Origin of the sequence: Nostoc sp. (assembly GCF_036918245.1) — a bacterium.
Taxonomy (GTDB): Bacteria; Cyanobacteriota; Cyanobacteriia; order Cyanobacteriales; family Nostocaceae; genus Nostoc.
Genome location: NZ_JBALEF010000106.1, coordinates 1 through 57,671 on the forward strand (window position 1 = coordinate 1; position 57,671 = coordinate 57,671).

At 40.8% G+C, this 57,671-nt stretch carries 41 protein-coding genes and 1 pseudogene (1 of these 42 running past the window's edge); 24 read left to right on the forward strand and 18 right to left on the reverse strand.

The window, feature by feature from the left end:
• The 7 genes and pseudogenes from V7L12_RS30710 to V7L12_RS30740 form a co-directional block, all read left to right on the forward strand.
• A pseudogene (locus V7L12_RS30710) lies at positions 1-192 on the forward strand (photosystem II D2 protein (photosystem q(a) protein)); the annotation flags it as partial.
• 780 nt (positions 193-972) lie between these two features.
• Positions 973-1,254 carry a 4a-hydroxytetrahydrobiopterin dehydratase gene (locus V7L12_RS30715; protein WP_335090186.1) on the forward strand — a complete coding sequence of 94 codons (282 nt, stop codon included), beginning with the start codon at positions 973-975 and terminating at the stop codon, positions 1,252-1,254.
• 497 nt (positions 1,255-1,751) lie between these two features.
• The gene (locus V7L12_RS30720) at positions 1,752-3,485 is read left to right on the forward strand and encodes an iron uptake porin (protein ID WP_335090188.1); all 1,734 of its coding nucleotides are present in this window, start codon (positions 1,752-1,754) and stop codon (positions 3,483-3,485) included.
• Between the two features lie 448 nt (positions 3,486-3,933).
• The gene (locus V7L12_RS30725; protein WP_335090190.1) at positions 3,934-4,374 is read left to right on the forward strand and encodes an RrF2 family transcriptional regulator; all 441 of its coding nucleotides are present in this window, start codon (positions 3,934-3,936) and stop codon (positions 4,372-4,374) included.
• Positions 4,375-4,581: 207 nt separating this feature from the next.
• A complete protein-coding gene (gene cysK, locus V7L12_RS30730; RefSeq protein WP_335090192.1) occupies positions 4,582-5,544 on the forward strand; it encodes a cysteine synthase A in 963 nt (320 codons plus the stop codon).
• 15 nt (positions 5,545-5,559) lie between these two features.
• Positions 5,560-6,261 (forward strand): J domain-containing protein, encoded by a 702-nt coding sequence (locus V7L12_RS30735; RefSeq protein ID WP_334820150.1) that lies wholly within the window; start codon positions 5,560-5,562, stop codon positions 6,259-6,261.
• Positions 6,262-6,410: 149 nt separating this feature from the next.
• Entirely contained in the window at positions 6,411-7,283 is an 873-nt protein-coding gene (locus V7L12_RS30740; protein WP_335090194.1) for a 6-carboxytetrahydropterin synthase, read from the forward strand.
• Between the two features lie 60 nt (positions 7,284-7,343).
• Here V7L12_RS30740 and V7L12_RS30745 read toward each other — a convergent pair whose 3' ends face one another.
• From V7L12_RS30745 to V7L12_RS30755, 3 genes are read right to left on the reverse strand one after another with little or no spacing between them, the layout of a single operon-like run.
• Complete coding sequence (locus V7L12_RS30745) at positions 7,344-7,901, reverse strand: Uma2 family endonuclease (protein ID WP_335090195.1); 558 nt, start codon at positions 7,899-7,901, stop codon at positions 7,344-7,346.
• A 32-nt stretch (positions 7,902-7,933) separates the two neighbouring features.
• On the reverse strand, positions 7,934-8,902 hold the full coding sequence (locus V7L12_RS30750; protein ID WP_335090197.1) for a PrsW family intramembrane metalloprotease: 969 nt from the start codon (positions 8,900-8,902) through the stop codon (positions 7,934-7,936).
• Positions 8,895-9,815: a class I SAM-dependent methyltransferase gene (locus V7L12_RS30755; RefSeq protein ID WP_335090199.1), complete on the reverse strand. Its 921-nt coding sequence runs from the start codon at positions 9,813-9,815 to the stop codon at positions 8,895-8,897. Before V7L12_RS30755 ends, V7L12_RS30750 begins: the two co-directional genes overlap by 8 nt.
• A gap of 329 nt (positions 9,816-10,144) precedes the next feature.
• On the opposite strand from V7L12_RS30755, the gene mscL reads away from it, so the two are divergent.
• Positions 10,145-10,576: a large conductance mechanosensitive channel protein MscL gene (mscL, locus tag V7L12_RS30760; RefSeq protein WP_335090200.1), complete on the forward strand. Its 432-nt coding sequence runs from the start codon at positions 10,145-10,147 to the stop codon at positions 10,574-10,576.
• Positions 10,577-10,703: 127 nt separating this feature from the next.
• Here mscL and V7L12_RS30765 read toward each other — a convergent pair whose 3' ends face one another.
• On the reverse strand, positions 10,704-12,380 hold the full coding sequence (locus V7L12_RS30765) for a DUF3352 domain-containing protein (RefSeq protein WP_335090202.1): 1,677 nt from the start codon (positions 12,378-12,380) through the stop codon (positions 10,704-10,706).
• A 409-nt stretch (positions 12,381-12,789) separates the two neighbouring features.
• Here V7L12_RS30765 and V7L12_RS30770 point away from each other — a divergent pair, with 409 nt between their 5' ends.
• The 4 genes from V7L12_RS30770 (at position 12,790) to V7L12_RS30785 (ending at position 18,766) form a co-directional block, all read left to right on the forward strand.
• The gene (locus V7L12_RS30770) at positions 12,790-13,011 is read left to right on the forward strand and encodes a hypothetical protein (RefSeq protein ID WP_335090203.1); all 222 of its coding nucleotides are present in this window, start codon (positions 12,790-12,792) and stop codon (positions 13,009-13,011) included.
• Between the two features lie 483 nt (positions 13,012-13,494).
• Positions 13,495-16,137 (forward strand): M1 family metallopeptidase, encoded by a 2,643-nt coding sequence (locus V7L12_RS30775; RefSeq protein WP_335090205.1) that lies wholly within the window; start codon positions 13,495-13,497, stop codon positions 16,135-16,137.
• 500 nt (positions 16,138-16,637) lie between these two features.
• Positions 16,638-18,362, forward strand: a complete 1,725-nt coding sequence (locus V7L12_RS30780; protein ID WP_335090207.1) for an ABC1 kinase family protein — start codon at positions 16,638-16,640, stop codon at positions 18,360-18,362.
• A gap of 29 nt (positions 18,363-18,391) precedes the next feature.
• Positions 18,392-18,766, forward strand: a complete 375-nt coding sequence (locus V7L12_RS30785) for a hypothetical protein (protein ID WP_104906063.1) — start codon at positions 18,392-18,394, stop codon at positions 18,764-18,766.
• 58 nt (positions 18,767-18,824) lie between these two features.
• Here V7L12_RS30785 and V7L12_RS30790 read toward each other — a convergent pair whose 3' ends face one another.
• The 8 genes from V7L12_RS30790 to V7L12_RS30825 all read right to left on the reverse strand — a co-directional run bounded on the left by V7L12_RS30790 (position 18,825) and on the right by V7L12_RS30825 (position 28,918).
• The gene (locus tag V7L12_RS30790; protein WP_335090208.1) at positions 18,825-19,853 is read right to left on the reverse strand and encodes an Npun_R2821/Npun_R2822 family protein; all 1,029 of its coding nucleotides are present in this window, start codon (positions 19,851-19,853) and stop codon (positions 18,825-18,827) included.
• 16 nt (positions 19,854-19,869) lie between these two features.
• The gene (locus V7L12_RS30795) at positions 19,870-20,760 is read right to left on the reverse strand and encodes an Npun_R2821/Npun_R2822 family protein (protein WP_335090210.1); all 891 of its coding nucleotides are present in this window, start codon (positions 20,758-20,760) and stop codon (positions 19,870-19,872) included.
• A 3-nt stretch (positions 20,761-20,763) separates the two neighbouring features.
• Complete coding sequence (locus tag V7L12_RS30800; protein WP_335090211.1) at positions 20,764-21,744, reverse strand: Npun_R2821/Npun_R2822 family protein; 981 nt, start codon at positions 21,742-21,744, stop codon at positions 20,764-20,766.
• A 3-nt stretch (positions 21,745-21,747) separates the two neighbouring features.
• Complete coding sequence (locus V7L12_RS30805) at positions 21,748-22,707, reverse strand: glycosyltransferase family 10 domain-containing protein (protein WP_335090213.1); 960 nt, start codon at positions 22,705-22,707, stop codon at positions 21,748-21,750.
• Between the two features lie 28 nt (positions 22,708-22,735).
• Positions 22,736-23,968, reverse strand: coding sequence for a glycosyltransferase family 4 protein (locus V7L12_RS30810; protein WP_335090215.1), 1,233 nt, complete (start codon positions 23,966-23,968; stop codon positions 22,736-22,738).
• Positions 23,969-24,034: 66 nt separating this feature from the next.
• Complete coding sequence (locus tag V7L12_RS30815) at positions 24,035-26,275, reverse strand: ATP-binding cassette domain-containing protein (RefSeq protein ID WP_335090217.1); 2,241 nt, start codon at positions 26,273-26,275, stop codon at positions 24,035-24,037.
• An 85-nt stretch (positions 26,276-26,360) separates the two neighbouring features.
• A complete protein-coding gene (locus V7L12_RS30820; protein WP_335090219.1) occupies positions 26,361-27,533 on the reverse strand; it encodes a glycosyltransferase family 4 protein in 1,173 nt (390 codons plus the stop codon).
• Positions 27,530-28,918 carry a glycosyltransferase gene (locus V7L12_RS30825; RefSeq protein ID WP_335090221.1) on the reverse strand — a complete coding sequence of 463 codons (1,389 nt, stop codon included), beginning with the start codon at positions 28,916-28,918 and terminating at the stop codon, positions 27,530-27,532. Before V7L12_RS30825 ends, V7L12_RS30820 begins: the two co-directional genes overlap by 4 nt.
• 426 nt (positions 28,919-29,344) lie before the next feature.
• Between V7L12_RS30825 and gloB the strand changes: the two genes are divergently transcribed.
• The 3 genes from gloB to dnaB all read left to right on the forward strand — a co-directional run bounded on the left by gloB (position 29,345) and on the right by dnaB (position 32,417).
• Positions 29,345-30,118, forward strand: coding sequence for a hydroxyacylglutathione hydrolase (gene gloB, locus V7L12_RS30830; protein WP_335090222.1), 774 nt, complete (start codon positions 29,345-29,347; stop codon positions 30,116-30,118).
• Between the two features lie 353 nt (positions 30,119-30,471).
• Positions 30,472-30,930: a 50S ribosomal protein L9 gene (rplI, locus tag V7L12_RS30835; protein WP_335090384.1), complete on the forward strand. Its 459-nt coding sequence runs from the start codon at positions 30,472-30,474 to the stop codon at positions 30,928-30,930.
• Positions 30,931-31,055: 125 nt separating this feature from the next.
• Positions 31,056-32,417, forward strand: coding sequence for a replicative DNA helicase (gene dnaB / locus V7L12_RS30840; RefSeq protein WP_335090223.1), 1,362 nt, complete (start codon positions 31,056-31,058; stop codon positions 32,415-32,417).
• 110 nt (positions 32,418-32,527) lie between these two features.
• On the opposite strand, the gene V7L12_RS30845 is transcribed toward dnaB, so the two are convergent.
• The 3 genes from V7L12_RS30845 to V7L12_RS30855 all read right to left on the reverse strand — a co-directional run bounded on the left by V7L12_RS30845 (position 32,528) and on the right by V7L12_RS30855 (position 34,201).
• Positions 32,528-33,049 (reverse strand): FKBP-type peptidyl-prolyl cis-trans isomerase, encoded by a 522-nt coding sequence (locus V7L12_RS30845; protein ID WP_334820106.1) that lies wholly within the window; start codon positions 33,047-33,049, stop codon positions 32,528-32,530.
• A gap of 78 nt (positions 33,050-33,127) precedes the next feature.
• The gene (locus V7L12_RS30850; protein WP_104906051.1) at positions 33,128-33,451 is read right to left on the reverse strand and encodes a phasin family protein; all 324 of its coding nucleotides are present in this window, start codon (positions 33,449-33,451) and stop codon (positions 33,128-33,130) included.
• A 339-nt stretch (positions 33,452-33,790) separates the two neighbouring features.
• Positions 33,791-34,201, reverse strand: a complete 411-nt coding sequence (locus V7L12_RS30855) for a 2TM domain-containing protein (protein ID WP_335090225.1) — start codon at positions 34,199-34,201, stop codon at positions 33,791-33,793.
• 618 nt (positions 34,202-34,819) lie between these two features.
• Between V7L12_RS30855 and V7L12_RS30860 the strand changes: the two genes are divergently transcribed.
• On the forward strand, positions 34,820-35,704 hold the full coding sequence (locus V7L12_RS30860) for a ParA family protein (protein ID WP_094342635.1): 885 nt from the start codon (positions 34,820-34,822) through the stop codon (positions 35,702-35,704).
• Between the two features lie 422 nt (positions 35,705-36,126).
• Positions 36,127-39,510 (forward strand): amino acid permease, encoded by a 3,384-nt coding sequence (locus tag V7L12_RS30865; protein WP_335090227.1) that lies wholly within the window; start codon positions 36,127-36,129, stop codon positions 39,508-39,510.
• A gap of 74 nt (positions 39,511-39,584) precedes the next feature.
• Here V7L12_RS30865 and V7L12_RS30870 read toward each other — a convergent pair whose 3' ends face one another.
• Together V7L12_RS30870 and ileS are read right to left on the reverse strand one after the other, a co-directional pair.
• Positions 39,585-40,736, reverse strand: a complete 1,152-nt coding sequence (locus V7L12_RS30870) for a histidine decarboxylase (protein WP_335090229.1) — start codon at positions 40,734-40,736, stop codon at positions 39,585-39,587.
• Between the two features lie 617 nt (positions 40,737-41,353).
• A complete protein-coding gene (gene ileS, locus V7L12_RS30875) occupies positions 41,354-44,305 on the reverse strand; it encodes an isoleucine--tRNA ligase (RefSeq protein WP_335090231.1) in 2,952 nt (983 codons plus the stop codon).
• Between the two features lie 675 nt (positions 44,306-44,980).
• Between ileS and V7L12_RS30880 the strand changes: the two genes are divergently transcribed.
• The 5 genes from V7L12_RS30880 to V7L12_RS30900 all read left to right on the forward strand — a co-directional run bounded on the left by V7L12_RS30880 (position 44,981) and on the right by V7L12_RS30900 (position 49,803).
• Positions 44,981-45,346, forward strand: coding sequence for a Lin0512 family protein (locus tag V7L12_RS30880; protein WP_335090233.1), 366 nt, complete (start codon positions 44,981-44,983; stop codon positions 45,344-45,346).
• Positions 45,347-45,379: 33 nt separating this feature from the next.
• A complete protein-coding gene (locus tag V7L12_RS30885) occupies positions 45,380-46,174 on the forward strand; it encodes a DUF3598 family protein (RefSeq protein ID WP_335090235.1) in 795 nt (264 codons plus the stop codon).
• Positions 46,175-46,294: 120 nt separating this feature from the next.
• The gene (locus V7L12_RS30890; RefSeq protein WP_335090237.1) at positions 46,295-47,653 is read left to right on the forward strand and encodes an aromatic ring-hydroxylating dioxygenase subunit alpha; all 1,359 of its coding nucleotides are present in this window, start codon (positions 46,295-46,297) and stop codon (positions 47,651-47,653) included.
• Positions 47,654-48,006: 353 nt separating this feature from the next.
• A complete protein-coding gene (locus V7L12_RS30895; RefSeq protein ID WP_335090239.1) occupies positions 48,007-48,345 on the forward strand; it encodes a hypothetical protein in 339 nt (112 codons plus the stop codon).
• A 531-nt stretch (positions 48,346-48,876) separates the two neighbouring features.
• Positions 48,877-49,803: a polysaccharide deacetylase family protein gene (locus V7L12_RS30900; RefSeq protein WP_335090241.1), complete on the forward strand. Its 927-nt coding sequence runs from the start codon at positions 48,877-48,879 to the stop codon at positions 49,801-49,803.
• Between the two features lie 182 nt (positions 49,804-49,985).
• Here the strand turns inward: V7L12_RS30900 and V7L12_RS30905 are convergent, their stop codons facing one another.
• Positions 49,986-55,607, reverse strand: coding sequence for a translocation/assembly module TamB domain-containing protein (locus tag V7L12_RS30905; RefSeq protein ID WP_442947935.1), 5,622 nt, complete (start codon positions 55,605-55,607; stop codon positions 49,986-49,988).
• Between the two features lie 861 nt (positions 55,608-56,468).
• On the opposite strand from V7L12_RS30905, the gene V7L12_RS30910 reads away from it, so the two are divergent.
• Positions 56,469-57,077 carry a pentapeptide repeat-containing protein gene (locus tag V7L12_RS30910; RefSeq protein WP_335090245.1) on the forward strand — a complete coding sequence of 203 codons (609 nt, stop codon included), beginning with the start codon at positions 56,469-56,471 and terminating at the stop codon, positions 57,075-57,077.
• Between the two features lie 258 nt (positions 57,078-57,335).
• Positions 57,336-57,671, forward strand: the 5' portion of a protein-coding gene (locus V7L12_RS30915; RefSeq protein ID WP_335090247.1) for a hypothetical protein. The gene runs 243 nt beyond the window's last position; only the first 336 of its 579 coding nucleotides appear in the window; it begins with the start codon at positions 57,336-57,338; its stop codon lies beyond the right edge, outside the window.

Sequence of the window (57,671 nt, forward strand, 5' to 3'; positions counted from 1 at the left end):
GCACTCAACCTGCGGGCTTATGATTTCGTCTCCCAAGAATTACGGGCGGCGGAAGACCCTGAGTTTGAAACCTTCTATACCAAAAACATTTTGCTCAACGAGGGTATCCGCGCTTGGATGGCTCCTCAAGATCAACCCCACGAACAATTTGTATTCCCTGAAGAAGTTCTACCTCGCGGTAACGCTCTCTAAGAATTCAAATTTGACCATGACCTGAATTAGGGTTGTGATTGGCAGAAATTGACACACCCAGATTAAAATAATCTCCTTGTAATCAGCCAATAAAGTGTCAATTTTCAACATTCTCCAGAAATCTCCCATCAAAAGGTGGGAGATTTTTTCTATATATGGTTAATATCTCTAAATTTATATGTTATATTAGGTATAGGTTCTGAACCCAGAGTAAATCCTCTGCCCTTTTGAAACTAAGACCGCTTAGGCAATAAGGAGGTGATGCCCATGATAGAAAGTAGTAAATGCATGGGTCATCAGGTTGCAGTTAGCCGGCTGCGTGCCGGGGCTGTTCTCTAAAAGTTAGCCTTAGTCATCTTTGAGATACTAAGTTAGCTCAATTAGCTAGGCAAGCTCGGAGTCCCTTCCGGCAGTCTGGTTGCAACCTGAAGACCCGCTAGACCGCCCTGACTTAGATCATCCGATCTAAATCAGGGCGGATAGTTTTTTATGGGTGATTTTGCTTTATCAATGGTTACTTTTGAAAAGTTAAATAGCGATGCCTGCCACTGACAAAGCCAACCCATTTAAGTTTTCTTAAAAAGAATAAATATCTTGCATTAAATCTTAGAGTCTGACTAGATGTGAGCAATAGTATCTCTCTGTCAAGTCTGATTTAAATCTAGACACACGCATTATTGTCCTAATTTATCCTCCCATACTTTCTGTGTGGAGAATAAAAGAGGTTTGCCTTTGTCAAAGGCAAATTGTAACAAAATATACAAATAAGATTTTCTTGATATGGCAGAGCTACTCACCGAAGCGGAAATTCAAGAACAAGTAAAGAGTCTGACAGATTGGACTATTGAAAACTCCAAGTTGGAGATTACCTGCACATTCAAAGATTTTGTTGAAGCAATTGAATTTGTCAATAAGCTGGTGGAGCCGGCAGAGTCAGCGGGACATCATCCACACATAGAGATTTCCTACAATAAAGTAGAGATTACACTCACAACACATGATGCAGGCGGATTGACGCAGCTAGACTTTGATCTAGCACGAGTGATTTCCCAGATCGACTAAGTGATTTCTTCTAAATCTTGCAGCAGATGACAGGAAGTCACCACGATACACGCTTTGTATAGCCGAGTCAGTGTGTTCTAACTGGCGTGAGATTTATACTAAGGGTAAGTGCAAGAAGCGATTTCTGATGGCAAACTGCTAAGTGTCTAAAGCTCTAAAGCTTTCAGCAATTTAGCCTGCGTAGAGAGTGAATGACCCAAACCCTACCGCCTGCTTAGATATTTAGATAAGTATGTGTGACAGTTATTAAGGCGATCGCTTCAATCTTGCCATCTAGATCGGATGTTTTATAATGTTATGATATAAAGATATGTTTTTGCATAAGTTAATCACATCAGTTTTTAACCCCAAGTTAATCGTTTATTAGCTTTGCAAAAACTAGAATTGTATTAGTGGCAACTATGTCTCATCCACAGGTTTGAATGAGATGTCGCATTTTCGAGAATTAGGTGCAACGAAATCAATTATCTAAACAAGGTGTGAGGAGTAAGGTAAAGATGTCTAATCTGTTGTGGAAATCCTTAGTGGTTAGTCCAGCAGTTTTGGGAGCAACGTTGTTAGTTTCGACAACAGCAATGGCAGCTCAAAACACAACCGCTGAAGTATCGCCAGCCAAACAACCCAGTGTAACTGAAGTTGCCCAACAGCCAGAAGTATTGGCTCAAACAACCATAGATCAAGTTAACCGCTATAGTAACGAAGGTAATCAAAATAACTCTCAGTCTCAAGTAACATCAGTTTCTCAATTTTCCGATGTACAACCTACTGACTGGGCATTCCAAGCATTGCAGTCCTTGGTTGAGCGCTATGGTTGTATTGCAGGTTATCCGAATTCCACATATCGCGGTAATCGTGCTTTGACCCGTTATGAATTTGCCGCTGGTTTGAATGCTTGTTTGGATCGGGTTAACGAATTGATTGCCACAGCAACAGCTGACTTGGTGACTAAACAAGATTTAGCGACCTTACAACGGTTACAAGAAGAATTTTCCGCAGAATTGGCAACCCTACGCGGTCGCGTAGATTCCTTAGAAGCGCGGACTGCTGAAGTGGAAGCGAATCAGTTCTCCACTACCACAAAACTAGTCGGTGAAGCTGTTTTTGCCGTTAGCGATGCGTTTGGCGGAACTACTGGTGACAACAACAATACTGTCTTTCAAGATCGGGTACGTTTAGACTTGCAAACCAGCTTCACGGGTAGAGATGTTTTGCACACTCGTCTGGCAGCAGGTAATGCAGGAGCCTTTGCGCTAACGGATGATGCTGGTGTTGGTATCAATACTGCTGAAGGCACACAAACATATCAAGTTGGTATAGGCAATGGTAATAACAGTGTCAGAGTAGACCGCTTGACTTATGAAGCTCCCATAGGCCCAGCCCAAGTTTACCTCGCAGCTAGTGGCGGACGGCATAGCCAGTATGCAGCTGTCAACAATCCTTACTTTTTTGACAACACTGACGACGGTGGTAACGGCGCTTTATCTACCTTTGCTTCTGAAAGTCCCATCTATCGGATTGGTGGCGGTGCCGGTATAGCGCTCACTCTACCCATTGGTAAAGGTGGCGGCATCTTGGGAAATAGCTCAATCACTGCGGGTTATTTGGCATCAGAAGCTAATAATCCTGGTCTTGGTACAGGTCTGACCAACGGTGACTATGCAGCTCTTGGACAGTTGAACTTTAGTGTTGGCGATCGCTTGGCTTTAGCTGCTACCTACGTCCACGGATATAGCGCCAGTGGTGCTTTATTCGACTCTGGTAGAGACGGAGCAACTGGAGCTTTTGATGTAGGTACTGGACAAGCTAACTTTTTAGGTAGTGCAGCAGCAGGTGTAACCCCATCTAGCAGCAACTCCTACGGTGTGTCGGCTGCGTTCAGACCCAGCGACAAACTGTCCGTTAGTGGCTTCGTCTCTTACCATGACGTCACAGGTGTTGGTGCAGGTGATGATTATGAAGCTTGGAGCTACGGTTTAGGGGTAGCCTTACCTGATTTCGGTAAAAAGGGTAACGTTTTAGGTGTTTTTGCTGGTGCAGAACCCTATTCCTTTAACCGCCCAGGTTTTGGCGGCAACAATGATATACCCTATCACTTTGAAGGCTTCTACAAGTATCGTGTGTCGGATAATATCTCTGTAACCCCTGGTGTAATCTGGTTGACTTCTCCTGGTCAAAACAGCGATAACGATGATGCTATTATCGGTACCCTCAGAACTACTTTCACCTTCTAGAGTGTTGATTATCTACTGACAATTTTGAACTCTATTTCTCCCCGCCATCAGGCGGGGTTTTTTGTTTTCAGTAGTAATAATGGATAAACCCCAGTAGTTAACCGGAGTATACTAGAAAAGTTAGGAGTTATGGCAGGTTTGATATGAATAGACCAGAGTAATGCCCACTCTACAAGTGACTTACGCCGTGAGCAGCTTTTTCTGGGCAAGCTTTTTTAGTAGAAGTTGGCGGTATAAAGCTAGATATTGCGTAGTATCTTAACTCTACCAATTTGAGATTTTGAATTTTGGATTTGAGATTGAAGAAAAAAGCGTTCGACTGAGCGCTCACGCCGTACCCCTCCGGGGAAGCAAGCTACGCGTAGCGTTCCGTAGGAAAGTCTCAAATCCAAATTGAATGGCTCCTAACTCCTAACTCCTAATTTCTACCCCTAACTTATTGCTGCTTGTGGAACTATCCTGTAAATCGGAATACGCAATTCTCGCCTTATTAGAGATCGCCGCTCATTACGAAAGCGGCGAACCGCTGCAAATTCGACAAATTGCAGCACAACAAAACATACCCGATCGCTATCTGGAACAGCTACTAGCAACCTTGAGGCGTGGCGGTATAGTTAAAAGTCAGCGTGGGTCAAAAGGTGGCTATCTGTTAACGCGAGAACCCCGAAAAATTATCCTTTTTGAGATTTTGGAATGTTTAGAAGGCTTAGAGGCACGGGCTGGTGAAGAAAATGTTAATTCCAAAAAAAGCATAGACAGTTCAGTCATAGAAGAAATTTGGCAAGAAGCAAGTCGCGCAGCAAATTCAGTGTTGCAAAAATATACGCTCCAGGATCTTTGTGAAAAACGAGATTCGCGGCGGCAATTAGATATCATGTACTACATTTAGTCAAGAGTGATTTGTCATTTTTTGATGACTAATGACCAATGGCTAATAACTAAATAATTAAGTAGGAAGACACAAATAAACTTAACTATATCAGTCAAGGGCAAAATAGCTAAAAACCTCTTCCCTCTTGCCCCCTGCCTCTTGCCTCCTGCCTTGTCCTAATTACAATTATTTATGTCACTCTACTTAATAACTAAGGACTAATTTATGCGAATAGCTCGTAACATTACAGAACTGGTTGGTCGTACCCCTTTAGTACAGTTGAACCGTATTCCTCAAACAGAAGGATGTGTTGCGGAAATTGTGGTGAAACTGGAAAGTATGAACCCATCGGCATCAGTCAAAGACCGGATTGGGGTAAGTATGATTAACGCTGCTGAAGAGGAGGGGCTAATTACTCCTGGGAAGACAATATTGGTAGAACCCACTTCTGGAAACACCGGAATTGCCCTAGCAATGGCAGCAGCAGCTAAGGGTTATCGATTAATTTTGACAATGCCAGAGACGATGAGTGGAGAGCGTCGGGCAATGTTGCGAGCCTATGGAGCAGAACTGGAACTAACACCAGGAATGGAAGGCATGAGTGGGGCAATTCAACGAGCGCAGCAAATAGTTAATACTACACCAAATACCTATATGTTGCAGCAGTTCCGCAATCCAGCTAATGCAAAAGTGCATCGGGAAACTACAGCGCTGGAAATCTGGGAAGATACTGATGGACAAGTCGATATAATTGTGGCAGGAGTGGGTACAGGTGGTACGATCACTGGTGTAGCAGAAGTGATTAAAGCACGCAAGCCTAACGCTAAGGCAATCGCAGTTGAACCAGCCAATAGCCCAGTTTTATCTGGGGGACGACCAGGCCCCCACAAAATCCAGGGAATTGGTGCTGGGTTTATTCCCCAAGTACTCAAGATAAAATTGATTAATGAAGTGATTACCGTCACCGATGAAGAAGCGATCGCTTATAGTCGGCGTTTGGCAAAAGAAGAAGGGCTACTATCTGGTATTTCCAGTGGAGCAGCTTTATGTGCAGCAATTCGCGTCGCCCAACGTCAAGAAAATAAGGGACGTTTAATTGTAATGATTCAGCCCAGTTTTGGTGAGAGGTATTTGAGTACACCGTTGTTCCAAGACCTGGAGGCAAGATTGGCCGCTAGCGTCAGTTAACGATACATTGAATTAATGGTCAATTCTAAGCACGTTTCTAACCATTACGAAACTCTCAAAGTTAGTCCAAGTGCCAGCCAAGCGGAGATTAAGCAAGCTTATCGCCGCTTGGTTAAGTTGTTTCATCCTGACAGTAATCAGCAAACAGCCGATCGCGAACAGATTATCCGCATCAATGCAGCTTATGAGGTCTTAGGCGACAACCAAAATCGTCGTAATTATGACCAAGAACTGCAAGATGACTCCCAAAAATTAAATAGCGATCGCCAACAGCGTACAGCATCAGCGCAAAATCATTACCAGACAAGACGAAAAACTGGACGGGATGTTGACGAGCAAGTTGAAGAATGGCTACGCCAAGTTTACCAACCAGTAAATCGCTTGCTTTGTACGATTCTTTATTCGTTAGAAGAACAAATGGAGCAATTAGCTGCCGATCCCTTTGATGATGAGTTGTTAGATGAATTTCAGGAATATTTAAAAACCTGTCGAGATGACCTCAAGCAGGCACAAATTACTTTTCGCTCCCTGCCAAATCCCCCTAGTCTCGCAAGAACAGCGGCTCACCTTTACTACAGCCTCGATCAAGTAGCAGATGGACTCGATGAATTAGGTTATTTTCCTTTGAACTACGATGAGCGTTATTTACACACAGGTCATGAACTATTCCGCATAGCTACGAGATTGCACTGTGAGGCACAAGCGTCTGTTACATAGTTATTGGGCATTGGGCATGGGTGAATATCGCTGGATGTCAAAGGACAAATGACAAATGACAAATGACTAATGACACATAACTTAGGAATTAGTTTATGCTGTAAACAGAAAAAGATTAAGAAATTTTAAATTCTGCTCATAGTGTGCTCATGCAATGCATTGTTAATCGCCGCGCCCAGTTTTCAGCAAGTCATCGTTATTGGTTGCCAGAACTGAGTGAAGCCGAAAATATTGAGAAATTTGGTGTTGGTTCTAGATTTCCGGGACACGGGCATAACTATGTTTTATTCATCTCCCTAGCCGGAGAATTGGATGAATATGGTATGGTGCTGAACTTGTCTAATGTGAAACATGTAATTAAACGGGAAGTTACCAGTCAATTGGACTTCTCTTATCTCAATGATGTGTGGGCAGAATTTCAACAAACTCTGCCTACCACTGAGAATATTGCACGGATTATCTGGCAGCGGCTAGCACCTCATTTGCCTCTAGTCCGCGTGCAGTTATTTGAACATCCTGAACTTTGGGCAGATTATATGGGAAACGCAATGGAAGCCTACCTCACCATCAGTACTCACTTTAGCGCCGCCCATCGGCTAGCTCATCCTAACCTCAGTAACGAAGAAAACACTGAGATTTATGGTAAATGCGCTCGTCCCAACGGTCACGGACACAACTACCATCTAGAAGTCACTGTCAAAGGTAAAATTGACCCACGTACTGGCATGATTATTGATTTAGGTGCCCTGAATCAAGTGGTAGAAGATTATGTGGTAGAGCCATTCGATCACACCTTTTTAAACAAAGATATTCCCTATTTTGCCGAAATTGTACCCACTGCTGAAAATATTGCACTTTACATTAGTAATTTACTGCGATCGCCTATTCAGGAGTTGGGAGCTAAACTTTATAAAGTAAAATTGATTGAAAGTCCGAATAACTCCTGCGAAATCTACTGCACGGAGTCTGAATCTGATTCAGCCACTGCATCCGTGAATCAACCAGTACTAGCACGAGTTTAGCTAATTGAAAATTAGGCATAGGACATAGGGAATCTATATCATGCCCATGCCCATGCCCAGCTAAAAAAGTTTACTTACTAAGCAATTAAAACCTGGTAGCAAAGGACTTGTCAGTTCATCTTGATTGAATAAAGTAGCTGCTAACTTTAATGCAGCCTGTTCGCGTCGATAAACCTCAACTTTCTTCTGTAGAGAATCGCAAATCCAATATTCCTGAACCCCTTGCACTGAGTACAGCTTTAGCTTTGTTTCCCTGTCACGTTTCTCGTTTTTTTCACCGGGAGATAAAACTTCTATTACTAACTCTGGTGCGCCCGTGATATGTCCAGCCTCATCTAGCAAATGTTTTAACCGTTCATGACTTGCCCACACCACATCAGGGATCACATTGTCCGAATCTGAGAAAATAATTCCAGGTGCGATCGCAGCTTTACCTAGACCAGTTTTCTCTGACCAATTGTTAAGAAGTGTAACAATATTGCCACAACTTGATTGATGATCCCAACTAGGTGATTTAGTCACAAAGAGTTCTCCATCAATAATCTCATAGCGATTTCTGCGATCGCCAGCAAATAGCTCTAGGTCAGCAGTCGTCCAACGCACTGGAGTTGTTTGCATAGAAACCTCCTAGCCTTTTCCTAAATCATATTTTAAAAATACCGACGACGGGCGGAATGTCGCAAATAGCGATAAATGCCCCACGCTAAAACTCCAAAAAAGAGATTTAGTAAAAAGCGACTAAATATAAACCACAAAATATAAGTGTCAAAAAGCTTTGACGGACTCAAAGGACTAATAGTCCTGACTAAGAGAAACAGCCCAAAAATAGCATTTCCACCCAGCACAAGGGTAAACAGCACTAAACTCCTCTGCCAGTAACGGCGCTGGGGTGTACGATCTGAAATCAGGGTAATTACAGGTTTACCTTGCACTTTTCGCAGTAATTGTTCTAGTCGCCAAAACATCCACAACAGAAACGGAAATAAACCATAACTTAGGAAACGTAGGGGTAATGAATAATTCCAACCACTAGATAGGACATTCACTAGGGCATGACAGATTACAGAATTTAGCCAAGCCCGAAAAATAAACTTTTTATCTCGATTTAACCGATTTTTAGAGGAAATATAGGTTCCTAATGCATATCCCCAAGGTGCAGAGAAGATAGCATGGACTGGCGTGCCGATGGTACGTTCAAAAACTGATGCTGTACCGTGGAAAAGGTAAATCCAGTTCTCTTCGGCAGTGAATCCAAGGGAAACGGCGATCGTGAAGAGGAAAACGCTAGAGTGAAGTAATCGATACTTGTGTTGCAGATAGTAAGTTGGGACAACAACCGCAGCCAATTTGCAGCCTTCTTCAATTGGGCTTATTTCCACAAGCTGCCGCAAGGCTACACCAGGAAGCCAACGTTTAATCTGTTGCCAGTCTACAAAAGAGTTCGCTACAGTTTCAAAAACCCATTCGAGTCTAAGAGCTAAAAGACCAGATATTGCCCCGATGATAAAGAACATCAGTAACTTTAACAAAGGTGGGGCAAATGGCACTCGACAGTAGTAGTAGGCTAGTAGCAGCAAGGGTGGTATTGCTGCCCACAATACTAGAGATAAATCAACCACTCACCTGAGCAATTACTGTACGGTGACGGTGGGTATTGTTGGTGATAGTGGGAGTTTGGAAACCCGCCTCAACAATAGCTTGCTCAATGTCTAAAGCAAAATATTCATCTAAATAAGGTTCAGTACTTTTGAGCAAAGTCAAAATGTAGGCTGGCATTTTCTTGTAAACTTCAGATTTGGGATTCATATCCATGATTGCCAAGTAGCCACCCGGACGCAGCAGGCGCCGCACTTCAGCTAAAATCTGTCGGGTTGCTGATTGGGGTAATTCGTGGCACATCAGGAAAATGGAAACTAAATCAAACGAGGCATCAGGTAGCCCGGTAGATTCAGCTTGGGCATGAAGCCAATTAATTTTAGCTTGGCGTTGCCCAGCGCGGTAGTTAGCAACAGCTAAATAGTAGGGAGATAAGTCCAAGCCTGTAATTTTGGCATAGGGATAAATTTCTTGTATGGTAAATGTACTCAAACCCACACCACAGGCCAAATCTAGGATGTCTTGGGGTTGATTGGGGATTTGCACTTTGAGGATATCGTGGTAACTTTGGCGCAGTTTAGCATCTCCTTGTGCTCCAGCATCTGGCCAAATTCCGGCATGGACAGTACGAGCAGCAACTTCTAGCTCCCAAGCCGCTTTCCAACAAAGGTCTCCACCTTCGTAGGCATGGAATGGTCGCAAATAGTATTCTGGGTAGGAAAGCTGAGGATTTTGTACTTGAGCGAGATCGTCCTTCCAATCACGCCCTTGTAGTGTTTCGACTTCTTGTGTCCAAGGCACACCAATTCTCTCGGCACGTTTAATCATCATTTGTCTAGCTTGATGCTTGGCTAGGTTGGCTAAAGGCTGGATTGCCAGTATGCCATTCACCAAGCGAGAAGCTAAACCAGGATTAGTGTTTACAGCAGCAGTCATAAATCAGTTTGCATTTAACAGCCTTTTCTACTTATGACATACTTGCTGGACGGCAGTCTAGAAATGAATTGAATTGTATAACGGCAGTCTGCCTCCTTTCCCTTGCTCTAAGCAACAAATATTATAGAAGGTTGATATTTGGAGAACAGCAAAGTTCTGAGAAGATGTGAATTATGCTGGTTTCCAATTTATATTTCTTTATCCAAGAATTTTATTCAAGACTGGTAAAATTTTGATACTTAGCAATATCTATCTCAACAGGGATGGCAAAAAGCTGAGTGCCATTTCTAAAGAAAATTACAGTAAGTTAAGCTTATTGAGAGTCAAGTATGGCCAGAGCAAGAAGAAGAGCAAGTGGCTTTTTAAAAGATTTTCAAGAATTTGCCCTTAAAGGTAATGTAGTTGACTTGGCGATCGCTGTGATCATTGGTGGTGCTTTTGGCAAGATTGTTACTTCCTTTGTTGAAGATGTGATCATGCCATTGATTAATCCCTTGGTTAGTTTTGCTGGCAAAGACTGGAGAACAATCACCATTAGTCCAGGAATCAAGATTGGTGAGTTTCTTGGCGCAATAGTTGACTTTGTAATCATTGCCTTAGTTTTATTTGTGGCAATTCGAGCCTTACAAAAATTCAAGAGAAAAGAAGAAGTCGCCGATGAACCCTTGCCAGATCCTAACCTTGTAGCCCAAGAAAGATTGACTGGCGCGTTGGATAGACTCAACCAAACCTTGGAAACTCGGAATAATCAAGTTTTGTAAGTGGGGAGTGGGGGGATGAGGGAGCAGGGGAGGCAGGGGATGAGGGAGCAGGGGAGCAGGGGAGCAGAGGAGAATAATCAATACCCAATACCCAATGTCCAATGCCCAATGCCCCATGCCCAATGCCCTACTTTACAGTAGGCTTGAGAGCTAGCAACATCTCTAATTCACTAGTAGATTTATCAGGGCTAATAGCGGTAAAACCAAGACCACGAATGGAATTCAGGATGGTAATGGTATCAGCGTTAGATGATACAAAACTATTGATCAGGGGCACAGTTTTAGTTTTATCCATATCTAGGTAGAAATAGCCTCCGTTAGGCTTTTGCAAAGAACCAGTAACGGCTTTGAAGGCGTCGCTAGTTTCGAGAGATGGATTTTTGCGATCGCTAACTGCGTCAGCAATTGGGCCACCAAGAGCTACAAATACAGTATCTTGATCTAGCCAACCATGTGCCAATAAAGCTCCTTGTCGGGGAATTTGCCATTCAGTTACGTCTTTACCACCGATATTTCTGTTGGCGACATTGATTTGTTGGGTTTTGGCAAGGGTATCCAATTTTGTTAAGGTGGCTTCGGCAGTTTTGCGATCGCTAGTATCAAATACCAAAGCACCTCCAAAACCAACATTTGCTAACACTCCTTGATTTGATGGAATCGCACCAAAGGCGAATTCCCCATTCATCCAGCCAAAAATATCCTTATCTAAGTCTAAATTGACAAATTTCAGTTGTCCTCGCGCTTGTTCCAGAGCTTGCTTCATTTCTGGATAATCTTTTGACTGCTCTACTAGCACTTCCCAACCACGGCTGATACCATTTCCGCTAATCAGAGCAAAGGTATCAGCAGGAAATTGCCCAACTATATTCCCAGGACTTGATTGATACTGAAATTTATTTAATTGCGGATCTAAATTAGCGATCGCTTTTACCCGCACTCCCGCATCATCAACACCAACACCCGCTACCACAGATTTTATCTGCTTCAGTTGCGTCAGGGTTTGTGGGGGTAACTGCTTTGCCTGCGGATTTCCAGCGGTTAATTGCTGTATCATTCCGGCATAGTCTGGTACATAAATTTGGGCAAGGCTGTTTTTAACATCCACTCCTTTAAGAATGCTGCTAGCACCTTCTTTATTGGCAAAAGAAGACTGTCCCTTAAACGTGTCAATTGCTTTTTCTACAGCTTGCTTTTCGGGGGCTAATACCAACTGACTATCATTTAAAACTACACTATACGTCGGCTTGCCATTTTGTGTAGTTTCGATAATTTTTTGACCTTGATAGTCAGATTCCTGTAATTTAACTCCTTTTTGTGACTTCAATTTGTTCGCAAAATTCAGGGCGCTGAGTTTGTCCTTAATTCCCACCACTATCAGGATATTTGATTCCTGCTGTAAATTTGTTGGTACATTAGTTGTCCCAGAGGGTACCTTTAACTGTGCCGGTTTTACAGGATTTGGTGGCAATACAGCAATCATCACACTACCAGCCCAAGGCTTTATATCTTTTTCATAAGAAACGTTACTGTCACTGAAAATTTGCTTATTGAAATCTTCCAGACCTTTTGCCACTAACTTTTGTGCTTCTGGAGTGCCAAACTGCTGTAATTTTGCCCAGGCTTGAGAGTCAGTAGTAATATAAGTTGCCATCAGTGCTGTTGAAGGTACTACTTTAGCACTGCCTAGAGCGTCTGAACTACCTCCTGGTGAGCCTTTAAAGTACGTATAAGCCGCTATACTTCCGGCGACAACGACGGCAGCACCAACAGCAGGAATGAGAAATTTTGATTTACTTTCAGGCATTTTGTTATCCTCTTTTGCTCAGATTGTCACCGAGATTTATACAAGTGTCACTGTAGAGTTTTCGGATTTATAATATTTTCCGCTAATCCATCGCTAGACTAACCCATGACAAAAGGATTCAGTAGCACGCTCGTTGACAAGCTGCACATCTACCTCCTACTTGCAGAAAATTGTTGCTTTTGACATCTATCATTAATCGGATACTAATCATAAAAATTCTCAGTTAAACTCATGTCTCAATCCGCAAACATCCAACTTAAAAGTGATTTTTCACTACAAATGGGTTTTTGCAAATTAAATACATAGCAATCCTATCTGATTTGTAAAAATTGCAAGGCTAAGATCCCCGACAACTCTTATGAAGTTGAGAATCTCATTGTTTACGAATGATTTCAGATTGCTATAGCACTTGGATCTCGCAGTCGATCTATACAGCAAACAAGCTAGCGATATCTACGACGGGGTACGCCTACGCCGATTTGTTAAAGGAGTTAAGAGGATTTGGGAAGTGCAACATCAATCTACAAGCCTAACCTGCGATCGACTTTTACGGGCGTTCGCCAGTATGGGAGTTTTTACGGAGACAGAAATCGGTTATTGTACTCTCACACAACTGGTATGCTGCATTTAGTTTCAACTCCAGTTGGTATTTACTGATAAAATTAGTAATCTTACAAATTAGCGGTCTAAAATTACTCTCAAAAATACTTCAACCAGATGAGGGGCGAATTTGCAAATGATATGCTGTTCATCTCAAACAAAAGAAGTGTTCAGCAGCAGCAAGCTATCCTAAGTTATAAAAATAATTAGGAGTATTTGTACTTAATGAGAATCTATCAAGGTGCAACAAGGTGCAAGAGACTCTTGACTCAATGCCAAAAAAGTGCAGAACATCAGCAAAAGTAAATGCAGGAGGGATATGGAAAAAATCCCAGGATCGGTAGCCGATCTGCGGAAGTTCGGGTGAGATTAATTTCAATCCCCCAATCCCAAAGTGGAGTTCTCACCTCCATAATGCCCTGTTGATTTGGGAAATACATTTACTACACCGCTATTTTACTTAACTACATCCAACCAGCCAGACTTTTCAGGATTACAAGGTCAGTAAGCATCAATGTCGCAGTCTTATTTTGATACAGATAATAACGGACACAAACCTTTTGAGTTACCGGGAGCAAGACCACACTATAACCCCGATCGCCCCGGACAGGTAGAGCATATTTTTCTCGATCTCAGCTTGGATATTCCCAAGCAAAGCTATCAGGGCAGTTGTAGCATTCGCCTCTTGCCAATCCGTAATGGTATTGATCGTTTGACTTTGGATGCTGTCAATCTAAATATTGAGTCTGTGCAGGTGGACGAAGTGCCACAAAATTTTGACTATGACGGGGAACAGCTTTCCATCCAACTTTCTCAGGCAAGCCAGATTGGTAAACGCTTGCTGATTGCGATCGCCTACTCGGTGGCAAAACCGCAACGCGGTATTTATTTTATTCAACCAGATAAGCACTACCCAAACAAGCCTACTCAAGTTTGGACTCAAGGCGAAGACGAAGACTCTCGCTTTTGGTTCCCCTGCTTTGACTATCCAGGACAATTGTCTACTTCGGAAATTCGCGTCCGCGTTCCCAACCCTCTCGTGGCAATTTCCAATGGCGAATTAATTGACACCACAGAAGATGGTGATTACAAAATCTACCATTGGTCACAGCAACAAGTTCATCCTACCTACTTGATGACTTTAGCAGTAGGTGATTTTGCTGAAATTCGGGATGAGTGGAAGGGTAAAGCTGTCACCTACTATGTAGAAAAGGGACGGGAGGAAGATGCTAAACGCAGCATGGACAAAACTCCCCGAATGATCGAATTTTTGAGCCAAAAGTATGGTTATCCATACCCTTTTCCGAAATACGCCCAAGTTTGCGTCGATGACTTCATCTTTGGCGGCATGGAAAACACCTCTACAACACTGTTAACAGATAGATGTTTACTGGATGAACGGGCCGCCTTAGATAACCGCAACACCGAAGCTTTAGTCGTTCATGAACTCGCGCACCAGTGGTTTGGTGATTTGGTGGTGATTAAGCATTGGTCTCATGCTTGGATTAAAGAAGGGATGGCTTCTTACTCTGAGGTGATGTGGACAGAACAGGAATATAGTCTAGAAGAAGCAGCTTACTATCGCTTATTGGAAGCTCGTCGTTACTTAAGTGAAGATAGCAGTCGTTATCGCCGTCCAATGGTAACACACGTTTACCGAGAAGCTATTGAACTTTACGATCGCCACATCTACGAAAAAGGATCTTGTGTCTATCACATGATTCGGGCCCAATTGGGAGATGAGTTGTTTTGGCAGGGAATTCAAACATTTGTCCAAGATAATGCTCATAAAACTGTAGAAACAGTAGACTTACTCAGGGCAATTGAAAAAGCAACCGGACGTAATCTTTTGTTCCTCTTTGACCAATACGTTTATCGTGGTGGTCATCCCGATTTTAAAGTGGTTTACTCTTGGGATGGGGATGCTAATTTAGCAAAAATTACAGTAACTCAAACCCAAGCTGCTGAAGGTAAAAATGGCAGTAAAGATTTGTTTGATTTAAAAATACCTATTGGTTTTGGCTATACCCAACAGGAAGAAGTCAAGAGTGAGAAGTTAGGAGTTAAAAATAATTCCAAACTCATAACTCCTAATTCACAATTCAAAACTTTCACTGTGCGGGTGAATGAACGCGAACAAAGCTTCTACTTTCCCCTAGAAAATAAGCCCCAATTTATTAGCTTTGATGTTGGAAATAATTACCTAAAAACAGTAGCTTTGGAATATCCAATCGCGGAGTTAAAAGCACAGTTAGAATTCGATCCCGACCCGATTTCGCGTAGTTATGCAGCAACAGCTTTGGCGAAAAAAGGTGGGTTAGAAGCTATCATTGCATTGTCTGCATCGCTAAAAGATGACCCATTGTGGGGTGTGCGTGTGGAAGTTGCGAAACAACTAGCCCAAATCAATTTAGATCAAGCCTTTGATGGCTTAATTGCTGGGTTAAAAGATAAAAATGCTTATGTGCGACGAGCTGTAGTAGAAGCACTTACTCAATTCAAAACTGCTGAAAGCTATAAAGTTGTCAGAGGGTTAGTGCAAAAGGGCGATCCCAGTTATTACGTGGAAGCAGCAGCTTCTCGTGTTATCGGGGCGATCGCATCGGCAAACTTGGAAGAAAAACCCAAGGAAGACAAGGTATTAAAGCTGCTGAAATCCGTTTTGGAAGAAAAGGCAGGTTGGAATGAAGTCGTGCGGAGTGGGGCAGTTGCTGGTTTAGCTGAATTCAAAACCTCAGAAGCAGCTTTAAATCTGCTAATCGAATACACCAAACTCGGTGTACCACAACCCTTACGTTTAGCCACAATTCGCGCTTTAGGAAAGATTTCTGTCGGTCAAAGTCCGGCTAATTTGGAACGGATTTTAGAAAAATTAACAGAACTAGCCAAAGAAACCTTCTTTTTAACCCAAGTGGCGGTAGCCGCAGCATTAGGACAAATGGAAACACCCAAAGCAGTGGGGATTTTGCGATCGCTAGCTGAACAAACAGCTGATGGGCGTGTACGTCGCTCTGCTGAAGAAGAAATTTCCAAGGTGCAAAAGAACATTGGTTCAGAAAAAACCCTGCGTCAACTGCGTGAAGATTTTGACCAACTCAAACAACAAAACCAGGAATTGAGAAGCCGTTTGGAAAACTTGGAGGCCAAATCTAAATAGCACTACATGACAATTAAAAGCAGGTAATTGGTAATTGTGACAAAGCTATTAACAATTCCCAAGGTTTTAATTGATACTGTAATTTTATTGTGGACAGATAAAATATTTTATTTTCCACTTAAATCACAGGTATAAATAAACATAGTACCAAGATCCCCGAATTCTCTTAGAATTCGGGGATCTTTATGTTGTAAGCGGTTACTGAGTTTCAATTTGCATATAGAGGTACATATTTTTATTTATATAAATTAAAGTTAAGAAAAGATAAAATCATCTAAAAGTTGGATAAGTAGTTGTAGTTTTATAAAGTATAATTAAGAAAAAGATAAACAAATCTAGGCAGTAACAGATGCTAAAATCGCCTCGAACAATATCCCCAAAGGGTAGAGTTCTAGTTGTTTTAGATAAAAGACTACCGCTATCCTGAACTTGCAACTAACTTGTGGGTCAGGAGAAAAACAATCATTGTAAATTTTTCAGTTGAAGAGGCAAAAAAAGGCGTGGGTCAGTATCAACCTGCTCAACTAAAACTCTATAATCCAGATGCGATCGCTCGCTACTATAGTTACCGTCCTTGGCTAGCCTGGGGACGACTGCTGAGAATCATCTTCTCCTTTGCAGGATTTATACTCAGTCTGAAGTGGGACGAGTGGCAAGATCGAGTTGAGCAGAACAAGGGTAAACGAGCTATCCAGTTGCGAGAGATGCTCACTCGCCTCGGCCCGACTTTTATTAAAGTTGGTCAAGCCCTCTCCACCAGACCAGACCTGATACGCAAAGATTTCTTAGAAGAACTGATAAAGTTACAAGACCAGTTACCACCTTTCGATAATGCGATCGCTTACCAGATTATCGAAAGCGAACTAGGTCGTCCAATTCACGAAAGTTTTAGCGAACTGTCACCTAATCCAGTCGCTGCTGCTAGCTTGGGTCAAGTGTACCGGGGTCGTCTGGTCAGCGGTGAAGAAGTCGCCGTAAAGGTGCAACGCCCCAACTTACACCCGGTAATTACACGCGACCTATATCTGATGCGTTGGGCAGCAGGTTGGCTAGCTCCTTGGTTGCCTTTAAATCTCGGTCACGACCTAACTTTAATAGTGGACGAGTTTGGCATAAAATTATTTGAAGAAATTGACTATATTAATGAAGGCCGCAACGCCGAAAAATTTGCTAGCAACTTTCACAACGACCTACAAGTAAAAGTTCCAGGTATTTACTGGCGTTATACCAATACCCACGTTTTAACCCTAGAATGGATTGACGGTTTTAAGCTGACAGATACTCAACGCATCCGTGCAGCGGGTTTAGACCCAGAAGCGATCATCCAAATTGGCGTTACATCAGGATTGCAACAGCTTTTAGAATATGGCTTCTTCCATGCTGACCCTCATCCTGGTAATTTGTTTGCTGTGCCCGATGGTCGTATGGCTTATATTGACTTCGGCATGATGGATCAGTTGGAAGAAAGTACCAAAGAAACGCTGGTAGATGCGCTAGTGCATTTGGTGAATAAAGACTATACCGACTTAGCCGAAGACTTTGTAAAATTAGGGTTTCTGACTCCAGACACGAATATTTGTCCGATAGTGCCAGCATTAGAAGCGGTGCTAGGAAACGCTATTGGCAAAAATGTCAAGGATTTTAACTTCAAAACTATTACCGATGAATTTTCGGAACTGATGTACGAATATCCTTTCCGAGTCCCGGCAAAGTTTGCTTTGATTATTCGTTCCTTGGTGACTCAGGAAGGTATTGCCCTTAGCCTTAACCCCGATTTCAAAATTGTTGAAGTGGGTTATCCCTATATAGCACGGCGGTTACTGACAGGGGAATCGCCTGCATTACGGCGACGATTATTGAATGTGTTGTTCAAAGATGGTAAATTTCAGTGGCAACGGTTAGAGAATTTGATTGCGATCGCTCGTACCGATAACAACTTTGATGTATTGCCTACAGCCCAGATGGGGTTCCAATACTTAATGTCGGAAGAAGGCAAGTTTCTCCGGCGACAGTTGGTGCTTGCTCTCACCGAAGATGACCGCCTGCACACCGAAGATGTGCAACGCTTGTGGAACCTGGTTAAAGATGACTTAAAACCGGATCGTTTATTAAATGTAGCGATCGGTATTTTAACAGAGTTATCCAGAGAAGGTGCAGCCGCTATCCTCCCAAAAGCGACATTACTTGGGTCTTTTGCTGAGAACCAGTCAACAAATAAAAAGTAAAAAATATTTAATAGAAATTAGGAGTTTTCATGTACTATTTTCCTCTGCAACCGCCTTATTTTCTTTTACTTGTTGGCTTTTTGACTGCATTAACATCTGGTTTGGCATTATCTGGCACTTTGAAAGTAATTGTGCAGAACTGGCCAAGCGAACGAGCAGAAAATACTCAGCCACGTTCCTCATTAAAACAATTACTTGTACCATTTATCGGCATAACAGGCGGTACTTGTCTATTTATGTCTTCAGGTTTAGAGATATTTGGCTTTCCCTCATCCTTGGCTTTAGGAGTCGGTTTACCAATTAGTCTGTTTACTTGTTTGCTAGTTTGGTTGCAGTTGGGAAGTATGATGACTTTTATAGAACGCGAAGGTATGCAATCTTTAGATTTAGATTCTTTTTCTTAGGAAAGAGTAAGAAATTAATAATTTAAAATTCAAGAGAGTCTGAAACTCTCTTGAATGTCTATTGAGCAATTCTATGCTTAAAATTTCGATACTTCAGCTTAATATTGTTTATTTTTTGTTGAATAAAGCTACTAGTGGACTTTTGCAGAAGTGTTAGCTTGCTTGGGCGCTTAAAGCTTTGAGGACGTTTTTCAGGTGATTTTAAATAGCGGTAATATAAGAAAACATCGCGGTAAGCAATATCAACATCTTCACCCCCACAAAGCCTCGTAAAAGCTGAAGAAGAGACACTCATATAGTGTAAGTATGTCAATTTCTGCCCTTGGTCGTAAAGAATATTATCTACAACATCAAATTTAGAAGCCCAATGGCAACCAGTCGCTTTACCGTGATAGGCGTAATTGTAGTAAGAAATTCCACTACGTAAAACTAAATAGTTGAGAACTGTTTGATCGGAATCTGCCCATGCGAGTGCATCAGCTTCACCTGCTTCTAAGTTTGCTAGTAGATTTGCTAAATTAGCATCGTTAAAAACACCCTTTTTAGAAGCAAACCAACCAGAACAAAAAATTTGATTCCTAATATCTTCTATAGAAAAAATCTCTGCTAGCTTATCTTCTGTCCAGTTGAAAATATAATTCAAATCGGATCTATATTGAAAGTCATTCGTAATCCAATCATATTCATCCAACTTTTGATAAACATCATCGAGTGATTTCATCAATAAGGTATCTCCATCAAAGAAGATAAACTTGTCAAATGGGCCATCTAGACAGCAAAGTTTTCGATGTCTTTCTATGCGATAATTCTCTGGCAAACCATATTCTCGCCATAGCTTTAACGCCCTTGGGTGAGCTTTCCAGATACGAGAGCCAAATTCTTCCCAGTAGGCTATGGAATCAGAATTTTCAAATAAAGTAACATTATCTCTAGATGCAATTTCTGCTTTTACTTTCTCTAGCTGGTCATTATATGGAATTACACAAACAGGAATTTCTCTACCAGCATTAGCTTCTATGCTGTTGAGCAAAGCAACTAGTTGGTCATAGACAACATCATTCGCTAAGGTGTAAATACCATCTATCATTGGGATACTCCTAATATTAAGTACGGGCAGAAACAAAGGGAAATAAACGGCGAGTCAGTTTTGGAATGAAGGCAAATTTACCCTCATGAAGATAGCGATAGTGTTCCCACAATTGCCAATAGGGACTACCAGTTTTCATCCGCGTACCAGCCCAGTGGAGATATTTTAGTCGTTGTCCTCGGTCATAGAGGGCATAGTCTTGCTGTTGAAAATTTTGCGAACCTGCCCAACTACCAGGCCCACCCCCAGGAATTTTGACGAGATTTCCACGTTTAGAAATTAGTTTGAGAACAAGATAATTTAAAATTGGTTGGTCTGTAACTCCTTCAGAAAAATCGAAATATTCACGATGTGCTGCACACTCGCGTAAAGCTTCATCCATTTGTTGTTCGGTAATAACTCCTTTTCTCGAAGCCCAAAAACCGCTATTGAAAACATCTTGAAGTTGGGCATCGGAAAAAATTTGCTGCTCTTTCACAAATGGGGAAAAAATATTTCGCAGCTTGTCATTAGCATGATGGTAATCACAGCAGAAGAAATCAACTTCTGATAGTTTGTCTAAATTGTCAGCAATTTTTTCAAAAACGACAATATCCGTATCAATATAAATAAATTCATCTAAAGGCCCAAACCACGCCACCAGTTTTCGCATTTTATTGGGTAAGGCGAGGAAATCTCGGTCAAAAATTTCTCCAATGCGTTTGGTAAAGGTATCAATAAGTTCTAAATCTGGGAAAATTTGGACGTTGTGTAAGGTAGCAAGCTGTTCTGCTACCTGGTGATAATTCTCATTAAAAGGTATGAGATAAATGGTAACTTCTGGGTCATAGAAACGCATGCTATTGAGGAGAGCAATAGCATTATCGATAACGCGGTCATTGGCAACTATATAAATGCCCCGGCTCATAAATTATCCTTGGTTAATTAACTTAAATTTTCGCAAAGCTCTTGTAAGTAAATTTGCTACTGGAGCGTCATTATAATTCTTAGGAGGATTGTTAAATACTGGACGCTTTTCTGGTTCGTGTAAGTAACGATAATAGAGAAATAAATCTCGATAGGGAAATTGAATATTTTCTCCCGCACAGACTGCTTGATTGATATTGGGAGGAATTCCAATGTAATGGAGATAAGTTAGTCGATTACCGCGATCGTAAAGAATATTTTCTCGTTCCTCGAAGTGTTTAGAGCTAGCAGAACATCCTGTTTTTTCATTATCTGGCAGTTGGCAAGCAAAGTTATAAATGGAAAGATTAGACCTCATTACCATGTAGTTGATTAATGGTTGTTCGCCAGCACCACCATACAAAATTTCTGACTCCCCATTTTGTAAATGTGATATTAGCCAATTTCTTTTTTCTGAGTCAAATAGTCCTTGTTTTGCGCCATAAAAGCCTGAACAAAATATTTCAGAATCAATGCGTTTTTGCTCAAAAACTTTTAGTAATTTGGGAGAATTAATATTATATATTTTACTAACGTCTTTAAATTGAAAATCGTAGACCACAAAATCATAACTATCTAGCTTTTCAAACACTCCTGCGAGTGATTTCATCACCAAGGTGTCTGCATCTAAATAGATAAACTTCTCGAATGGCCCATCAAAAGCGCAAAAACGACGGTGAGCGCCATAAAGACGGGATTTACTCCGATTCAATCGTTCTGGGGCTGCTGTGAGCATAAATTGATCCCAGCGGTCGATTGATTCTTGATCATCGTAAAGAAATACATTAGGGCGTTTAGCTATTTCGTCAGCAATCCTTTGTGTCCGATCGTCGAAAGGATAGATACAAACAGGAGTTTCTGGACCTAAGATAACATCAATACTGTTGAGCAAAGCCACTAGTTGATCGAAAACATAATCATTGCCAAGCGTACAAATACCATTCATAATTTATGAGTGTTGATCGACAAAGTTTGATAACCAGTTAAGCAGGTTTAATTTGTGTAAAATGATTTGACGTGCTTCTGCGATCGCATCTTTGGCAGCATACCAAGCATCAGGTGTAGCTGTCACTTCTTGGATGTAGGCAATGCCTTTTTCATCTAAACTAGGCAAGCGCAAAAAACTACCCGGTGGCAATAATTTATCAGCAGCCGGACCACCATAGTAAATTGGTAAACACCAAGCAAGTAAACTATCCCAAAGTTTCTCACTCACATACCAATTATTATCAGCATAGTTTTCAATTGCCAGATTGTAATAGTATGGTGCCATGCCATACCATTTGTTACTTAGTTCTCCCGAACTGTTCGCCCATTCTGGTAAGTTACGCCCATACAAATCAAATTTCATGCCACTAGATTGCAAAGATTGTAAAAAATCTAAACGCTGGCGATGATTGACTGTGCGGCTAATTCCTGAAGTAATCCAACTACATGGAGCAACTTTTGGAGGCGGTGGCATTTCATTTAAATCTTGAAATGAATTTGAGTGATACCAAATAGCAGGCATATAGTCAGGAATGGGAGCAAAATCATCCGGGCCAGAAACGTAGCCGCAATACTTCTGGGCTTCTTGATAATTGTAATTAGTTATTTTTACAACCTCATCTAAAGGCGGTTCTCTGAGCAAATAAATAATCCGCTCTTTGTTGACACCACGCAGTAGAGACTCAACATTTACTACTGGTTTTTGTTGCTGTTTGCGAAAACTATCTAACCAAGATTTTTGCGCCGATGCTTGAGGAAAATCAAATTGATAGAGCAACATAAAGTCTGGCTTTTCCACCATTTTCAACATTTGAATGTTCTTCCAAACGCCAAAGTAGTGCGGAGTTTGTTGCCATAACCAATCTTTGTTTTTAGCAAGACCTGAATAGCTGCTAATCATCCCAACAGTTTTAATAGTCATAAATCGTATTTATTCGGTTATTTTTTAGTTAATTTTTGTACTGTTCCCCTAAAATTAATGGATGCCGATCTTCTTCTACGTAGCTTAATATTTTGGTAATTCTATTCTCCCAAGAAAATTGCTGGGCAAAATCTATACTAGCTGCATAACCCTCTATTTTTCTGGGATAAGTTTCTAAAGTATGTTGAATAGATTGGGCAAGTTTATGCGGGTTATCTGGTGTACACCAACTGGCAATCAAAGGTGATGTTTTGAATTCCATTAAAGGTGGAATCTCAGTTGCAACGATAGGAGTGCCAGCAGCCATGTACTGAAAAAACTTAACTGGATTCGTGAAATCTGCTGATTTTCCAGCGCAGTGAGGATGAACCAAAATATCAGCTGCTTGAAACAAGCTAACTAATCGTTCCCGTGGAAGTATCCATCCTAAGAATTTAACGTTTTCGACATTTTTATCTCTGGCTATTTGTTGATATGCTTGTACTTGTGCTTCTGTTCCTCCTGTGATTACAAACTGAATTTCTGGTAATTCTTTAGCACAATCAATTAACAGATCGACTCCTTTGAAAGGATACAAAGCGCCTGAATAGACAACTAAATGCTTACGTCCATTTATAAGCAATTCTTGCCGCCACTTTTCGGCTTCTTCGGGCTGTCTGATTGAAAATGATTGATTGAATCCGTTATGTAGCCAAACGACTTTTTCCGGTGGCATTCCATTTTCTATTAGGCTTTGCCGGATGGGTTCTGACTGAGTTATGGCTATTTGAAAATAGGGACTGTGGACAATTTCTTGCTCAAATTTTCGGTCTTGAAAGTAGTGACGTTCATAGATTGTAGGAACTTTATTTTTGACTGCGGCTTTAACAAAGTTCCAATCTCGCGTGTGGACAACTTTAGTATGAGGTAGGATATGAACTGGTAAATAATATTTAGTTACTACTGTACTGGAGTTAGTAAATTTCCCACCTATTTTATCGATAGGCCAAGGCATTGGTAATGCCGCAACTTTGAGCTTTTCTTGCACATCGTAAAATTCAATAAATTCTTTACCGGGTTTTTTAGGTTGATAAGGATAAATTAACGATAGTAGATTTACAGAAGAATTTTTTTTGTCTTGATAAATTAAAACTGAGGAGTAGCCTAAGTTAGCTGCTGCATTGGCACAAAGAACATCATGAATTTCGTGTGCTGTGTCCGGCTTTAATGATAGCTCTCCGGTATAAAAAATATATTGATTTTTCTTGGAATAATTTATCATTTTTTTGGATGATAGTTTTTTTTAAGATTGTCGTATAAGTATTTTTGTTCCTGACATTAACTAAAATTAAACTTGATTTTCAAAAAGTTTTAATATATCTAATAGATAAATAGCAGATTTATAAGATTCTGTAATTAATAGATTTTGTTTTTGGGGTTCGGATTCTAATTTATCGGCTAGTAAGCGCAGAGAGCTAATTAGAGGATAGAGACGCGTGCGAAACTCATCCGAAATATGGCTAAAGTTTTGATACTGATTATTTTCATCTTGATTTTGGTGTATATCTGACGATAACTGCCAGTTAATTTTCAGGTTAACTACATCGCTGAAGAGATCGATGGCGTTGAGAACTCTTAAGGCTGAGTTGTATGATTGGTCAATTAATTCCTGGCGCTCTTGGGAATTGTCTACTAGATCGTCAACTAATAGTCCGAGGAAACCAATCATTGAGTTCAGCCTTGTACGCAGTTCGTGAGAAATGCGGTTAAAGCTAGGATTAGTTTTGGTGGAAATTTCAGTCTGAGCGGCGAATTGCATTGAGTAGAGGCGTGAGTAGTAACCCCCTTTTTGTAAAAGTGTTTCATGGGTTCCCACTTCTACCACCTGTCCTTGATCTAATACGGCAATTTGATCGGCTTTTTGGACTGTGGAAAGACGGTGAGCAATTACCAGGGTTGTGCGATCGCGACTTAAGTCGTCGAGTGCAGCTTGTACTAAACGTTCGGAAACGGTATCTAAAGCGCTGGTGGCTTCATCTAAAATCAATATTTCTGGATTTTGCAGGAGGGCGCGAGCGATCGCTAATCTTTGCCTTTGTCCACCAGACAACATGACGCCGCGATCGCCAATTTGGCTGTCGAATCTTTGAGATAATTTATCAATAAATTCATAAGCATTTGCTCGTTTAGCTGCTGAGATAATTTCATCTTCAGTAGCTTCAGGTCTTCCATAAGCAATGTTATTTCGCACCGAGTCATTAAAGAGAAATGTATCTTGACTGACAATTCCCATGTTGGTTCTGAGAGATTTGATATCAAAATCACGCAGGTCTGTGCCATCGATAGAGATACTACCAGATGTCGGATCGTAAAATCTGGGTAAGAGGTCTGCCAAGGTGGACTTACCAGCACCAGAACCACCTACCAAAGCGAGAGTTGTACCACGAGGTAAAAATAAATTTACATCTTTGAGTACTAACTTTTCATGACTGGGGTAGGCAAAGGAAAGTAAATTAAAACGTATTCCTTCTTTTAATTCTGTGTAGATAACATTACCGTTTTTCATAAACGGCTTGCGGTCGCGACTTAAAAACTCACTCACTATTTCTACGCTAGTAGCACTATTGGCAAAGCTACTACGAAGACTATTTAACTGAGATACCAAAGGCAGCAGTCGCAGTAATACTAATAAATATGTCAGTAGTACCGTTGAAATGAAAGAAATCTGGTTAGCAAAGAAAGTTTTACTTAAGAATACAATCATAAGTAAGGCTATAACTCCCATCACCTCACTTATCGGCCCGATCGCTTGGGAATTTACCTGAGATTCAAAATCTGCTTTTTCGCGATCGCGGATTAATTTAGTAATTTTTTGATATTCTCTGTCTTCATTGGCAGTTGACTTTACCAAACGAATTCCATTCAAGGTTTCTAAAACACTGATGGAATAAGATGTAGACATTTCTGATAGTTGTTGACCAAATTTTTTTGCTCTACTAATTGTGTATTGATTGATTAATGTTATAAAACCCAACAGAATTGTTGCTGCGATTGTTAGCTGCCAAGAAATTGCTAATAATAACCCAACGAAAACTAAAATTGTAATTATTAAAATAATTAAATTTATCATACTACCGATAGCACTAGAAGTGCGGGCAGTTTCCGAACCAAGGCGATTAATAATATCGCCTACTTTCGTTTTGGAATAATAGTCTATATCAATATCTAGCAATAACTCTAAGCTAGCTTCACGAATATCCGCATTTAATTTCCGAGTGAAAACGCTCGATGTTAAAATACTAAAATAACTAGATAAGTTTTTTAATAAAATTATAAATATAATTGTTCCAGCCATTCCCAAATTGCGATAATTTTCGGGAAGATTATCAAATGGAAACATCACAGCTTTCAGAATCGGAGGAAAACCAGTTAAATCTACTGGTTGTCCGACAATTCTCAAAATTACTGGCACAATCAAAGTCACACCGACACCATTAAATAAAGCACCAGAAAATCCTAACAGCATCGTTAGGATAATTAAACCTGGATAGGGTTTGGCGAATCTTCGGATTAGTTGACCTTTAGACATTGGTTTTTATCATTTTGATTTACTTAGTATTAACATAATTCATAAATTAGTGCTTTAATTAATTGTTTGAATTACTGATTATTGATTATAAATGAGCAATTACTGACTCCATAGTAGATGCCATTTTCTCTACACTATATTTTTCTAAACATCTATTTCTCGCTTTTTTACCTACTTCGTTAGCTGTTTCTAAATCTTGAAATATTAATTTAATTTGTTCTGCAATTTGTTCTGGAGAAGCTGGATCGACTAAATAACCAACTTCATTTAAAATTTCGGGAATATCTCCTACTCGTGTTGCTAAAACTGGCTTTGCCATTGCCATACCATCCATGAGTTTAATCGGAAATTGCGCCCTTGCCACAGATGTATCTCGTTGAGGAACTACTACAATATGGGCCGCAGCCACGACTTCCGGCATTTGTTCTATTGACATTTGAGGCAGCATAATAATCCACTGTCCCCAGCGCTCAATCAATTGTTCATCATAGTTATCGTAAGGATTACCACCAACAATAACTAGCCTGAAGTCGGATTCTTGTAACTGGTCAAGTGCTATTAAAACATCCTCTAGCCCCTTGTGCGGTCTAGGCGCACCAGGGAACATGAGAACGCGGTATTCAGCTAAACCATATTTTTGGCGACTGATTTGCGGATCGTACTTTTGGGGATCAAACAAGCAAGTATCTTTGCCATTGGGTATATAAATACCACCAAAACGATTCAGCAAAAATTGAGTATCTGCTGTAATAGCGTCAGCATGATTGATCAATGACTCCATCCACTTTAAGTAAAGTGGATGGTCTGGATTCCTTAAAGCACCTTCTTTTTTTAGAAGTTCTCTAGCTAGCTGTTTTAAACTAGGGCGATACTGCCACTCATCGCCGCCATACCAACTTAATTCCCAATCATCAATATCTAAAATCACTGGTCTATGGCTGCGGATTTTGTTAATTAAAGCTACACCATAGCTTGTGGGTTTTGGTTTAACAGCGCAGATAATATCTCCATCTATCTTATTTAAAATTTGCCTGACAGAACCGAACAATTGGGGATAATTGCAGCCTGGTAGACAGAAGATTGCTAGATCGGATGGTGGCTCTGGATAAATATTTTTTCCAAATAAAAATCCTAATACTTCTACTTCATAATTTAATTTTTTAAAAATTTGACTTAGCAAATATGCTCTGTCAATTCCACCTTTAGAAAAGTTAGGCGTGAGGATTGAAACCTTTAATTTTTTATTTTGTTTATTCATAATAAATTAGGTGTCAGTCCATCAAGATACAAAGTTTTTTGAGGAATTTTTAAGATTTCATGGTAAAGTGCCAGCATTTCTGAAGCAACAGTATCCATTGTACGTACTAGCTGGATACCTTGACGTAATTTAGCTAGTAAATCGGCGTCTTTGGCTAAAGTGGCGATCGCTTCAGCCCATGCTTCTACATCTTTTGCTGGAACTAACCAACCATCGATGCCGTGACGGACTAACTCAGCAATTCCTCCTAAATTTGAACCTAGTACGGGAATACCCATAGCTTGTGCTTCTAAAGCAACTATGGGCCCAGTTTCTAACCACTGCGACGGTATTGCTAGTATATCGAAACCTGCTAATGCGTCTGGTACTGCTTCGCGTGAAAGAGGTTCAGCAATCCGAATCCGGCTATCACGAGCAGCGATCGCCATAACTTTTTCACGATTGGCAGCACCGTATTTTCCCGGATGAGTAGCATGAATAATTAACTCTACAGGTACATCATTCGGTAGACTATGTACTGCTTCCACTAAAACTTGTACCCCTTTAGTTTCTTGCCAGCGGCCCAAAAAACCGATTTTTAATGTAGAGTTTTGTAGTTTGTTTGGTGTTATTTCACGTTTGAAACTATTAGCAACACCTTGCCGAGAAACAGTAAGTTTTTCGGGAGGAACGTTGTTTGCAACAAAAGCATTGTATTGCCAATTACTCGTTACAACAATGCGATCGGCTAGTTTTGCTAGTTGCATTAAATTGCGTCTATGTTGAGACACTAGAGTAGGAATGCCTAGAGTTTTACCAAGTAGGCGTAGCTTAAAACTTTTAGAGGTAAGTAATTTTGTTTCTGCTGCTACCCCAACATCCAAGGGAACTCGGCTTAAAGCCTTGAGCATCGAAGGTGCTACTTGCTTTGGTACTCCCAAACATTGACTACAATTAACAGAGTCAATCAGCCCATCGCAAGGTTCTTTGTCCCAGCGCATCATCGTACCACGCAGACATATAGGCTCAGGTATGTGGACGGTGACTACAGTAGCCATCCCTAACTGGCGGGCGAGAGCAAGATGATGTAAACCGCAGTCAAATCGCCATGAATGTTGATGGTATACGTCGGCTCGATTGTTTTCTAGCCAATTAGCAAAAGTTTTAAAGCCTCCGTGGGGTAGCTGTTTGTGTACCTGTATCTTACTGGGGTTAGGAAAAACAGGATAACGATAAACTGAGATGCCATTGTGTTCGTAGGTATCTTCCTCTGTACCTTGTTGGGGAGCAGCAACAATACTTTCAAGTCCATGTACTTGTAAACCATGCAGTAGTGAATCTAAGTATACTTCTACACCACCTGATGAATCTGGAAAATACCAGCTAGTTGTATGGATTAGCTTCATCTATGAACCTGCAAAGAAAAAATTGGAAAGCTCATCTTTTTTTTACCATGATTGATTGTTCTATTTTTCGTGATTAACATCTATCTTTTATAAATAACCCAAAGTGAATCTATAAAATTCTCTACTAAGAGTTAATAAGTATGTACGAATAAAAATTTTTCGATTACTGATTTTGGGTTTTTGAGTAAAAAAGACAATTTAGGACAAAAAGAACAGAATAAATCTAACTTAGCTTTTACACTTCCTCCCAGAGAAATTTTACTGATATGCCCAGATCATATTTTATAGTTACTTAGCATAGTTTTAAGTATTATTACGGTTGTATACTATCATAGTATTTATGGACTTTCTCAACCTTTTCTCACTGAGATATTTAAGATTGCTGATAGATTCCAAAGTATTTACTGGAAAGGGAGATATTAAGTAATGCAAGTAATCAGGCTTGAGGCACTCTCAGATAATTACATATTTTTGCTGGTAGATCGCCAGCAACAAATTGCTGCTGTTGTCGATCCAGCAGAGGCTGAACCAGTACTAAAGCAACTTGCACAGTTAAAAGCTGAGTTGGTAGCGATTTTCAACACACACCACCACAATGACCATGTAGGTGGCAATCAGCAATTAATAGAAAACTTCCCGCAACTAACAGTCTACGGTGGCGTCGAAGATCGTGGGCGAATTCCGGGACAGCAGGTGTTTTTGCAACAAGGCGATCGCGTCCAGTTTGCAGGCCGCATAGCTGAAGTTATTTTTGTTCCCGGACATACCCGCGCTCACATCGCTTACTACTTTCCCCCCGAAAAATCTGGTGAGACAGGCGATTTATTTTGCGGCGATACCTTATTTTCCGGCGGTTGCGGTCGTTTGTTTGAAGGAACACCAACCCAAATGGTAGACTCTTTAACCAAACTGCGCTCTCTACCAGATGATACGCATATCTGGTGTGCCCACGAATACACTTTAGGAAATCTGCAATTTGCCCTAACTGTAGATGGCGACAATGCCGACTTACAAAAACGCTTCAATGAAGTGAAAAATGATCGTAGTCGAGGAGAAGCTACTATCCCCTCGCTGCTAGGAATGGAAAAGCGAACCAATCCCTTTTTACGTTGGGATCAGCCATCATTACAATCAACCGTTAAGGGTAGCGATGGAGTGCAAACTTTTGCGCGGATGCGGGAAATGAAAAATAACTTTTAGATATTGGGCATTGGGCATTGGGCATTGGGCATTGATTATTCTCCTTTGCTCCTCTGCTCCCTCATCCCCCATTTCTCCAATTTTCTAACGCTAATAGTTGCGATCGCACCCTTCCTTTCGCTAGGATCTGTAAGCTTTAGGGTATGGGCAAAGCTACTTGGGACAATATACTCATTTCAGGAGTTCTAAATTCTGAAAAAACACTCGTTATTTAGGACTCTTTACTCAGCAAGGGCTAAACGCCCCTATGGCGCAGCCTCTCGTAGAGAAGAAAGCTAACAGCACTGTTTTAGTGAACTATGCTGCCCAAACCCACCCAAATTAATCAGATTTTACAGGAAAAACGAAAAACGATGGCGAAACGCGTGCAGTTAGTTTTAAATCAGGATATCAGCAAGCTGGGAAAATCTGGCGACTTAGTGGAAGTAGCTCCTGGCTACGCTCGTAACTATCTGATTCCCCAGAAATTGGCAACCAATGCCACTCCTGGTATTCTCAAGCAAGTAGAACGCCGTCGCGAGCTAGAGCGTCAACGGGAATTAGAACTTAGACAACAAGCTCTTGAGCAAAAAGAATCTTTAGAAAAAGTTGGCAGCTTGACAATTGCCAAGCCAGTTGGTGAAAACGAAGCAATTTTCGGTACTATCACCACCCAAGACGTTGTAGATGCAATTAAGGCAGCCACCGATCAGGAAATCGATCGGCGTGGAATTACCATCCCCGATATTAACCACCTTGGTACTTATCAAGCTGAAATTAAGCTGCATTCGGAAGTAGCGGCGCAAGTCGATATTCAAGTAGTCGCTAGCTAACTCAGAAGAGGGACGAAGGGATGAGGGGATGAGGGAGCAAGAGAAACTCGTAACTCTTAACTCCTAACTCCTGTACAGACGCGATTAATCGCGTCTCTAGCAAAATCTCAAAACTAAAATCGTTTATGGCTGAAGAATTGAGTTTTCAAGGCGATGGTAGCGATGCCTACGGCGGTAAACTACGCCTCCCACCACAAAATATTGAGGCGGAAGAAGCGATTTTGGGGGGTATTTTGCTAGATCCAGAAGCGATTAGTCGAGTTAGCGATCGCCTCCTTCCCGAAGCTTTTTACATTAGCGCTCACAAAGATATTTATCAAGCAACTGTGAGGCTCCACGCCCAAGGTAAACCCACAGACTTGCTCTCAGTCACAAGTTGGCTGACTGACCATGAAATGCTAGCCCGCATTGGTGGTAGAAATAAATTAGCAACTCTGGTAGATCGTACAGTGTCAGCCGTGAATATCGACGCCTTAGCTGGGTTAGTCATGGAAAAATACCTGCGGCGACAGTTAATTAAAGCTGGCAATGAAATTGTACATCTTGGTTACGAAACAGAAACCGAGTTACCACAAGTTTTAGATCAGGCAGAACAGAAAGTTTTCGGCGTTACTCAAGAACGTCCCCAATTGGGTTTAGTTCACATTTCTGATACTCTAATTAATAATTTCCAGGATATTGAAGATAGAAATCAAGGCATTGCCTTACCTGGAATTCCCTGCGGATTTTACGATTTAGATGCGATGACTAGCGGCTTTCAACGTTCTGATTTGATTATTGTCGCGGGCCGCCCATCAATGGGAAAAACAGCATTTTGCTTAAACCTTGCTCATAATATTGCCGCTTCTTATAAATTACCAGTTGCTTTTTTCAGCTTGGAAATGTCCAAAGAGCAATTGACGCAACGTTTATTAGCTAGCGAAGCGCAAATTGAAAGTAGTTATCTGCGAACTGGCCGCCTCAGTCAAACCCAGTGGGAACCTTTAAGCCGTGCTATTGGTATCCTTTCCGAAATGCCGATTTATATTGACGATACGCCGAATATTACAGTTACACAAATGCGTAGTCAGTCAAGAAGACTGCAAGCTGAAATAGGAACTGAATTAGGATTAATTGTAATAGATTACCTGCAATTGATGGAAGGAGCAGGTGATAATCGCGTACAAGAATTATCAAAAATTACGCGTCAACTCAAAGGTTTAGCACGCGAATTATCTGTACCAGTAATTGCTTTATCTCAGTTGAGTCGAGGGGTGGAGGCACGTACTAACAAGCGTCCGATGTTATCTGATTTGAGAGAATCCGGTTCGATCGAACAAGACGCGGATTTAGTAATAATGTTGTACCGCGATGAATATTACTCTCCCGATACTCCCGATCGCGGGATTGCAGAAGTGATTATAGCTAAACACCGTAACGGGCCTACAGGTACTGCGAAACTTTTGTTCAATCCTCAGTTTACAAAGTTTCAAAATTTAAAAATTTAGCTATTGAATTGGGGACTGGGAATGGGAGACTGGGAGAAGCCAATGCCCAATGCCCAATGCCCAATGCCCAATGCCCAATGCCCAATGCCCAATGCCCAATGCTCTAGTTTTTACTTAACTCCCAGCAATTCCACTTCAAAAATTAGAGTTGCATTGGGTGGAATCACGCCACCAGCACCACGAGCGCCATAGCCTAACTCTGGGGGGATGATTAACTTACGAAGACCGCCTATTTTAATTGTGCTAACTCCTTCGTCCCAACCTTTGATTACCTGTCCAGCACCGATTTTAAAGCTGAAGGGTTGACCGCGATCGCGTGAACTATCAAACTGAGTACCATCTTCTAGAGTGCCGACATAGTGAACTTCAACCGTTTGTCCAGGTTTAGGAGTCGCCCCAGTCCCCTCTTTTAACTCCACATACTTTAATCCAGAGGGAGTAGTTACGGCATTAGCATCAGACATAGTATTACTCGCAATTAAGATATTGTTTTCAGTTACAGTTGTGGACGCTGGCGGCGTTTGGGTTAACTCGGCAGCAATGGCAGTATTCTGTTTACTGCCTACTTGCCCCACAACCAAAAGCACAACACACACCAGCATGAACGCCACGCTGAGGAAAATTGGTTTCAAAATCAGTTCTCCTTACTTAGGTATCCTGGCAAAAAGATTACCAACAGGACACATTTAGTTTAAATCAGAAAGGGCATTCTAACGCCAAAGCTTATTTTCTAAATCGCGTAATTGACGCTCTAAACGGTCAATTCTACCCCTTAGTTCGTCCACTTCTGACTGGCGAGCCACTCCCAAATCTTGCATCATATTTCGCATTTGCCGTTGCATTTGGACATCCAAGTTTCCCTGTTCCGACTTTAACTGCTGGGCAATATCATCTATTACTGCCTTGGCTTGCTCAGGATTGAGCTTACCATCTTTAACTAAATCATCGCTGACTTGCCGCAGTTTTTCTGCGACTATAGACGTTGTGCCAAGACCCACCATCATTAGCTGTTGCAACCAGTTGTTGTTGTCCATACTCCCTTCCTCTTACTTATTAACCAGCCGACCCTTGCTCCTGAGTTTAGGCAATCAAACTTCTTAAAGCGTAGTTATTCTAGCCTACAGCTCTATTTTGGCAAATTGGCAAGCACAAGGATAAGGATCAAAGGGCGTGATTATACAACTCGTCAAGTTTAAGATTGCCCAAATTTATCTATTTTGCGATGTCACAGGCAATTCCCTATAAATTACAAAGCTCACACTCACCCCTTGCGGTGATTGTGAGCAGTTCATGGGAAGATTTTATCTAGAAGGAGGCACAAATTAGGATAACAGCGATCGCTCAATATCTGAGATTGATCGTTAAAGGAGAAGTTAAATTTGTGTACGCCATTTCTGAAAAGCGATCTCGTAATCCTCTGATTTACTCTGAGAAACACTCCACCAATGAAAAAATAGTCCTAACCCCCATCCTAATATTGGGAAAATAGCCCAAAAATAACTAGGACTAGTGATTAAATTTAAGAGAATGAGGAATAAATTCACCGCTAGAAAAGAAATAAAGTGTGTCCAAAAGGCTCTGCGTCGGAAAGTATTAAATGTGTGTCGTAAACGTTCCTCTTCTTGTTGAGCCAACCACTTTTGTTCAGTTGTTTCCAAAATATTAGAAGAAATACCTAACTCAGATGCCATTTCTAAAAGCTGTTCTCGTGAAAATTCACCTTTGTCTTTACGAGTGAGTGCTTTTTGCAGGATTTGTTCTACATCTTCTGAATCGTAAGTCATTTTAATTACCTTATAAGTTTGTGTGTAAATGCGCCTTTGATTTCACGAAATTATCGATTGGCTTCGTTCAATTCAATTAGCAAATGCATCCACATTTTGCACCCAATACTTAGTGATATTCACAACACTATTATTTTCTCACAATTGATTTAGGGCTACTGTATTTGTCAATACCTCTATAATTGCTTTGATGAGAGCGATCGCTGTTACGGCATTAAGCCAAACATTGTCATTATGGAGTAAAGGAGGCTAATAGCTCGATTCTAGGTAAAGATCCAACTACATGTTGCTGCCTCAATCGAGTAAACATCGCTGAAATCACTCTTTTTAATTTCCGAAAATATTAAATTTAATGGAAGATTTAAAATATCAGCAGAAGTGTACGCTACCTAGTAGTCTGTCAAGCTTGATTTGATAGGTTCGTAGTTTGTGCTTTATAGCAGTTCCCATTCAGATGCGGCGTTATACGCAAGGTGTAGGGGCACGCTATGCTGTGCCCTTATAGGTGTACCTCACGTAAACGAGAACTGCTATAACGCTAACTACAAACAATCCGCACCTCTCAATTATTTCTTGACAGACGAGTAGATGGGAATGCGTCAATAGAGGACTCAATCAATGGGATATGTAATTGCTACTGCCAATATGAAAGGTGGTGTTGGTAAAACCACCCTCACCGTCAACTTAGCTACCTGTTTAGCTAAAAATTATGGCAAGCGGGTGCTTGTCCTTGATTTAGACAGCCAAATTAGTGCCACACTCAGTTTGATGTCGCCTTTAGATTTTGCCAAGCGTCGTAAACAAAGTAAGACATTTAGGTATCTGATAGACGAAGTTATCAATCCAGACCCACAAGCAAAACTCACAATTCAGGATATCATTCAATCCCAGGTTTGTAATCTTCCCGGACTAGATTTATTGCCGGGAGACATCGATTTATATGATGAATTTGTTGTTTCAGAAATGCTGCATCAGCAAGCAACTGCTTTGGGCGAACAGGACTTTGAAACGATTTGGAATCGCTTTGAAAGGGTCTTGATTAATAATATCTTAAAACCAGTACGTCAAGAATATGATTTTATCCTTCTCGATTGCGCCCCTGGCTATAATCTATTGACTCGTAGCGCTTTAGCTGCCAGTGATTTCTACATACTTCCTGCGAAACCAGAACCATTATCTGTAGTGGGTATTCAACTCCTAGAAAGACGGATTGCCCAATTAAAAGATAGTCACGGACATGAAACCAAAATAGATATCAAAATGTTGGGAATTGTATTTAGTATGTCCAGCGCTAATCTGCTCACTGGCAGATACTATAAACAAGTAATGCACCGCGTTGTAGAAGATTTTGGTGTCGAAAAAATTTGTAAAGTACAAATACCAGTTGATGTCAATGTTGCTAAGGCTGTTGATAGTTTTATGCCAGCTGTTTTAAATGCTCCCCAATCAGCAGGTTCAAAAGCTTTCTTTCAGTTAACTCAAGAGTTGTTGCAAAAGCTATAGCTCTAGTTAATCATTGATGAACAACATGATTTCCGATTTATTAAATTAGAGAGATGAATGTAAAGACGTAGGAATGCTACGTCTTTACAAGTGTTTCAGGCAATGAATAATTTATTTTTGGAGATGTCTATGTCTATTAAGTAGGTCGCAAATCTGAACCTTTCAATTTTTATAAAGGTCTGAAGAAAGAGAATTTATACTTACTCGGTGACAAACAAGCTACATGGAATAAATCTCAAATCCCCAATTTAAAATTCTCTATTCAATAAAACTCTTTAGGCATGAGGTCAATCCAAAATCCAAAATCCACAATTCAGTAATAAATAAGTTATCTTTTCTTAAAGTTCAGCAGTTATACGGAAGCTATAATTGGTGAGATTCAGCTATTGAGTGAAAAGGCCAGTAAATCTCACTAAGAAACAATGGTTAGTAACGATTCTGCACGGGTGGAGAACAATCAGCACTTGCTAATGCGCCTACCACGGACTCTGAGTTATCTCGAAACCTGGGGCTTCGGGTTAACTGGTCATGTTGGATGGATTGGTACTGCCCCCATCATTCATGCAGCGTTAGGCTCGAAAGCTATCTTAGTTTGGTTTTTTGGTACGATTATTTCCTTTTTGCTTAACTTGCAGGTACAAAGTCTAGGTAGGCATTGGTCAGATGTCGCTGGAGGAACACCAAACTATACCACAAGGCTATTAAAGAACTTTCCTGGCTTAGGCCGTTACGTAGCATTAGGATACTTTTTTAGCTGGGCAGCAGCACCAGCACTGTATGCGATTATTCTCACTAACTTAATTAAAGTTAATTTTGAAACACTAGGTATTTCTTGTCCAGAAACTTTGTTAAAAGTTTTATTTACAGCGATTCCTTTTATTTTAGCGTTCAGTGGTACCCGTGCGTTGGCGCTCCTGCATTTATTTTTTGTATTCCCAGCGATTTTATTACTGTTATTGTTTTGTATTCAAGGCGTATTATGGTTAGCCTTCTCATCTGCTAATTTTAATTTTCTCCCAACTAGCACACATAGCCTGAGCTTTCAAGAATGGGCAAAGTGGTTTTTTCTAGCTAGTTATTCAATTTATGCTTGTGAAACCACTTCTTCTTTTGTTGCTGATAGTCGCCACCCATATAAAACTTTAAAGTTTTTAACCGTAGCTGCTTGGTTAATTCCTCCAGTGTTTCTAGGTGGTTCTTGGGTATTAATGTGTTCTGCTCCAAATTCAACAATAGGTGACGATGCGTTCTTAAATCTGGTAGAGGCTTCTAAACCTTTTTGGGGTGAATCTGCCTCCTTTCTAGTAACACTTCTGATTACTATATCTTGCCTTCTAAGTTCTGCTACGGCAGTTTCTAACTCTCCTCGGATATTATACCAACTTGCCTTAGACAGACAGCTTTCTCCTATATTTGCATTAGTTTCCCGTCAAGGTGTCCTTGTCCCTGCTATTTTAGTTACCTTTCTACTCAGTTTACTTTGTCTAAATTTGGGAAATGTATCTCAACTTGTCACAGTAGCAGGCACCTGTTATCTTATGTCCATTATGGGGCTACATCTGGGATTATGGCTGTGTCGGGGCAAACCGCACGTGTTATGGCCTTGGTGGTCACTTGGTTTTTTCTTGTTAGAAGCAGTAGTTCTAATAGTGGGAGGTTTAGCTTGCAATTGGAGATATTTTTTAGTGGGATTATTATTACCCATTATTTTGACGATTGGAGATTTAGTGCTACGTCGGTTAAGATTTGCACCATTATACCCAAATTGGTGGACACAGCGTTACGATACTAAGTCTAGTAGAAATAATCCAGATTTTGTAGTATTACAAGTGATTGTTTTAGTATCATTGATTTGTATTACTGCTACAATCAGTTGGGTTATTCGCGATTTTTTAGATAGACACTCTAATAATCCTCAAAATTCTTTCCTAGCGATTTTATTAGTGACGCTTTCTTTTACAGGGGTTGCGATCGCTTGCTGGACAACTTTACCACAAATTATTGCTATTGATGAAGCACGCAAACAAGCAAGAAGCCTATTTATTACTACTCTTGATACCGTACCCGATACTGTTTTAGTATTAGATGAAGACGGAAATATTTCTCAAACAAATGCCGCTGCTGAAGAATTATTTCAAACAAGTGTTCAGCAGTTACTTGGGAAAAACTTGAGTCAAATTCTAATATGCTATCGCGGCAAACCGGAGCAATGGTCTATTAGGAGTGAGCAAAGCTTGAAAATTAACCAAGGTTTGCGAATTGTTGAATCGACGATTTCCCAGCCATTTAATTCTCTGCTACGGGAGTATATTGTTATTGTCCGTGACATCACTAAGCGAAAGCTAGCAGAGGAAGAATTAGTCCAGTATCGTTATCAGCTTGAGCAGTTGGTTCTAGAACGCAATATTGAACTGATTAGAGTTAATCAACAACTTCAACAAGATATTCTTAAACGTCAAGAAGCACAAGACCAATTACTGCACAATAGTCTTCATGATGGGCTAACTGGATTACCTAACCAACGATTATTTATGGAGCGGGTGCAGCAGGCAATAGAACAAGCTAAACAGCAAAATAATTATTTATTTGCGGTACTCTTCTTAGACCTAGACCGCTTTAAAGTTGTTAATGACAGCCTTGGACATCTACTAGGAAATAAACTTTTGATTGCAATTTCTCATCGCCTAAAGTCAGTTCTGCGAGGCGGAGACATAGTTGCCCGTTTTGGCGGAGATGAGTTCACAATCTTAATTGAGGAAATTGAGGATATCAACACCGCCATACAGGTCGCCGAGCGAATTAAAAAGGTGCTAGCTTTGCCATTTCAATTAAATGAGCATCGGGTGTTTACTAATGTTAGTATCGGTATCGCTTTAAGTAGAGCAGATTATCAGCAAGCAGCGCAGATTCTACGCGATGCTGATGTGGCAATGTATTGTGCCAAATCACTTGGTAAGGCACGTTATGAGGTTTTTGATCCAAAGATGCACGAGGGTGCAGCTTTGCTCTTAGAGTTAGAAACTGCTCTGCGAAATGCGCTGCTCAAGCAAGAAGAATTTCGCCTTGATTACCAGCCAATTGTTTCACTAACAACTGGCAAAATTATTGGATTTGAGGCACTGATACGTTGGTATCATCCAGAACGAGGACTTATTTCTCCTCAAGATTTTATTCCCTTAGCTGAGGAAACTGGAATGATTGTTAGTATCGGACAATGGGTGCTTTATGAAGCCTGTTACCAAATGCACAAATGGCATAAACAATTTCCTACCTCACAACCTCTGACAATTAGCGTAAATTTTTCTGGTAAACAAATCACGCAACCTGACGTGTTTAAACAGGTTAAACATATTTTGCAGCAAACTGGACTGGAGCCATGCTATTTGAAATTGGAGATTACTGAAAGCTTGTTAATGGATAATTTTGAATTAGCTACCATTGTGCTTTCCCAATTAACAGCGCTGAATGTTGAAATGCACATGGATGATTTTGGGACTGGCTATTCATCCTTGAGTTATCTACATCGCCTACCAATCAAAACCATTAAGATTGACCGCTCTTTTGTCACCAGTATAGGTAGTCCAGGAGAAAATTTAGAAATTATTCAAGCGATTGTGACATTAGCCCATAATTTAAATATGTCTGTAACAGCAGAAGGCATAGAAACTGTAGATCAATTGGCACAACTGAAAGCTTTACAATGTGATTATGGGCAAGGGTATTTTTTCTTACCACCTATGGAACGGGCAGAAGTAGAAATACTCCTTGCTGCTAACTTGTGCGGAAAAAACTTTTTAAAAAGATAAAATCTTGGGAGCAAATTCTGTTTAAAGAAACACCTTGTTAAACTGGGTGATTAATTTCACTTGGCAATCTATTCTTAGTGTAGTGCTGACTGTAGCTGAAAATTATCTACTTTATCAAGCAACCCTTCTTCTAACAAAAGTTCGTTAACAAAAGTATCAATTTTGTGTTGATCAATATTTTGCATGACTATAATGTGTACCCAATTTTCAAAAATCGCTAACTGCCACTTTTTAATTAATCTTTGAGAAGGTTTTTGAAACACTACGGTATTGGAAAATTTATTGAGCATACATGGATATTCTCGGATTTTCAGTTGTTGGAAAAGATATTGGGCATTATCTATACAGGTCTTTGCTTCTTTGGCTAATCCATCATAACCTCTTGTTTGCATTGCATACCAGAGAATCAGAGGGGTGTGACCGTTTCTAGATCCCAAAATGGTTGTATCTGATGAACCAATATATTCAATTGCTGTTTCAACTTTTTCTACCCATTTTTTCTTGGTTAAAACTACACCGCAAGGCAAGGGAGAACCAATGAATTTAGCAGAAATAGCTATACTATCTATGGGTTTTTGAAAGTTAACTTGTGGAGCGCCATCTAAAAAGGGTAATATTAATCCTGAAAGGGCGGCATCACAATGAATGTAGTAATCTTTAATCTGATTGCGCTCTAAAATATCGATAACTTTGTCTAAGTTATCAATGGCGCCTTTGACAGTAGTCCCAATATTTAAATTGACGATCGCAGGATAATTACGATTTTCGCTAATGAGTTTTTCAAAATGTTCATAATTCATCTCTCCATTAATTTGTGAGTTAACAACATTGTGTTTGATGCGGAATAGTTTTGCTGCTTTGGGTATGGAGTAATGAGAGTCTTGTGATGAGTAAAGGATGCCATCAGGATAGATTTCTCTTGCTAAGAACATCCCATATAAATTACCTTCAGTTCCGCCAGCAGTAACATAACCCCAAAACTCATTTTCTGGAATTTTATAGAGGTGAGCAAAAAAAGATAAGACTTCTTGCTCAAATTTACGAGAATGGAGACCAAAATCTGGTTCAATATAGGGATCTCCAGCATTATTTAACAGAAAATTGAAAAATTTTGCGATCGCACTGTAATCACAACTTAAATTATATGGATAGCCTGCATGAAACTGCGATCGCTGTTCTATTTGCAGCAGAAAATCAGCCAATTCCTGAGCAATTTTATTTGACATATCTCTGTATCTCTTAAATTTTGATTGAGTTAATGGATGTTTTAAACGAGATTATACGTATTAATCCATACCTTTATATTTTTTTAATAATCACCCCATTTAGCTCTTTAATAAAAGATAATACAGTGAAAATACTGATAAAAATTCAGTAATAATACCTAATTATTTACTGTAAAAGTATATTACATTTAGAACTTATGCATAATACGAAATAACCAGAATGCGTATTACATAAAATATTTTTTCAGTCGCTGACTGCAACCTGATTTAATTACATATTTAACTTTGTGTTAGTTGCGTAATTTCTGGGAATGACTAGGCTATACAGCGAAGTCCGCTTATGCGGACTTCATCATGCTAAAAATAGATTTCCAGAAATTAAATATGGGTTATACAGAACCCTAATAGAGACTTAGCACTGCTCGTCTCTATATTCTTGCAGTTTTCCAGTAGATGAGGTACAAAATGCAGGACTCACGCATCAAACATCAAGAGTTTCTACTTTCTTGTTTCTGTCTTTTGCCTCAAATCCTGTAGTTTTGTACTTCATGTAAAAGAAAATTGCTGTCAGTGCATTTAGCCATTTGTAGTTTGCTAGCGCCGTGGAATTTTTGCTTTTAAAACTCTCCAGCTAAAGCTGCTACACACCGTTCGCAAATTAGCGGATGTTCTGCTGATTCTCCTACATGAGTAGAGTAGTTCCAACAGCGATCGCACTTTTGCCCGTCTGCTTTCACCACACCAATCCCCCAGTCTTCTGTCTGTGCTGTATATTCTAATCCTTGCAATCCTTCAGCAGAATCTAATAATTCCACTTGCGAAGTCAGCAATAAATACCGCAGTTCGTCAATCCCGTTACCCTTAACAGGGTTAAAGGCTTTGATAGCATTACCTAATTGTTTGTCAGGTATATGAATCAAAGCTTTCGCTTCCAAGGAAGAACCAATGAGTTTTTCTATCCTGGCTTGTTCCAACACCTTATTAACATCGGTGCGGAGTTGTCGCAGTACTGACCAAAATTCCGCTAAATCTGGATTACGCCATTTTTCCTCTATCTGTACCCAACCAGCTTCAAACACTGATTTATAAGGTGTTTTGTAAGGGAGATATTGCCAGATATCTTCGGCAGTGTGAGATAACACTGGTGCGATCGCTCGTGCTAAATTATCTATTGCTATCTTCAGCACCGTTTGACAACTGCGACGGCGGAAAGCATCTTTTGCACTGATGTACAGCCTATCTTTGGCCACATCTAAATAAAAGTTGGATAAATCCACCACGCAGAAATTCTGCACTGTTTGGAAAAAGCGGAAGAATTGGAAACTTTCAAAGGCTTCTGTGACTTCCTCAAACACCTCGGTGATGCGGTGCAGCATATAACGGTCAAGTTCTGGCAATTCCTCAAAGGGAACTGCATCTTTTTGGGGGTCAAAATCATCCAAGCTACCCAACAAAAACCGCGCCGTATTGCGAATCTTACCTCTGACATCATTCATTTGCTTAATGATGTTTTTCCCAATGCGGACATCACCGGAGTAGTCAACCGATGACACCCACAATCGCAATACATCTGCACCGTAGGGCGGTTCTACTTTTTGATTTTTTCCGCCTTCAATGATTGTATTTGGATCGATTACATTTCCTTCTGACTTACTCATCTTTCGCCCTTGTTCGTCCAAAGCGAAGCCGTGAGTTAGTACAGTTTTGTAAGGTGCAATGTCATTTACTGCTACGCTGGTGAGCAAGCTGGATTGAAACCAACCGCGATGTTGGTCGGAACCTTCCAAATATATATCAGCAGGGTAGCGTAACTCTGGACGCTGTTGGACGACAGCCGCCCAAGATGAGCCAGAATCAAACCATACATCCATTGTGTCTGTACCTTTGCGGTAAGACTTGCCATTATTACGATAGGATTCGGGTAATAATTCCTCAACTGAAAGTTCCCACCAAGCATCGGAACCTTTTTCTGCGATGATTCCTTGGACGTGGTTGATAATTTCTTCATTCAGCAGTGGTTCTCCCGTGGCTTCGTCGTAGAAAACGGGAATCGGTACACCCCAAGCACGTTGACGAGAGATACACCAATCAGAACGTTCCGCCACCATTGGCGTAATCCGATTTTCACCTTGGGCTGGAATCCATTTTACAGTTGCGATCGCCTTTAATGCTTCTTCTCTAAATCCTTCCACGGAAGCAAACCATTGTTCAGTGGCGCGGAAAATTGTCGGCTTCTTTGTCCGCCAATCATAAGGATACTTGTGGGGGTATGGTTCTTCTTTCAACAAAGAACCAGCCGCATTTAATGCATCAATCACCGCCTGATTCCCATCACCCAACACATTCAACCCCGCAAATTCTCCCGCTTCTTCGGTAAAATTGCCATTGTCATCCACTGGTGCAAGGATGGGCAAACCGTAACGCTGACCAACAATGTAGTCTTCTTGACCATGACCGGGTGCAGTATGTACTAACCCCGTACCCGATTCAGTAGTGATGTAATCACCGCCGACAACAATCGGACTTTCGCGGTCAAACAAAGGATGACGGTAAGTAGTATGTTCTAAATCATTCCCTTTGAACGTGGCTTTTACAGTTAACTCAACTCCTAACGTTGAAGATAAACGTTCGACTAAATCAGCAGCAACGATGAGATAGCGGAACCTCACCCCCTCAGTCCCCCTCTCCGTTAACAAAGAGGGGGAAGCTACTTCTTCACTCCCCTTCCCTGCTTGCGGGGAGGGGGTTGGGGGGTGAGGTTCCACTTCCACCACTGCATAATTTAAATCTGCATTCACCGCCACAGCCAAATTCCCTGGAATTGTCCAAGGTGTAGTTGTCCAGATAGCCACACCCAAATCTGACTGATATTCCGCCAGCAGTGGTTTTACAGCTTCCGCCAAACTTGTAACTGCAAAAGCTGCATAGATACTGCGGGAAACGTGACCTTCAGGATATTCCAACTCAGCTTCAGCCAAAGCGGTATGAGAACTGGGACTCCAGTGAACCGGCTTTAAACCGCGATAGATGTAGCCTTTTAAGAACATCTGACCAAACACGCCAATTTGAGCCGCTTCATAAGCTGGCTTCAGAGTTAGATAAGGGTTATCCCAATCACCCCAAATACCGTAGCGTTTAAAATTATTGCGCTGGTCGTTTACCGTAGCTAGACCAAATTCTTTCGCTTTGTGTCGCAGTTGTAAAGGCGTTAAATTTTGCCGTTCTGCTGACTTCATGTTCTGCAAAACTTTTAACTCAATCGGTAAACCGTGACAATCCCAACCAGGGACGTAGCGAACTTTACGCCCTTGTAACATTTGGTAGCGATTAATAATATCTTTGAGAATTTTATTTAAGGCATGACCAATATGGAGTGAGCCATTAGCGTAGGGAGGCCCATCGTGCAGTATAAATAATTCGCCGGGGTTATTTTCAAAGAGGCGATCGTAAATTTTATTTTCTTCCCAAAATTTTTGGATTTCAGGCTCACGCTTGATGGCGTTTGCCCGCATATCAAAATTAGTCTTGGGTAGGTTTACAGTATCTTTGTAACTTCCTGATTCGGTCACAGTCTCATGCCTAGAATTAGGTGTGCAGGTTTTATCAATTATAGAAGATGACAGAAAACCAAAATTTGCTTTTTGAGGGCGAGTTTAATAAACCTCTCCCTACCTTGAATTTTCGTTAATAAAGTTGCAAATCAAAGATAGGATTCCACAAGGGCGACGCCGAATAGCCCGTCGTAGACATCGCCACTATAAAATTCAGATGGATTAAAGGTAGGTTGGGTTGACGTAAGGAAACCCAACTTACATTTAATCCCCTTTATAAGCTGCGGTGTACACACAAGTCGAATTACCCCCCTTAATCCCCCCTTATAAAGGGGGGAAAAAAGAAATCTATCTAGTTCCCTCCCCTTTATATGCGTCTAACTCACACCTGCTCATGAACGAACAGCGTCTACAGGCTTATAATCAGCTAATTCAAACCCTGCTAGATTGCCCTACAGGTGATGAAAAGCGACTCAGAACGTCTGAGTCGCTTGCAGCGTATGGTATAAAGGAATCCCAAAAAAATCAATTCTTCAATAGTTAGTATTTAGTAGGATGCGTTACTTCGGCGTAACACACCCCAAATAAAAGATTGGAGATTTTTTTAATGGAGTACTTCATTCATCCGAGAATTACTGTATTGCATCCAATATAAAGATAAAGTGAAAGATACAAGATTTACCGAAGGTAGCAATGGCACGTAAACGGTTGATTATCGAGATGGGGATGGGAATAGATCAGCACGGACAAGAACCGACAGTAGCAGCATCTAGGGCAGTACGTAATGCGATCGCTCACAATGCCTTACCTGGTGTTTGGGAAGTTGCAGGTTTGAGTCACCCCAATGAAATGATTATAGAGGTTCAAGTAGCAGTTCCATATCCAGAACAAGTTAGGGAAGAAGAGGTACTCGCTGTACTACCATTTGGGCGAAAAACTCTCATCGTAGAATCTGGGGGGATGATAGTTCAAGGGCGGGCGATTCCTGAACTCAACGATAAAAATGACGAAATGTTGATTGCGATCGCTGCTGTTACAGTTCTGATCGAAAATGAGTAGCTGAGGTCAAAGTTGCAACATTTATTTAATAAAATGACACATCTCCAAGAGCAACACTGGGAAAAATTATTTGGATTCCTGACCATAGAAGGGCAGTCTATGTATGGTATATGGACTGTTTACTCCCCAGAAAAAGAAGTCATCAAGTCTTCTCAAGGTATCAGAAATTTGCGTTCCAATGCTGATAAAACAATAATTACTCACACAAATCAGTTCCCTTCACCAGACGGAAGTACGCTAGAAAAACAATGGCAAATAGAAAAGGAAACTTGTAACCAGCCTGATGGATTATTGCATCCAGCAGACCCATCTAAAAGGGCATTAGCTCTTGTTGATTATGGTTCCAGTGCTTGGGTTAGCAGAAAACTGGAATCGGGACGTAGTTTCTCAGTTGAGTTATTTTTAAAGCATAAAGATTGGAATACTAGCATAGGTAGTATCTATACAGAGAATGGTGATTTAGAGAAAATTCTCCATCTGCGCGAACATTTAAATAGTTTTCCCGACACCACAACAAGCGAAGAAATAACCAGTCTGTCAGGAAGTTGGATTGGCACAAAAGAATCTATCACGTCTGATTTACAAATTTCCAATACCGAAGAAATTCGCGAGATTATTTTAGACCCGAATAATGGGAAAAATGACACTTTCTACTTACCCGATAGTGTCGTTGTGAATATTCCTAAAAAGTTGCGTGTGGGAGAGGAATTTGAGATAGTAGCCGGGAAGCTGGTTGCAGAAAATGAGTATAAACGCCTCACAGCTAAATATAATGATTCAGGTGCATTTACATTGTTGATTTCTGAGGTTTTTCACTTGCAAGATTAGCCGCTATAACAATTGGCTGATAATTACCAGGTTTGACATTTTTTTTGAGAAATCTTCTATCTCTGGGACTAAGCATTTGCTAATACAAAGAGATAAAATCATAAAAACCTGGAGAAAACTATGTCATTAGAAACAGAGACACTACAGGCGACACCACCAACTTCTACCTTTCAAAAACTTGAGGATAAGCAAGAATTTAACTGGAGGCAATGCTGGTATCCCGTCACCTTTGTACAAGACTTACCTGCCAACCGTCCTCATAGCTTTTCCTTGTACGATGAACCTTTAGTTTTGTTCCAAAACAAAGATGGACAATTTATCTGTTTAGCAGATCGTTGTCCTCACCGTACAGCTAAACTTTCTGATGGACAAATTATTGACGGCAAAATTGAGTGCTTATATCACGGTTGGCAGTTTGGCAGTGATGGTCAATGTCTGCACATTCCCCAATTAGCAACAGATGCAAAAATTCCAGCCAATGCTTGCGTACAATCCTTTAAAGTAGTGGAACGCCAAGGCATGATTTGGGTGTGGGCTGGCGAAAAAGAAACTGCTGTTGATGAAATTATTCCAATTCTGCCAGATTTAGATAAGTCAGGATTTGTATGTGCAGACTTTATATTGGATCTGCCTTATGACCAAACATATTTAGTAGAAAACGTCATCGATCCTGCTCATGTTGCTATTAGCCATAGTGGCACCAGGGGTGGTAGTAATCGTAAAAATGCCCAACCGCTAGAAATGGAAGTGCTAGAGAATTCTGTTCAGGGGGTTAAAGGCAGGTGGCGGGGAGCTAACAAATCAAATGAAGCCTGGAAGTATATTGATTTTGTTGCTCCAAGTCTTGTGCTAAACACTGTTTATATTGAAAAAAAAGATTGGACATTTGGACTAGCTTTGTATTCGATTCCTTTAGGTAAAGGGCGATGCCGTCTTTTAGCTAGAGGTTATCGTAATTTCATGACTTGGGGAGTCAAGCTGAGGCCACGCTGGCTCGATCACTTAAATACCAACAAAATATTAGAGCAGGATTTACCTTTGATTGCGGGACAACAGGCAGAAATTGAGCGCTTAGGAAGAAGTCTCAAAGAATTATATTTGCCGCTGAAAACATCTGACACATTAGTGGTTGAGTACCGCAAATGGCTCGATAAATTTGGCTCGTCTTTGCCTTTTTATCACGGCTATTCCACATGGAAAAATGTTGAGAATGACGAGTTGAATTCAAAGCCGATTTTGCTAGACAGGTTTTCGCGACACATACCTATTTGTAGTTCTTGCAATCGAGCTTATCAAGTTACAAACAGGGTCAAACAAGGTTGTATCGGGGTAGCGATCGCTCTAGCTGCTGTAGCAATACTTGCAGATGATTCTAGAATCAGAATAGCAGCAATATCGGTTTCCATAGCAGCAATTGTCATGTCTGTTATGGCTCATACACTCAAAACTCACTTTGAGCATTCCTACACTCGTCACTAAAATAGGTACTGGGAACAGTTCGTAGTATAGCGCTTCTCGTTTGTGTGAGGTACATCCGTAGGGGCACGGCACTGCCGTGCCCCTACACCTCGTGATCTAATGTTGTACCGCGATAAGGACTAAAGTCCTTATTTTCAAAGCACTTTAGTGCTTACTACAAACTTTTCATTACTAGCTTAGACATTGTACCGATACATGTGTAGTAAGTTTGCTCACCTTAAACGATTTCCTCAAACCTCAAGTCTTGTTAAGTCACGATCGAGTTAATGGCTCTGCGCTAAAGTAAAAATATTGGGATAAAAATCTCTGGCAGTAAGTTCAATACACCACTAATCTTTACCACTGCGGCGATCATGTCTCAAGAGCATAACGAATCACTCCAAATTCAGGAGATCACCAAACTCAAACCGAAACACTTTGCTGATTTAGTCAGATCGGCACAATTGGTTTTTGACCCTACAGCCGGAGTTTCGGGAAGAAATATCACAGTTGACTGGGAAGAATTTGGAATTCCCCGTGAAGTAGCGGACAATCTCAAATCACTTGGTCAGCAGTACCAGTATGCATCTCCTCACATCCCTGTTGAAGACATTTGGAGTAAATTAACTCCAGAAACTCGTATTTGGTTTGTTGAAAATAAAGATCGGTTGTGGCAGCTTGAAGAAGCTTTCCCAGCCCTTGATGAAGATTGAAGAGGGCAGGAGGAGGTAGGAGGTTGGAATTTAGATAAGACTTCTATACGAGATCGAAGATTTTAGTGAAGGACTTAAACTCTTCCTCCCTTTTGCCTCTCTACAAGGATAAACAAAAACTGCGATCGCAAGCAAATAGCGAATATTGACATTACTAGTTGCAAAGTCCTTAACTCTATTGGTCAAGGACTACTTAGCATTTCTCCAGGTTACGGTTATACTGCTATCATTGCTGGCTCTACTGGTCAGCTAAATCTACTGAGTATTATTTTATTCACATTAATAATCGTAGCAAATTAATACAGATTAAATTGAGACATCCTTTAGCTTTAGCTGGAATGTTTCAAGGTATTTTATTGTTATCTTTTTTCTTTCAGCAATAGATATATTAATTACAACAGGCTAGGAGTAATATCAAGTGCGGGTAATTCCAGTTTAAGAAGTAATCAAGCGGACATGATATAAGGTATGGCAACATCAGGGAGAAACCAATCTCCAATAACTAATAACTAATATTTGAGGAGATTTAATGTGTCTAGTCAGAAATTATCTTCGTTATTGAAACTAATAATTATTACATTGGTTACTGGTGCTAGTAGTTTAGGTATCAGCTTGCTTTTAACCACAAGCGGATTTGAGCATTTGTTGGGAATTATCAAGCCAAAAAGCGAGAGTGCTAAAGCGAGTCATAACGAACTGATGAGTGCAGATGCACAGAATATAAGTCCAGTCAAAGACCAGATGAATAAAGTGCCAAAGGCATTTCAGGGAACAATCGTTTATCAAGGGAAACTAAAAGCGAATGAGAAAGTTATTGCCCTAACTTTTGATGATGGCCCCGGCCCCAAAAATACGGCACAGATTTTAGAAATCTTAAAGAAAAATGATGTAAAAGCCACATTCTTCATGATCGGGCAAATGGTGAAATATTTTCCTCAAGTTGCCAAACAAGTGGCTGCTGATGGTCACGTAATTGGTAATCACACATGGCATCATTGGTATCGCCACACGGACTTAGCTACTGCAGCTAGTGAAATTGATCGTACAGCAGAAATCATCTACAAGACTACTGGAGAGAAAACTACTCTATTTCGTCCTCCTGGAGGCTTTTTGAATAATGGACTAGCCGAATATGCCAAAAACGAGAAATACGCTGTCATGATGTGGTCAGAAGAATCGGGAGATGCTCAACGTCGTTCGCCTCAAGTTCCAGGACTAGTCAAAAATGTGCTGAAATATGCAAAACCCGGTGCAATTGTCCTGATGCACGATGGGGGCGGCAACCGTTCCAAATCTGTCAAGGCTTTACCAGAAATGATTGCAGGTTTAAAAGCCCAAGGCTATAGATTTGTGACAATTCCCCAACTACTAGAAATACAAGCTCAAGAAAAAAGTGTGGAGACAGCATCACCTGTAGTAACAAATCAAGAACATCCAAACCAACAGCTTAATCATTAGTGATATAGCGGTTCCCATTCAGATGCGGTACAACATTACATCACGAGTGTAGGGGCACGGCAGTGCCGTGCCCCTACGGGTGTACCTCACGTAAACGGGAACCGCCATATCATGTCCAGGTAATTAGTTAGTTTCTTGACTAACAATGCGATTGTTTCGGCTGACAATGCCAATGCAGCAATCTAAAATCGGGTTTCATACTCAACTTGAAGTTGATTGTCATCCCCCACATCAGTTGAGCCTCGCATCAGAATTTCGTCATTGACTCGATAAAGGACATTGAAACGGAAAGAGTCATCGCTAGAAAGAGCGCGTGATAAAGAGGCAGAGAAATTTTTACTAATATCAAACACACCTTCCGCTGATAAATTCAGAATTGAAGCTGTTGATGTTTTTGATTCTTCATTATTAGTCGCAGGGGTAGGAAATATCCGAAATTCACTGAAACCAACAGCCTGTCCGATCGCAGTGATAGTTCCTTGTAAACTACCTAAAATGGTAGAACTAGCGAAATTAGTCAGCCCTTGGCCTGCATCTGCTTGACCGAAAGAACCCAGAATTGAGCCACCCAGCAAAGCAACTATTTCTCCCTTACTACGGCTAGGTTCACTCGTCAGTTCTAGATTCTCACCCAATTTACTAGCTGGTCCGTTCACCCTAGCTTGAACGGTAACGCTACGTAAAGTCCCAAAGTTGTTTACAGAAACATCGCTGACTTCAGAAGACAATGGTGATTCCAAAGTTTGAGTGTTCCTTGCTGATGTTTCCGGTACAATTGCCGTCAGTCGGACATCTAAAGTCGGGTCAAGTCCTTGACTTGGAATAAACCGCGCAGTTTGTTCATAGCCCCGCGCCAAGGTGAACTCAGTGGAAAATAAGCTCAGTCGTCCTCCTGTCAAACGAATCACTCCTTCAGGAAGCGGTTTGGCTAATGTACCATTAATGGTCAAGTCACCTTTAGCGTCAAACCTCAATAGGGGCTGACTCAATGCCGCTCCTCCTGGTACAAAGCTGAGTAGGGACTGAGTTGTAACCCGAATATCTTTGCCTAAAATCAACTTTAAATCTGCAAACTCTACAGGTAAATTGGGTGGAGTTGCGGCGCTAGTGCTTCCGTCTGCTGTCGCCACTGAGTTTGTGCTTCCATCCACTGTAACCACTGGGTTAGCGTTATTCTCTGCTGTAGGTGTGACGTTAGGGTTAACTTCTTGTCTATCTAGATTTATGACCTTAGTATTAGCATCTGCTGTCGCTGCTGATTTTTTCTTCGCAGCAGCCGAGTTGCCAATAATTACCTGACCATCACTCAGTTGAATCTCTCCACCAATTACAGGTTTTAAGGCTGTGCCGCGAACCACGACATCGCCACCAACACCACCTTCATACAGTCCTGCAAGCTTAAAATTGAGTTTGTCTGCTATTGATACTGTCAGGGGATTTGCTGCGGCTTGTTGAGCATCAAAAATTGGCAAGATGCCTGATGCAGTTACTTGCCCTTGATTGTAATTACCTTGAATATTTTCAACGCTTATCGTTCTACCATTAAATAGTGCTGTTCCTGTGACATTCGTTAAAGGATCGGATAAGGCTTGAGCGCGAAAAGTTGCATTATTAAGTGTGGCGTTGCCGTTGATAACTGGTTCGTTTAAAGTACCTCCAACATTTAAATCTACTTTTCCTTGACCATCTACCCAAGCGACTTGATTATTGGTCAATAGATTTAACAGTGCCAATCCTTCATTTTGCACATTGGCGTTGATGCTGATTTGATTGCTATCCGGTTGCACTTTGGCAAAAGGCAAAGGAGCTGGTACGCTACCTGTAACGGCAACTGGCTGCGTTCCTGTTACTAGTAAGGTACTATCAAAATTCAAGCGAGCTTTGTTGTAATCAAAGTTCACCAGTCCTGTTTGTACGGGTTGTTTGTTAAGGGTCGCATTCGCTAGCGCCACTTTCCCTTGAACTCTGGGGTCTTGCAAACTACCTGCTAAAGTGGCATCAGCATTTACATTACCAGTGATATCTACGGGGTATTTTTCGATATAAGGTTCTAAAAGTGATAAGGGCAGACTGGCTACATTCAATTTTCCAGATAGTTGCTCAGTTCCTAACTGTCCTGAAAACGCTACTAGTCCTTGATTAATCCCCACACTCAAGGGCGAAAGGGTGACGATACCATCGGCAAAAGTGCCTTGAGCAACGACTTGATTGATGGAATAATTACCCCATTGCCAGTTAGCACCTTGGAAATTAAAGCCGACATTCAACCCAGACTTTAACGAGCCATTGGCTGTAATTGCTCCGCTTAAAGCACCTGTTAATTCTGCAAGGCTGGGCAAAGATGGGGTTTGTTTTGTTTCAGCTTGCTGTTCTTTGGCGATCGCTGCTGTAATATTCGAGAAATATGCTAACTGTGTTTTCAAATCTGCATCGGGCAAGCTGACAGACTCAGTTGGAAGTGCTTCTGCACCAGCTAACGTCGGAGGCTGCAACCCGGTACTAAGGTCTTGAAAGTCGAAGATATTAAAGGCTTGTAAAAGTCTCTGGATTTTGGCTTGGGCAAAATTAGCTTGGAATTGAAATTGCGGGTCACTGCCCGTTTGCACATTGCCACTGAGAGCGATGTTGCTATCGCCAATCCGCAATTGACCATTAGCCAAGCTAGCCGTACCATCAGCATAATTGATGCTACCGCGAAATTCATCGGCTGCAACTCTAGCAACACGAGGCCCTGCGATCGCCACATCCCCTGCAATGGCATAATTATTTAAATTAACAACTAAATTACCCGATAATTGCCCCGCCAGTGGTTTCAATTGATTGTTAGGTAAAAAGCCCCCAACCAGAGCGATGGGAAACTGTTGGGCGTTGATGAGCAAGTTATCTCCCTCAGTTCTACCTGTAGTAACTGCGCCATCGCGTTGAACTAAAAATGAAGTGGGACGATAATCTGCACCTAAATTAAGGGCAATCCGATCCTGTTTCCCAGCTAGTCGCAGACTTGCCCCTTGTCCTCCTTGAAAATTCACGTTTCCGGTTAAAAGTGGGTCAAACGCCAAGTTACTCACATTGAAATTCCGCAGCCGAATATTGCCATTAGCTTGGGGTACATCTGGAGTTCCTGTAACTTTTCCATTAAAATCTAGTAGCCCTGCTATTGCTACGTCCCCAGGAACTTTAAAACCAGTATTTTGTAAGTTGAAATTCTGCGCCAGTACATTTAAATCAAATCCGGCAATTTGAGGTGCGCCAGTTGGGGGAGTTTGAATAGCGATCGCACCATTAGCACTCAATCCTGGGGTACTTGCGTTTTCAACTATAATCTGCTGTCCATTCCACTGAAATTGTGCAGTTAGCGGTTGTGCTAGCAGCGCTAACCCTTGAGAAACGCGGATTTGTCCGGCGGCGCGAATATCTGCAAGCTGGAAAGATTCTGCTGTGCCTGCTAATTGGATATTACTATTGAGCCGTCCTCCCAATTGTGGTGAGAAACGGTTGAGTTGAATTTGGGAAACGTTGGCAAGCACTTGCCAGCGACCAGCATCAAAGCTAACATTCCTGAGATTAACTGTACCTCCTGCTATATTCAGCCTTGCTTGTCCTTTGGCTTGAATGCTTGAGGGTTGGAAAGAAGCAGTGCTTCCTGACAAATTCAAGGCGACATTGTTTAAAACTCCCTGGAACTGGGGTGGTATCTGTCCAAAACGGCTCAATTGCAGTTGTTGGGCATTCACAAAAGCCTGCCAGCGTTGTTGTACAACTTGACCTCTAGCCCTAATTGTCCCGCCGGCCACGTTCACAGCCGCATCGGGAAAGACGATATTCTCTCCTTGTTTGATAACAACAACTCGTCCGGTGGTGGGATAGGTGGCACTAGGCGCTTGCACCCGTGCTACTGTTTGCAGATTGCTCAGAGTGCCGGAAATATCGGCATTTGCCGAGACATTCCCAATGGCGATCGAGGGTGAAGAATTGTAGGCTTTAGCGATCGCATCTCCTGGTATATTTTTTGCTTGCACAATCAACGCCACCCTACCTTGGGGTGCAAGCTGAACTCGTCCGCTAGCTGTGACTTGCCCTCCTACCTCTGGATTTGCTTGAACGCGAGAAACATTGACGTTTAACGGTGTACCTAAAGAACCAGTAATCTTAGCGTTTGCAGAGATACCACCAACATTAATGGGAGTTGAAATACCATAACCTTGAGCGATCGCATTTCCTGGGATACCCTGAGCTTGAATATCTACGCCTACCTGACCTTGGGGAGCGAGTTGAATTTGACCATTAGCTGTGATTTGCCCCCCGGCTGGCGGCGTTACTTGAACATTAGAAACATCAAGCTTCAAAGGCTGTTTGCGAAGTGAGCCAGAAATTTGGGCTTTTGCTGAAACATTGCCAACTGCGATCGGTAGAGTAACGCCATAGCTGCGTGCTAGTATATCCCCTGATATCTCATCGGCTTGAGCATTAAATATTACCCCATCTTTGGTTCCCAGATTAGCTTGACCACCGCCTATAATTTGACCACCAGCTGCGGGGACTATTTTCAGATTGGAAACAGTAAGTTGAGATGCAGTTTGAGATGCATTCAAGCGGAAATCAGTGTTGATGGTTTTAAATTGAACGCGGTCTACTTGAATCGGTTTTGTGTTATTTACCGTACCGCTGACGACTGGTTGCTCAAGTGCGCCGCGTACCTGAATATTTGCTTGAATTTCGCCACTAGCTGGGACTGACGAATTTACTTTCAGGGTATCTAAGATATTTTTCGCAGTAACTGGTTTTATTTGAGCAGAAACATTAAAACCTGTTTGAGTATTAATTGTTCCATTAGCCAGAATGGGAACTTTCCCAAAGTTCGTACTCAAATTATCTAAAGTAACTGTCTGACCCTGAAATAGAAATTTCCCATTAAAATTAGAAATCGGCTGAGGAATATTTTGAATTTTAGCGGTGACTTGATTAGCTGTAGCTGTTCCCGTAATTGCGATGTCTGATAGTTTGGGTGGAATCTGAACCCCTAAGTCAGCATTTAAATACCCAGCTTGCAGAGCGATCGGTAACTGAATTAATCTAGTAATTTCAGATGCTTGTAAATTTTGTGTTGAAAGCTGGAGGTTTGTTTGTTGAGCTTTTAGTTGGGTTTCGCCAACAATTTTAACAGCCCCTCCCCTAGTGAGTTGAGTATTGATGTCATAACCGATCCTTTGATTTTGATCAGAAAATCGGGCAACACCACCAAATTGATCTAATATTACTGAGCCTTTCGGTTTAGTTGGTGCAGCAAATGGCATTAACTCTACTTTGCCATCTTGAATTTGAAGTGACTGCAACTCAGTTTGAATAAAACCTTTTCCTTCCCCAGTCTTAACTTGGGCTGTCACCCAACGACCATCTTTATCTTGTTGAATGTAGACACTGGGTTGAATTAACGTGACATCTAATGTCAGTTTTCGGCTAAGAAGGAGTTGCAACGGCGAGAACTGCACCTCCAAAGCTTTTGCTACTACCTGATCTCGATCGCTGGCAGTTGCTGGTATCGATAGAGAGTTAAATCTCAGACTAGAAAGCGAAAAACGTTCAACGTTCCCAACTTTTACTGGACGCCCTAGTAATTGCTCAAGATTTTGCTGCACTAACGGTGCTAAATCTTTGTATACATAGCTTCTAGCCCACCAAGCACCAACTATAATTCCAACTAGCAAAACCCCACCCAGAGCCAAACTGGTACGTCCTAAAAGCAGGAGCCACAGACGACGATTAGATGGTTTTTGATTGTTTTCTGAATTTGGCGATCGCGTCATCATTGTTACTAGTCCCAGTACTTTTTTCTGGAGCGAGGCGAGAGACAGGTTAGTTATTTTTCTCAGCAAGTTACAAAATATGGTTTCACAATATCAGGATTTACGCAAGAACTTTGAGTTTAGCATTAGTCTAAAATTGTCACACTTTGCTCTTGTTCTCGCAGCAGGTGCATTTACTCGCATAAGTACTTGCAAAACTTCACTCACTTGAGGTAAAGGTAAAACATTATTAACTTATTAACTATAACAGTGGTTCAGTGTAGATTTTATCCCTTTAGTAGTATTAGGTTCACATAACAGTAATAAAGAAAAAGATTGGTTTTATAGCAATTTAGCTGTAATTAATCCTCATCCCAATGTTGGTAAAACAACTTCTTTCCTCAGAGGATGTTTTAAAAGTAAGGGAGTGTTGTGATAAAGCTCACAAGCCTTAAGCTGAAATTTGTATAAGAATCAGCACCTTGTAAGCGAATGACTAAAGTATATCCTAGTAACCTGACATGGGAGCAGTGGGAATTAATCACACAAGAGTTTCCACAAGCAAAACCAGGTGGTCGAAAGCGTACCGTTATTAGCAAAGTAGTGACTTTAGTCAATTACCTAAAATTATGAAGTACTAAATTATTACTCCAATTAACTTTGGTAGCTCGATTGTCTGTATACTTAATCTAGTTAATCAGCAAAATTTCTATACCAACAGCGTAGTATCAATATAAGTGCAGGATTAGTTGATCGGTTTATAGTTTTAATAGGTTCGATGAGTGAATTTGAACCCCAAATTATGTTGTAGTATTATTAAAAAATAAAACTTAATTACGATATTCGATAATGAATTAACTTACTACATTTAAGTTGACTAAAATGGCAAATAAGATTCATATTAATAAACTTGCAGAGGGAGTTACAGCTTGGAATGACTGGCGATCAGCAAATCCAAATATAGATGTGGATCTTAGTGGAGTTTATCTGGTTCATGAAGTATCTATAAGAAACAAAAAAAAGGCTTGGAGGCTTCTTGCATCTCTCATATCTTTGTTGATTACTCTTTTTTTATTACACACTAATTTTACAAATAATTTAATATATTTTTTTGAACATAACCAATTATTTAAAGTTAATTTATCTAGCGCTGAGTTTATATTATATATAATAATCCGTTTTTCTTTATTTTTTATTATTATGTTCACTGTCTTTCCAGGATTGGAATTAATGCTAAATTCTTCTAAAGGAAAACTAAATTTAATAAATATCAATATGAAAAAAGTAAATTTATATAGAGCAGACTTAGAAGGAGTTGATTTAAGGTACGCTGATTTAAGATATGCAGATTTAAGAAATTCCAATTTGAATTATTTGGAAGCAATTGGTACCGATTTCAGTTATGCTAATTTCACTGGAACGTGTATATCAAATTGGAATATTGATTCTTCTACTAATTTAAATAATGTAAAATGTGATTACATTTATTAGCGATTTAATTATGAACTAGATAAGTTTGACCAGCGTCGCCCTATAGACATAAATAGTATTTTTGCACCTAATGAGTTTACAGAACGTATCAAAATTGTTGAAAAAGCATTAGAAACCATCGACTTAACTTTTACAGAAGGTATTGATTGGAAAGCATTTTTCAAGTCATTTAACGAATTATGTCAGCAATACCCTGAACACAACATTGATATTCAAGGAATTGAACGTAAAAGTAACACATTAATTGTCCGATTGGATGTGAATATTGAATCAGGTATCAACACTGATGTAATTAAAGGTGCTATTGAAACTGGTTTTAAAGAATTTTATGAAAATAATGTTAAGTTTTTAGAAGCTCAATATCGGAGAGAGCTTCAAGCAAAAGATGATGAGATTACTTTCTACCGTCAGCAAAGTACGAATATTTTAGAAATTGTTAAGCTGCAAGCAACAAGACCTATTAAAGTGAAGAAGATTATGTCAAACACATATAACAATAATTTCCATAAACCAAATATTGGTAATTTCGCTAATAATATTGCAGATAATGCACGGCAACAAGCAAACCAAAATATCTACACATCTGAACAAAAA

Bases quoted from the DNA above. Each gene is read 5' to 3' on its own strand.
- V7L12_RS30715 (WP_335090186.1), top strand. From the start codon at position 973: ATGGCAGAGCTACTCACCGAAGCGGAAATTCAAGAACAAGTAAAGAGT.
- V7L12_RS30720 (WP_335090188.1), top strand. From the start codon at position 1,752: ATGTCTAATCTGTTGTGGAAATCCTTAGTGGTTAGTCCAGCAGTTTTG.
- cysK (WP_335090192.1), top strand. From the start codon at position 4,582: ATGCGAATAGCTCGTAACATTACAGAACTGGTTGGTCGTACCCCTTTA.
- V7L12_RS30735 (WP_334820150.1), top strand. From the start codon at position 5,560: ATGGTCAATTCTAAGCACGTTTCTAACCATTACGAAACTCTCAAAGTT.
- V7L12_RS30740 (WP_335090194.1), top strand. From the start codon at position 6,411: ATGCAATGCATTGTTAATCGCCGCGCCCAGTTTTCAGCAAGTCATCGT.
- V7L12_RS30745 (WP_335090195.1), bottom strand. From the start codon at position 7,901: ATGCAAACAACTCCAGTGCGTTGGACGACTGCTGACCTAGAGCTATTT.
- V7L12_RS30755 (WP_335090199.1), bottom strand. From the start codon at position 9,815: ATGACTGCTGCTGTAAACACTAATCCTGGTTTAGCTTCTCGCTTGGTG.
- mscL (WP_335090200.1), top strand. From the start codon at position 10,145: ATGGCCAGAGCAAGAAGAAGAGCAAGTGGCTTTTTAAAAGATTTTCAA.
- V7L12_RS30765 (WP_335090202.1), bottom strand. From the start codon at position 12,380: ATGCCTGAAAGTAAATCAAAATTTCTCATTCCTGCTGTTGGTGCTGCC.
- V7L12_RS30775 (WP_335090205.1), top strand. From the start codon at position 13,495: ATGTCGCAGTCTTATTTTGATACAGATAATAACGGACACAAACCTTTT.
- V7L12_RS30785 (WP_104906063.1), top strand. From the start codon at position 18,392: ATGTACTATTTTCCTCTGCAACCGCCTTATTTTCTTTTACTTGTTGGC.
- V7L12_RS30790 (WP_335090208.1), bottom strand. From the start codon at position 19,853: ATGATAGATGGTATTTACACCTTAGCGAATGATGTTGTCTATGACCAA.
- V7L12_RS30795 (WP_335090210.1), bottom strand. From the start codon at position 20,760: ATGAGCCGGGGCATTTATATAGTTGCCAATGACCGCGTTATCGATAAT.
- V7L12_RS30800 (WP_335090211.1), bottom strand. From the start codon at position 21,744: ATGAATGGTATTTGTACGCTTGGCAATGATTATGTTTTCGATCAACTA.
- V7L12_RS30805 (WP_335090213.1), bottom strand. From the start codon at position 22,707: ATGACTATTAAAACTGTTGGGATGATTAGCAGCTATTCAGGTCTTGCT.
- V7L12_RS30810 (WP_335090215.1), bottom strand. From the start codon at position 23,968: ATGATAAATTATTCCAAGAAAAATCAATATATTTTTTATACCGGAGAG.
- V7L12_RS30815 (WP_335090217.1), bottom strand. From the start codon at position 26,275: ATGTCTAAAGGTCAACTAATCCGAAGATTCGCCAAACCCTATCCAGGT.
- V7L12_RS30820 (WP_335090219.1), bottom strand. From the start codon at position 27,533: ATGAATAAACAAAATAAAAAATTAAAGGTTTCAATCCTCACGCCTAAC.
- V7L12_RS30825 (WP_335090221.1), bottom strand. From the start codon at position 28,918: ATGAAGCTAATCCATACAACTAGCTGGTATTTTCCAGATTCATCAGGT.
- gloB (WP_335090222.1), top strand. From the start codon at position 29,345: ATGCAAGTAATCAGGCTTGAGGCACTCTCAGATAATTACATATTTTTG.
- rplI (WP_335090384.1), top strand. From the start codon at position 30,472: ATGGCGAAACGCGTGCAGTTAGTTTTAAATCAGGATATCAGCAAGCTG.
- dnaB (WP_335090223.1), top strand. From the start codon at position 31,056: ATGGCTGAAGAATTGAGTTTTCAAGGCGATGGTAGCGATGCCTACGGC.
- V7L12_RS30850 (WP_104906051.1), bottom strand. From the start codon at position 33,451: ATGGACAACAACAACTGGTTGCAACAGCTAATGATGGTGGGTCTTGGC.
- V7L12_RS30855 (WP_335090225.1), bottom strand. From the start codon at position 34,201: ATGACTTACGATTCAGAAGATGTAGAACAAATCCTGCAAAAAGCACTC.
- V7L12_RS30860 (WP_094342635.1), top strand. From the start codon at position 34,820: ATGGGATATGTAATTGCTACTGCCAATATGAAAGGTGGTGTTGGTAAA.
- V7L12_RS30865 (WP_335090227.1), top strand. From the start codon at position 36,127: ATGGTTAGTAACGATTCTGCACGGGTGGAGAACAATCAGCACTTGCTA.
- V7L12_RS30870 (WP_335090229.1), bottom strand. From the start codon at position 40,736: ATGTCAAATAAAATTGCTCAGGAATTGGCTGATTTTCTGCTGCAAATA.
- V7L12_RS30880 (WP_335090233.1), top strand. From the start codon at position 44,981: ATGGCACGTAAACGGTTGATTATCGAGATGGGGATGGGAATAGATCAG.
- V7L12_RS30885 (WP_335090235.1), top strand. From the start codon at position 45,380: ATGACACATCTCCAAGAGCAACACTGGGAAAAATTATTTGGATTCCTG.
- V7L12_RS30890 (WP_335090237.1), top strand. From the start codon at position 46,295: ATGTCATTAGAAACAGAGACACTACAGGCGACACCACCAACTTCTACC.
- V7L12_RS30895 (WP_335090239.1), top strand. From the start codon at position 48,007: ATGTCTCAAGAGCATAACGAATCACTCCAAATTCAGGAGATCACCAAA.
- V7L12_RS30905 (WP_442947935.1), bottom strand. From the start codon at position 55,607: ATGACGCGATCGCCAAATTCAGAAAACAATCAAAAACCATCTAATCGT.
- V7L12_RS30910 (WP_335090245.1), top strand. From the start codon at position 56,469: ATGGCAAATAAGATTCATATTAATAAACTTGCAGAGGGAGTTACAGCT.